This is a genomic window from Nocardia sp. NPDC004151, assembly GCF_042874235.1.
Classification (GTDB): Bacteria; Actinomycetota; Actinomycetes; order Mycobacteriales; family Mycobacteriaceae; genus Nocardia.
The window spans coordinates 340711-397322 of the sequence record NZ_JBIAMR010000004.1 but is presented as its reverse complement, the minus strand read 5'-3'; the positions used below and the strand labels follow the sequence as shown (position 1 = coordinate 397322).

The window sequence follows — 56612 nt, the reverse complement described above, 5'->3', positions numbered from 1 at the left end:
GATCGATCGAGGCGGCCAGCCGCAGCAGCGACGCCGGATCCGTGCCGGGGGCCGCGGCGACCTCCGTGACGACGGGCCGCCCGGCGGTGACGGTTCCGGTCTTGTCCATCACCAGAGTGGTTGCGCGGCCGAGGTTCTCCAACGCCCCACCGCCGCGGACGACGACGCCGACGCGGGAGGCGCGGGACAGGCCCGACACGATCGCGACCGGCGCGGCCAGCAACAACGGACAGGGCGTGGCGACCACCAGTACCGCCACCGCGCGGGTGGGCGAACCACTGAACCAGTAGGCCGCGGCGGCGACGGCCAGTGTGAGAGGGAGGAACCAGGCGGCGTAGCGGTCGGCCAGGCGGACGGTGGGCGCGGTGTCGGCTCCCGCCTCCCGGGCCAGTCGTACGATGCCGGCGTAGGTGCTGTCCTCAGCGGTCGCCGTGGCCCGCATCTCGAATACCGCACCGGCATTGAGCACGCCGCTGCGGACCGGTTCGCCGGCGGCCCGTTCGACCTGCAACGGTTCCCCCGTCAACGCCGATTCGTCCAGCACCGCAACCGAATCCAGGATCCGGCCGTCGGTCGGCACCACCTCTCCGGCGGCGATGACCAGGATGTCGCCCGCGGCGATCTCGTCGAGGTCGACGACCCGCACCACCGCTCCGCGTCGGCGCCGCGCCGATCGCGGGGCTCGTTCGAGCAGCGCTCGCAGATCCCGCGTCGCCCGGCGTTCGGCCGCCGCGTCGAGGGCGTGCCCGCCGCTGAGCATGACCGCGATCAACGCCCCGGCGAGATATTCGTGCACCAACAGGGTGCCGGCCAGCGACAGCACCGCGATGAGATCGACGCCCGCCCGCCCGCGCCGCAGTGCCGAGACCACCCACCACAGCGCGGGCACGATGGCGACCACCGTGCCTGCGGCCCAACACCATTCCGCGACCGTGATCGCGCCGGCCACCCGGGCGATCACACCGGCCAGCAGCGGCACGATGGTGCCGATCAGCAGCAACGCGCTCGCGACACCGGTGTACCGCTCCCACCGATGCCGGTCTCGTGATTCGGGCACCGGAATGCTCCCTTCCCGCCGGATCGTGTTCCTCTGCAGTGCACCGCACGAATGCGGCGCATCACAGAGCCACAGTCCCTCGGAAGAACTGCCTTTGGACCCGTCAGCCGGTGATCGATGGGGTCCGCGGCAGGTTCCTGGCTGCCTGCCTCGAAGCCGGTTCTGCCGAACGAGCTCGGCGCTCGGTGGGCGGCGCCAGGTGTCGGAAGGACGTCCGAGATGGGACCTTCGGCCCTGTGGGGCCGACGGGTATCGGTGATGACATTGAGCCAGGGGGAACGCATTGTGCCAGGGGACAGTGAGGAAGGGTCGTCAGTTCATGCGCGCGTACCAAGCTCTATCGGTCCGAATGCGCTTGCGGCCGGAGGCATCCGGCCCGCGGGCGTGCCGGGTGTCCGGAGCTTTCGCGTGAACGGGCAGGTCGAACGTTCGTTCGGACCCCGCGCCACCGTGGCCATGGGCCGAGACGAGGCGCTGCGGCTGCTGGCGAGTGTGTCGTTCGGGCGGGTGATCTTCACCCGGGACGCGCTGCCCGCCGTGCGGCCGGTGAACCACCTGGTCGACGACGGCGAGATCGTCATCGTGCGGACCCGGCTCACGTCGCGGCTCACCTCGACGGTGCGCGCGGACGAAAACGTCGTCGTGGCTTACGAAGCCGATGAGATCGATCCCGTCGAACAGCTGGGATGGTCGGTTGTGGTGACGGGTATCGCCCGACCGGTGACCGATCCCGAGCGCGTCGCCCGCTACGAGGCGATGCTGCAGCCGTGGGTGGACGGGGTGATGGATTCCCTCGTCGCCATCGAGCCGACCCTGGTGACCGGGGTGCGGCTCGTGGTGAAGAAGGCGGGATAGCCGCGTCGCCGACGGCTCAGGCATAGGGGTCGTCGATCTCCCAATCCGCGTCCTCATCGTCCTCCTGCTCGTCCTCGGTGTCCACGTCGCTCTCGGTGCCGGTGAAGCGCAACCGGGCAACGACTTTCGTTCGACCGTCGTGGTCGGAACGCGTGATCTCGACTTCGCCGCGCAGTTTGTCCGGGAGTATGAGGGTGCCGGTGGTACCCCCGCTGCCGTAGGTGATGGCGCCCCTGGCGTCGAGTTCGTCGGCGAGCTCCCGCAATTGGTCGGCGAGTTCGACGCGGTCGAGGGTGCGCTGCTCTTCGTAGATCTTGCGGTGTGTCATGCATGAAGCACACCGCACCCGGTCACGGGGCTCTAGGGGCCAAATGCCTGTACCGGTTGTGCGGAAGTCCCCGGTGCGGCGGGGGTTCCGAGGGCGAAACGCGCTGCGCGACGCCGCAATCGGTGATCGGTGCGGCGGTCGCGGGCGGCGGGCACGGGCGGGGGTGTCCGGAAGAACCACCGTTTCGCGGCCTCGGCCAGCGCGAGGTACACCACGATCATGGCGAGGAGTGCGGCGAAGAAGCCGGCGGGCAGTGGCGCGAAGCCGAGCGCTGACGCCAGCGGCGTCACGGGCAGCAGCGCGCCGATCGCGACCGAGGCCAGAGCCGCGGTCAGCAGGACGACGCTGGGATGACTGCGGAAGAACGGCGTCCTGCGGGTGCGGATCACGAACAGCACCAAGGTCTGGGTGGCCAGCGATTCGACGAACCACCCGGTGTGGAACAGGGTTTCGCCGGCGTGGAAGGCCCACAGCATGACGCCGAAGGTGGCGAAGTCGAAGATCGAGCTGATCGGACCGAACACCAGCATGAATCGCCGGATCAGCGCGATATCCCAGCGCGACGGGCGGGCCAGTTGCTCCTCGTCGACAGTGTCGGTGGGGATGGCGAGCTGCCCGGCGTCGTAGAGCAGATTGTTGAGCAGGATCTGCGATGGCAGCATCGGCAGGAAGGGCAGGAACGCCGACGCGCCCGCCGCGCTGAACATATTGCCGAAATTGCTGGACGTACCCATCAGGACGTACTTCATGGTGTTGGCGAAGACGCGGCGTCCCTGGGTGACACCGTCGGCCAGCACCTGCAGGTCCTTCTCCAGCAGCACCACATCGGCGGCGTCCTTGGCCACATCGGTGGCCGCGTCCACGGAGATTCCGACATCGGCGGCGTGCAGGGCGAGCGCGTCGTTGACGCCGTCGCCGAGGAAGGCGACATCGACGCCGAGCGAGCGTTGCGCGCGCACGATGCGCGCCTTCTGCTCGGGATCGATGCGCGCGAAAACGGTGGTGGTGTGCAGTCTCTCGGCGAGCTCGCGATCGGTGAGCCGGTCCACCTCGGCGCCTGAGAGGGTGCCGTTCACCGGCAGACCCAATCGTTCGCACACCTGCGCGGCCACGCCCGGATGATCGCCGGTGATCACCTTGACCGTGATGCCCAGCGTCGTCAGCCGGCTGATTGCCGCTGCCGCAGAGGATTTCGGCGGATCGAGGAAGATCAGGAATCCGGCCAGGCGGAGCCCGGTCTCCTCGGAGGCCGTCAACGATGTCATACCGGAGGCGGCACGGGTGGCCACGGCGACCACCCGGTGCCCGGCCGCGAATTCCGCGTCGAGGGCTCCGATCGCCGACTCGGGCACCTGCTCGCAGCGGGCGAGGACGGCCTCGGGCGCGCCCTTGGTGACGATGACGCGTCCGCCTCCGGGCGAATCGACGAGTACCGAGATCATGCGGCGCCGATGATCGAAAGGCAGTGTCGCCGCACGCGAATACTCCCGCACCGCGGCCCGGGGCGCGACCGGCGCCGCCCACAGTGCGGTGTCGAGCGCGTCGCCACCGACCAGAGCGCCATTCTCGATGGAGCCGTCGGCGCAGACCAGGCCCAGCGCGACGACGTCGGCGCTGGCCGCCCCGTCCACGGGGACGGCGCGCATGAACTCGATCCGGCCCTCGGTCAGCGTCCCGGTCTTGTCGGTGAACAGCACTTCGGTATCGCCCAGATCCTCGATGCAGACCAGCCTCTTCACCAGCACCTTGCGCTGGGCCAGCAGCCGCGACCCGGCCGCCAGGCCGGTGGAGACCACCGCGGGGAGTAGTTGGGGTGAGATCCCGACCGCGATCGCCAGCGAGAACATCAGCGCGTCCAGCAGCGGCCGGTGCAGGACCAGGTTCACCGCGAAGATGCCGATCGTCAGGACGGCGTCCACCCGGACCAGCAGCATCGAGAACCGGCGCAGTCCGATCTGGAACTCGGTCTCGGGCTCCCGGTGCGCCAAACCGGCCGCGATACGCCCGAATTCGGTGTCACCGCCGGTCGCGATCACCATGCCGCTGCCGGTGCCGGAGGCGACCACCGTGCCCATGAGCGCGCAGGACGCGAGTTCGGCGACCGGGCTGCCCGCGGGCACCACCTCCGGCGACTTGCGCACCGGTTCCGCCTCGCCGGTCAGCACCGATTCATCGCAGTGCAGCCCGGTCGACGACAGCAGCCGCAGATCCGCGGGTACCAGTTCCCCGGCCCGCAACTCGACGATATCGCCGGGCACCAGTTCCACCAGGTCGATCGATCGGGCGACGCCGTCGCGCACCACCACCACCCGATGCCGGATGCGGTCACGCAGCGAGTCGGCGGCCTGCTCGGCGCGAAACTCGTTGACGGTGCCCAGACCCACCGACATGGCCACGATCGCGCCGATGACCACCGCGTCGGTGCGCTCGCCCAGGAAGAACGCGACGGCGGCGGTCACGGCCAGCAGAAGCAGAAGTGGAGAACGCAATTGCCTGGCCACGACCGATGCGAGCCGTACCCGATGGGTCCGAAGGGAATTGGGACCGAAGACCTCTGCCCGGCGGGTGTGTTCGGCCTCGGTCAGACCGCCATCGCCGCTGTCGAGCGCGGCCATCACCTGATCGACCGGTCGCGCCGCGGCGATCGCGGCCGACAGGGCGTGAACCGGTTGGCGCGGGCCGGTATTCGCGACGGCCGGGCGCGTGCGCATCGACATGCCTTCGAGGGTTGCGCTGGAACGCCGGGCTCGGTAGAGGCCGCCCGCATGTGCCCCGGGGACCAAAGACCCTGTAGCCGAGGACTTGCCGCTGCTGCGGCGGCCGGGCTGTACCCCGCATCATTCGCAGGTCGATCCCCGAGGCGTTTCCTGGAGCGAGGCGCGGGCGACCCGCACGCCGGATAACGCTGTACGCCGGTCGATTAGAGCCTCCGCCGCGACGTGACACCTGCAAGTCACGGGAGGCGATCACTGGGCCGGCGATGCCGGAGACCCCCTTCAGGTCACCTTCGCCGCGGAATCGCTGCGGCCTCGGGGATCGGCTTTCGCGAGCGCGGCCACGCGCACCGGTCGCTGTGCGACGACGAACACCGCGCCCCGATCAGCGGGGCGCGGTGTTCGGTCGCGATCTCGATCTAGACCGGATGGGGGTGGTCGCCACGCAGCTTGGAAGCGTAAACGGCGGCCTGGGTGCGGCGTTCCATACCGAGCTTGGCGAGCAGCCGGGAAACGTAGTTCTTGACGGTCTTCTCGGCGAGGAACATGCGCTCGGCGATCTGACGATTGGTCAGGCCCTCACCGAGCAGGTCGAGGAGTTTGCGTTCCTGTTCGGTGAGCCCGGCGAGCGGGCCGTCGGTCTGCGTGCTGCGGCGCAGCCGGTCCATGAGAGCGGCGGCGGCGCGATTGTCCAGCAGCGAACGGCCGGCCCCGATCTCCTTGATGGCCTTGGCCAGTTCCATGCCCTTGATGTCCTTGACGACATAGCCGCTGGCTCCGGCCAGGATGGCGTCCATCATGGCCTGCTCGTCGGTGAACGAGGTGAGGATCAGGCAGCGCAACCCGTCCAGCCGGGAGAGCAGATCGCGGCACAGCTCGATGCCGTTGCCGTCGGGCAGCCGCACGTCGAGCACCGCGACATCGGGGTTGAGCGCGGGGATCCGGGCCAGGGCCTGGGCGGCGTCGGAGGCCTCGCCGACGACGGTGATGTCGGGGTCGCTCTCGAGCAAGTCGACTAGCCCGCGGCGAACGATCTCGTGGTCGTCCACGAGAAAAACGGTGGTCATGGCCGGTTCCCATCTTCTTGGGTGGTCAGGTCAACGATAGCTCGCGGGGCCCGCGGCCGGGAAACGCCGGAACTCATTCCGATACCGCGGTGGCGGGTGCGGTGAGAGTCAGGATCTGCGTGAGCGGCAGGCGCGGCGTGCGGGGCAGGCGCCGCTCGGAGACGGGCACGCTTCCGATCCGGACGAGGACCTGCGGCTGCTCGTCGCGGCCCGTGAGTGCCCGGATCATGGCACGGCTGCGCGGCAGTTCGGTGACGTGGGTCAGTGGGCAGGTGTGATAGCCGGCGACCGTGCACTCGAGCAGAAGCGTCGACAGCGCCTCGCCGCAGCGCAGGAATTCGATCGCGCTGTCGTCGCCGGAGAGGACCACGACGACCGATCGGTCCTCGTCCACCTCGGTGCGGCGCGATTCGCCCCCGACCGCGGGCAGGACACGACTCACCTCGACACGCTGACGCTCCTCGGTGGAGATCCGCGCTTCCGGAGGGATGCCCTCCGCAGCCAGTGAATGCCCTGTCCACCACTGCAATTCGGCCTGATAGCTGGAATCGTAGCGGCGCACCGCGGCGGTGAGCCGCGACGCGTGGGCCAGCTCGGAGCGGGCCTCGGACGGCAGCACGGTGATCACCGCGTCGCGCGGGTCGACGACCACCGGCAGCACCGGTTCGAACTCGCGCCAGTCCTTCGGCGCACCGAAAGGCAGCCGGTCGGTGTAGCGGACCTCGATGGCGGCCGCGCGATCCCGGTCGGCGTCGGTGACGATGCGCGCGGGCTCGAAAGTGACCGTCGCCAGGTGTTCGTGGCGGGTGGGATTCGGGAAGTAGGCGACCCGGGTCTGCCATCCGGCCGCGGCGAGCGCGGCCCGCAGGTGGCCCAGGGCCAGCCCGCAGCTGATCAGCAGCTGTCGGCCGGAGGCGTCGGTGGCGGGCAGCATGCGCTCGCGGACCGAGTACAGGTGCAGGGCGGCGCCGTCGAAGACCCAACGCCACGGCTGGCTGTTGTGCAGCGAGGGCGCTCGACCGGACAGCCGGACGGCCTGCTCGATCGTGTCACCGCTGGGTAGTGGGCTCATGGACTCACGCTAGGACGCGAGCGGTCCTTACCGCAGGGGCCATTGGTCCTCGGTGCGGTGCTACAGGACCCTTGGCGACACGCCGAGCGCGACGCACGCTGAAATGGTGGACGAGCACACACAGGCCACGCCGCTGATCGATGCGCGGCGTCACGATGCGGTGATCTTCGATATGGACGGCGTGGTGACCGACAGCGCTTCGGTCCACGCGGCGGCCTGGACGGAGATGTTCGACGAGTTCCTGACACACCGTGCCGTGGCGCCCGGCGAGGATCGATCACCGTTCACCGCCGACGACTATCTGCGGTGGGTCGACGGCGTCCCTCGATACCAGGGGGTCACCAATTTCCTTGCCGCGCGGGGTATCTCACTGCCCTATGGGGAACCAGGCGACGGTGAGGACGCGGAGACCGTCTGTGCGCTGGGCAATCGCAAGGACCGGCTGTTCCTGGAGCGCCTCACCCGCGCCGGGGTGCCCGCGTTCGCGAGTACGGTGGCGCTGGTACGCCGCTTGCAGACCGCGGGACTCGGCGTCGCGATCTTCTCCGCCAGCCGCAACTGCGCCGAGGTCCTGCGCGCGGCGGGCATCGGTGATCTGTTCGGCGTGCGCGTGGACGGGATCGACGCCGACGAGCTGGGATTGGCGGGCAAACCCGATCCCGCGATGCTGTTCGAGGCCGCGCGCCGGCTCGGGGCCGAACCGGCGCGGACCATTGTCGTGGAGGACGCGGAGGCCGGTGTGGCCGCCGGGCGCGCGGGTGGTTTCGGCCTGGTGATCGGCATCGATCGGGGCGGGCACGGGGACCGGCTGGCCGAACACGGCGCCGATGTCGTGGTCGCCGACCTCGGGCAGGTGGGGCTGCGCAACGGTTTCCGGCGGATGTCGGAGCTGCCCGAGGCCGCCGCGGCTCGCCTGGGCGACCTGCTCGATACCGAGAAGGCCTCGGTGCTGCTCGATTTCGACGGCACGCTCTCGGCCATCGTGCCGGATCCGGCCGCCGCGACACTGGTCGACGGCGCGGCCGCGGCCCTGGCGCGACTGGCGGCGCGGTGCCCGGTGGCCATCGTGAGCGGGCGGGAACTGGCGGATCTGCGCGATCGGGTGGGCGTGGACGGACTCTGGTACGCGGGGTGTCACGGATTCGAGCTGCTGGCCCCGGACGGAACGACCCATGTGCACGACGCGGCACCGGGCGCGGAGGCGGCGCTGGCCGCGGCGGCGACGGAGCTCGAGCGGGCGCTCGGCGACGTCCCCGGGATTCTGGTGGAGCACAAGCGGTTCGCGGTCGCCGTGCACTACCGGCGGGTGCCGCCGGAACGAGTGCCCGCGGTGACCGCCGCGGTCCATGCCCAAGCTCACGACCGGGGCCTGCGGGTGACGGGAGGGCGGAAGGTCGTGGAGCTGCGGCCGGATGTGGACTGGGACAAGGGAACCGCACTGCACTGGATCCTGGGCCATCTCACCACGTCCACCCTGCCGATCTACGTCGGCGACGATCTCACCGACGAGGACGCCTTCGACTCCATCGAGGCCGAGGGACTCTCGGTGGTGGTCCGCCATGACGAGAACGGCGACCGCCGGACCGCCGCCCGGTTCGCGCTGTCCGGCCCGGAGGGCGTGCGCGCGTTCCTCGACGACCTGGCGAGGCTGTTCGACGCCGAATCGACCGGGGCGGTGTCGGATTCGTGGGTGCTCGCCTTCGACGGCTACGACCCGGCGCACGAGCGGCTGCGGGAGGCGTTGTGCACGGTCGGCAACGGCTACCTCGCCACCCGCGGCGCGGCGCCCGACTGCACGGCGAGCGAGCACCACTATCCGGGGACGTATGTCGCGGGGACCTACAACCGGCTCTTCGACCAGGTGGCCGGGCGTACCGTCGACAACGAGAGCCTGGTGAACCTGCCGAACTGGCTGCCGGTGACCTTCCGCGTCGGCGACGGCGACTGGCTCGACATCGACACCGTCGAATTGCTGTCCTATCGGCAGGAATTCGATCTGCGCCGGGCCGTCCTGTCGCGGCGGTTCCGTTTCCGCGACGCCACCGGGCGAATCACGCGGGTCCGGCAGCGGCGCTTCGCGGCCATGCACGCCCCGCACCTGTGCGCGCTGGAGACCGAGGTGACCGCCGAGAACTGGTCGGGCACCGTGATCTTCCGCTCGACGGTGGACGGTGGCGTCCGCAACGAACTGGTGGCCCGATATCGCGACCTGTCGGGTAATCATCTCGCGCCGGCGTCAGCGCGTGAACTGTCGCCCGAATCGGTGCTGCTCGTCGTGCGCACCGGGCAGTCGGGAATTCCGGTGGCGACAGCCGCGCGCGGAACCCTGCACCGTGACGGGGTGAAACTGTGCCCCGCAACCGAACTCGTCGAGTCGGAGAACTCGATCGGACACGACCACGGCGTCGCGCTGGCCGAGGGGGACACCGTCGTACTGGAGAAGATCGCAGCCGTGGTCACCGGTCGCGACCACGCCGTCTCGGCTCCGGACGACGAGGCCGCGCGGTCGTTGCGCGCGGCCGGCGGCTTCGCGGATCTGCTCGAATCTCATACGGCCGCCTGGGAACACCTGTGGGATCGGCTGCGCATCGACCTCGACGGCGGTGACCGGGCGACCCGCGTGATCCGGCTCCACCTGCTGCATCTGGTGCAGACCCTGTCACCGCACACCGCCGATCTCGATGTCGGCGTCCCCGCGCGCGGCCTGCACGGCGAGGCGTACCGCGGGCACGTCTTCTGGGACGAGCTGTTCGTCCACCCGGTCCTGAACCCGCGCTTCCCGCGCCTGGCGCGCGGGCTGCTGCGCTACCGCTACCGGCGTCTGCCCGAGGCGCGCCGGGCCGCCGCCGCGGCCGGTCAGCGCGGAGCGATGTTCCCGTGGCAGTCGGGTTCCGACGGTCGCGAGGAGAGCCAGCTGCTGCATCTGAATCCGTTGTCGGGGCACTGGAATCCGGATCCGAGCCCGCGCGCCCATCACATCGGCAGTGCGATCGCCTACACCGTGTGGCAGTACTACCAGGCCACCGGCGACCTCGAATTCCTCACCGATTACGGGGCCGAACTGCTGGTCGAGATCGCCCGGTACTGGGCGAGCCTGGCCGACTACGATCCCCGCCACGATCGCTATCACCTGCGCGGCGTCATCGGGCCCGACGAATTCCATACCGGTTCGCCCACCGCGCCCGGGACCGGTGTCGACGACAACGCCTACACGAACGTGATGGCTGTCTGGACCCTGGTGCGCGCACAGGAGGCCCTGGACCGGCTGACGCCGCGGGCGCGCGCGGAACTGCTGGAGTCACTGCGCGTCTCGCCGCGCGAACTCGCCCGGTGGGAGCACGTGAGCCGCCGCATGTTCGTACCGTTCCACGACGGCGTCATCAGCCAGTTCGACGGCTACGAGTCGCTGGCCGAACTCGATTGGGACGGCTATCGGCAGCGCTACGGCGAGATCCAGCGACTGGATCGCATCCTCGAGGCCGAGGGCGACGACGTCAACCGGTACCGGGCCGCCAAACAGGCCGATGTGCTGATGCTGTTCTACCTGCTCTCGGCCGACGAGTTGCGAGACGTGCTCGAGCGACTCGGATACGAGCTGCCGGGAGAGATGATTCCGCGGACCATCGACTACTACCTGGCCCGGACCTCGCACGGCTCCACACTCAGCGCGCTGGTCCACGCCTGGGTGCTGGCCCGCGCGCACCGGGCGCAGGCGATGGAGTTCTTCGACCGGGTGCTCGACTCCGATGTCGCCGACATCCAGGGCGGCACCACGGAGGAGGGAATTCATCTGGGAGCCATGGCCGGAAGCATCGACCTGGTGCAGCGCTGCTTCACCGGGATGGAGATCCGATCCGATCGGCTGATCTTCAACCCCTGCTGGCCGTCGGAGCTGGGGGAGCTGCGCTATTCGATCATCTACCGGGGACATCGCCTGGCGATCCGGATCAGCGCTCACGCGCTGGAGGTCGCCGCGGATCCGGGAAGCGCCGATCCGGTGGAGGTCCACTGTGACGGCGTCACCGAGATGCTGGCGGCCGGGGCCACCGTGCGGGTACCGCTGGACGCACGGGATTTCGTGGCGGGCCGCGATCAGGAACGCAGCTGACCGGCACCCCAGCGGACCAGCCCGACCGCGACCGCCAGATATTCGGTGAACGCGAGGTAGACCAGCGCCGTGCCGTACATCCGCGCCCAGACGGACAGATCGTCGGTGGCCGCGGGGATCGCGACGACCATGACCGAACCGAGAACCAGCGCCGCTATCGCTACGGCATGCGGAGGTGCGGGAGAATCCATGATGATCAGCCTGGTGCCTGCGTGCGGCGGGCAGCAGGGCCGTTGTTCCCGACCCGGGAGTGACCAACGGCGGCCGAAGTCCCGAGGCGATGGTCGGGAGCGCCGCGCTGAGGCCTTTGGTCCCCGCTTCGAGGACGATCGCCCGCAGCAGCGGGAGCGGGGGCGTTCCTACCGTGAGAGGACCAGCCCGGTTCGGGCGCCGATGATTTCACCTCACCCGGAGGTCACGATGACAGAGCAGCAGTACGACGATCCGCATCGGCTGGCCTCCGCGCCCGTCGTGGTCGGCGTGGACGGCTCGGACGGTTCGGCGCGAGCGCTGCGGTGGGCGGTGCGGTACGCCGCGCAGCATCGGCGGCGGCTGCACATCGTGCACGGGCTGGACCTGGTCGGCGTGAGCCGCGGCGTCGGAACCTACGCGGTCGCCACGCTACCGCTGATCGACAGCGTCAAAGCGGCGGGCAAGGCGCTGGTGGCGCGCGCGGTGACCGCCGCGGGCGAGTACGACCCGGAGGTCCCGCTCACGGCGTCCATGTCCGGCGACACCGCCGCCCAATTGCTGATCGAGGACAGCGTGACCGCCTTCGCGGTGGTGATCGGCGCGTCCGGCACCGCCGGAACCCTCGCGCACCTGGGCTCGACCCTGTTGGCGGTCACCAGCCACGCGTCCGGCGCGGTCATCGTGGTGCGGCCGGACCCCGCCACCGGCGACGCGGTCCGGACCTCCGGACCCGTGGTGGTGGGTGTGGACGGCAGCCGGACCAGCGAGGCCGCCATCGCCGCGGCGTTCGCCGAGGCCGCCGAGCGGCGCACCGGCCTGGTCGCGATGCACGCCTGGAGCGATTGGGACACCGGGCAGTTCGCCGGCGAGGTGACCGCGATGACCGGGAATCTCGACGACGTCGAGGCGGCCGTGCTGGCCGAACGGCTGGCGGGCTGGCAGGAGAAGTACCCGGACGTCGAGGTGACCCGGGAGGTCTGCACCGCCGGGCCCGGGGCCCAGCTCACCGAGCTGTCGAAGACCGCGCAATTGGTCGTGGTCGGCAACCGCGGCCGCGGCGGATTCACGGGCCTGCTCCTCGGATCCACCGCCCATCACCTGGTCCAGCACGCGCACTGCCCGGTGATGGTGGTGCACGCCGATACCGAGGAGACGAAGCGATGACGAGAACCATGCCCGGATCCGAGACCAAAATCCGGGACGACCTGGTCGATCTGGACGCATGGTGGCGGGCGGCGAACTATCTGGCCGCCGGCCAGATCTACCTCATGGACAACCCGTTGTTGACCGAGAAGCTGCGGCCCGAACACATCAAGCCGCGGCTGATCGGGCACTGGGGCACCGTGCCCGGGGTGACACTCACGTACGCCCACCTCAATCGCGCCATCATGCGCACCGGGCAGGAGATGCTGTTCGTGCTCGGCCCCGGCCACGGCGCGGCGGCGCTCACCGCCGCGACCTGGCTCGAGGGCACCTACTCGCTGCGGCATCCGGAGGTGGGGCAGAACCTGGCCGGGATGCGGGAGTTGTTCCGGCAGTTCTCGTTCCCCGGCGGCGTGCCCAGTCACGCCTCGCCGCATCTGCCGGGCTCCATCCACGAGGGCGGTGAGCTGGGCTACTCGCTCGCGCACGCCACCGGTGCGGCCCTGGACAATCCGAATCTGGTGGTGGCCTGCATGATCGGCGACGGCGAGGCCGAGACCGCCGCGCTGGCCACCAGTTGGCACGGGTCGCTGTTCCTGGACCGCGTGTCCGACGGGACCGTGCTGCCGATCCTGCATCTCAACGGCTACAAGATCGCGAATCCGACACTGCTGGCCCGCATGTCGCGCGATGACCTCGACGCCATGCTCACCGCGCAGGGTTGGGAGCCCATGTACGTGGAGGGCTCCGATGTCGCCGAGGTGCACGAACGCTACGCGACCGTGCTCGACGAGGCGATGGAGCGCATCCGCGAGATCCGCGACGACGCCGAGCGCGGGCTGGGGCCGCGCGACCCGTGCCGTCCGATGATCGTGCTGGCGACCCCCAAGGGGTGGACCGGTCCGGCCATGGTCGACGGCGTCCGCGTGGAAGGCACCTTCCGGGCCCACCAGGTACCGCTGGCGGGCGTCCGGGAGAACCCGGAACACCTGGCGCAACTGGAGGACTGGCTGCGGTCCTACCGGCCCGAGGAGCTCTTCGACGCCGACGGCCGTCCGGTCGACCGGATCGCGGACCTGCACCCGCGGCAGCTGCGCATGAGCGCGAACCGCGCGGCGCACGGGCACGACAGCGTCGATCTGCGGCTTCCGTGCCCGACCGACTACCGGGTCGAATTCGCGACGCCCGGAACGGAATCGGCCGAGGCCACCCGTGTACTCGGCGGCTACCTGCGCGACGCCCTGGTCGAGAATCCCCGCAATCTGCTGTTCTTCTCCCCGGACGAGCACACCTCCAACCGGCTGGACGCGATCCTCGAGGTCACCGGCCGTCGCTGGCGCGAAAGGCGCATCGTGGGCGACGACCGGCTGTCTCCCGACGGCCGCGTCTTCGAGGTGCTCTCGGAGCATCTGTGCCAGGGCTGGCTCGAGGGTTACCTGCTCACCGGACGCCACGGCGTCTTCTCCACCTACGAGGCGTTCGCGCACGTCATCGACTCGATGGTGGTGCAGCACGCGAAATGGCTGCACATGGCGGCCGACTTCGCCTGGCGCGAGCCCATTCCCAGCCTCAACTACCTGATCACCTCGCATGTGTGGCGGCAGGATCACAACGGGGCCTCGCATCAGGACCCCGGCTTCATCGACCATGTGCTCAGCAAGCGGCCCGAGGTGAGCCGGGTGTATCTGCCGCCGGACGCCAACTGCCTGCTGCACGTCTTCGACCACTGCCTGCGGAGCCGGGGCCGGGTCAATGTCGTCGTCGCCGGCAAACAGCCCGCGCTGCAATACCTCGACGACGACGCGGCGCGCGTGCACTGCGAACGTGGACTCGGTGTCTGGCAGTGGGCGAGCACGGACGCCGATCGCCCCGCCGAGGTCGTGCTGGCCTGCGCGGGCGATGTCCCCACCCAGGAGACCCTCGCCGCGGCCGCGCTGCTGCGGAACATGGTGCCGGACTTGGCGGTTCGTGTGGTCAATGTGGTGGACCTGGCCCGGCTGTTCCCGCCGGACCGTCACCCGCACGGCATCGCCGACGAGGACTACCGCGCCGTCTTCACCGACGCCCCGGTGATCTTCGCCTTCCACGGCTATCCCTGGCTCGTCCACCGCATCGCCTACCGCCGGCCGGGCCACGACCGCATGCACGTCCACGGCTTCACCGACAACGGCACCACCACCACACCGTTCAGCATGTGCGCGATGAACGGCATCGACCGCTTCACCCTCGCCGCCGCCGCCCTCGCCGAGGTGCCGCGCCTCGCCGACCGGCTTTCGTCGCTGACCGAGCGGTTGACCACGCAGCGCGAAGCCGCCGACGCCTACGCCCGCCGCCACGGCATCGACCCGCCCGAGATCGCCGACTGGCGCTGGCCCGCCGCGGGCTGAGTCTCGCTCGCAGGCGGCTCCCAGCCTGCTCGCGGGGCGGTCCCAGCGTTCTCCCAGGGACGCCGGGAAGGCTGGTCCGCACTGCAGCCGAACCGAACGGAAGTCGCTGATGTCCACGATCAACGGGCTCCCGGCCCACATCCTGCTGGTCCACGCGATCGTGGTGCTGGCGCCGCTCACCGCGCTGCTTGCGATCTCCTCGGCGCTGTGGCCCGCCGCACGGCGGCGGCTGGTGTGGTTGACGGTCGCGCTCGCGACGGTGGTCGCCGTGCTGACCCCGATCACCACGGAGGCGGGCGAGTGGCTGGAGCGGCGGGTCGGGCGAAATCCCGACCTGCGCAACCACACTCATCTCGGCGACACGTTCGTCTACTTCGCCGTCGCCCTGTTGGCGGTCGCGATCCTGGTGGCTGTCGTCCACGTCCGGGAGACACGCGGCCGCGCGTTGTCACAGATGCTCGTCGGCGCGGTCGCCGTCCTCACGATCGCGGCGGGCGTGGCCGCGACGGTGCAGGTGTACCGGATCGGGGAATCGGGCGCTCGCGCCGGCTGGAGCGGAGTGTCGGCACAGCCGGTGCGCGCCGGGAAGTGACCCGGGAGGACCTTGGACCCTGTTCCGCGCCGCTCGCCGGATGATGGCATGGGCGTTGTCATTCGGCGGAATCGGCAAGGAGCGAGGGCATCTTCGATGAATACGACGCGAGTGGCGGCGGCGACGCCCGGGGTCGCGGTGGAGTCGCGTGGTCCGGTCACCGCTGCCGAGAGGAGCCGGGCCGACCGCGTGGTCCGGAAGGTGCTGCGTCGCCACCACCTCGAGTCGCCCGCGAGTGTCCGGCTCAGCAGGAACGGCAGTTTCGGGGCCACGACGGTGGCGCAAGTGAACGCGCGGTTCGCGGGCGCCCCGATTCGTGTCCAGGCCGACGGGCCGGGTGGTTTCGCGCTCACCTTCGCCGCCGAGCGCCTCGACCGCCAACTCGACCGGCTCACCGGGAAAGCCGAGCCGCGGTGGGCGCCCGATCCCGGCCGCGCGCCGCTGGCGGCGGTGAGCGACGCGCGTCCCATCGTGCGGCGCAAGCACTGCTGCCTCCAGGTCCTCGATCCGGTCGGCGCGGCCGCCGCCATGGATGCCATGGACTACGACGTCCTCCTGTTCACCGACGTCGAGACCGGCGAGGACGCGATCGTGTATTGGGCGGGGCCGCTGGGCATCCGGATGGCCCGGCAACATCGAATGTGTCCGCCGTCCGCTGCCACCTGGCGACCACTCACCATGAACACACGCCCGACAAGGGAATTCACCGAAGCCCAGGCGGCGGCCCGGCTGTGCGCCTACGGTCTGCCGTTCCTGTTCTTCACCGACCCGTCCGACCGCCGCGGCCGCCTCCTGTACCGCCGCTACGACGGTGATCTGGGACTCGTTGCGGGACCGGATGTCTCGAGAGGGTGATATCGATGACCACCGCCGGTGCCTTCCTCACCGCCGCCGATTTCCTATGGCTCGGCATGGTGCTGGCCATCTCGTTCATCGAGGCGCCGTTGAAGTTCCGCGCCCCGAACGTCACCCTGGCCATCGGGCTGGGCATCGGCCGCCTGGTCTTCCGCGCCCTCAACGGCGTCGAATCCCTTTTCGCCATTCTGATTCTCGCGGCGGTCTGGGCTGATCCGCCCGGATCCGCCACGACGGCCGCCGTGGCCGTGGCGATCGGCGCGCTGGCCATCCAACTGCTCGCCGTGCGTCCCCGGCTGACCCGGCGCAGCGATGCCGTGCTCGCCGGCGCGGAGGGGCCGCGGTCGCGCAGCCACTATGCCTACGTCTGCCTGGAAGTGGTGAAGGCGGCCGCCCTGCTCACCGCGGGGGTGCTGGTCCTGAACGGCGCGGTACCGTGAGCCGGGAACACTTTTCGATCGCCATCGCGGTCGCATTCCTGTCGACCACAGGGCTCCCGGCCGCACCGGCGAGCCACGATCGCGTCCGGCCGTCCCAGTGGCGGCGGTGACAGCGCGGCGCCGGTTCCGAACCCCACGCCGGGGTGACCGCGCGCGGTACCGTGCAGGGATGGGCGAGGCCGCGGCGCGGTGGCTGCCCGGAACACGACAGTTCCGGGGCTACCGGCGGGCCTGGCTGCGGTCGGACGCGCTGGCCGGAGTCACCGTGGCGGCCTATCTGATTCCTCAGGTCATGGCCTACGCGACCGTGGCGGGTCTGGCGCCGATCGTGGGCTTGTGGGCGACGCTCGGGCCGCTGGCGGTGTACGTCGTGCTGGGGACGTCCAAGCGGCTGTCGGTCGGGCCCGAGTCGACGACCGCGCTCATGACGGCGGTGGCGCTGGCGCCGCTGGCGGCGGGGGATCCGGGCCGGTACGCCGCGCTGGCGGCGATGCTGGCGCTGGTGGTCGGAGCCTGCTGTGTGGCCGGTGCGGTGGCCCGGCTCGGAGTGCTCGCCGATCTGCTGTCGAAACCGGTGCTGGTGGGGTATCTGGCCGGGACCGCGGGAATCATGATCGTGAGTCAGCTCGGGAGGCTCAGCCGGGTGAGCGTGGCGGGGGAGTCCATCGCGGATCAGTTGCGGTCCTTCGCGTCGAACATCGATGAATTGCATTGGCCGACAGTGCTTCTGTCCACCCTCACCCTGATGATGCTGCTGCTGTCGACGAAACACGCCGCGCGTGTTCCCGGCCCGCTGATCGCTGTCCTGGGAGCGACGGCGGTGGTGGCTGTCTTCTCCCTGCGGGAGCACGGAATTCGCGTCGTGGGCGCGATCCCGTCCGGGCTGCCGGTGCCGAGCGTGCCGCAGGTCGCGGCCGCCGATGTGGGCAAACTGCTGCTGCCCGCTGTCGGCATCGCCCTGGTCGGATTCTCCGACATGGTCCTGACCTCGCGGGCCTTCGCGGCACGGCACGGCGACACCGTGGACGCGAACCAGGAATTGCTCGCCATGGGCGCGACCAACCTGACCGCCGGTGTATCGCAAGGATTTCCGGTCAGTTGCAGCGGCAGCCGTACGACCATCGCCGATGCCGCCGGGGCGCGCACCCAGCTGTATGCGGTGGTCGCGCTGGCCACCGCGCTGGCCGTCGTGCTCTGGGGGCGGACGGTGTTGGCCGCGGTCCCGTCCGCGGCATTGGGCGCATTGGTCATCTACGCCGCGCTGCGGTTGATCGACCTGCCCGAGTTCGGCCGGTTGGCCCGGTTTCGGCGCAGTGAGCTGCTACTCGCGCTGAGCACGGCGGTCGCGGTGCTGGCCGCAGGAGTGCTGTACGGCATCCTGATCGCGGTCGGGCTGTCGATTCTGGACCTGCTGCGTCGGGTGGCCCGCGCGCACGACGCCATCCAGGGGTTCGTCCCCGGCCTGGCGGGCATGCACGATATCGACGACTATCCGGAGGCGAGGACCGTTCCCGGACTGGTGGTCTACCGCTACGACGCGCCCCTGTGCTTCGCCAACGCCGAGGACTTCCGCCGCCGTGCGCTGGCCGCCGTCGACAACGCGGTGAACCCGGTTCGCTGGTTCGTCCTCAATACCGAGGCCAATGTCGAGGTCGACCTGACAGCTCTCGATGCCGTCGAGCAGCTCAGGTCCGAATTGGATTCCCGGGGAATCGTTTTCGTGATGGCACGGGTCAAGAAGGATCTACGGGCGGCCCTCGACGCCGCTGGGCTGACCGACCGCATCGGCGCCGACCGATTATTCCCGACACTCCCGACTGCCCTGGCCGCCTACCGGCGCGAGACCGACGACCTCGGACCGGCGGATCGGTGACTTAAGGCCCGTCTCCGGTGGGCTCGGTCACGCGATGCTGGATGGACGGATCGGTTCTCCAGAAGTGAGGTGAAAGACCATGTCGCACCATTCCTCACTGGCGTGGCGGGTGTGGCGGCTGCGACCGTGGAACTCGAACCCGCTCATGCGGGCCTCGGACCGCTGGGAGGCGTTGGGCCGCCTGCTGGTCGTGGCCCTGTTCCTGCTGGCGATCCCGGTGGCGGCCGCCGTCGGGACCGCGACCTACAGCGGGTCCGCCGAGCGGATCAGCGCCGAGAACGCCGCGAAGACCGAGGTGCTCGCGACGGTGCTGACCGAGCCGAAGCAGACCGCGGCGGCGGCCGGGCCCGCGCTGGCGGCCCACTACGAGGCTCAGATCCAGTGGAAACACGACGGGAGCCTCGGGAAGGGAACCGTCGAGGTGCGTCGTGACACCAAGATCGGATCCACCGTGCAGACCTGGCTCGGGGCAGACGGCTTGCCCGGCGCCCCGCCCCGGCAACCCGGATCGGCGGTGCTCGACGGCATCGGCACCGGCGTCGCGTTGCTGATCGGCGTGGGCTTCGCGCTGCTGGCACTGCTCTGGTGCCTGACTCGGTTGCTGGAACGCCTGCACGGCATGCGGTGGGAGGCCGAGCTGCGCGGGCTCGACCGTCCCATCGGCAGGTAAGACCCCCGGATCCCTCGGAAGGACACCCGATCATGACCACTGATCTCGACGCCCCGGGCACGCGTATCGTCGCTGCCGTCGACGGGTCGGCCACCTCGTACCAGGCCGCCGTGTGGGCCGCGGTGGACGCCGGACTGCACGGCTGCGCGCTGCACATCGTCACCTCGATCTCGCTGCCCGTCGGCGAGGTCCCGGTCGACCTGCTCGGGCCCGACGATCGGGAGCGGCTGGCCAGGGACGGGCAGCGAATCGTGGACGAGGCGAGTCGTGTGGCGCGCGCCGGCGCGACGGGGGCGGCCGTCACGATCACGACCGAAGTGATCTGCGCACCCATCGTCGGACACCTCATCGAGCAGTCCCGGACCGCGCGGACGGTGGTCGTGGGCAGCCGCGGTCTCGGCGCGATCCGGGGTGGGCTGCTCGGCTCGGTGGCCGACGCGGTCGTTCGGCACGCGGAATGCCCGGTGGCGGTCATCCATGCGACCGCGGCGACCGATCCGCTCTCCGCCGAGAAGCCGGTGCTGGTCGGGGTCGACGGCACACCCCACAGCGTGCCCGCGCTGGAACTCGCCTTCGCCGAGGCCGCCGCGCGTAAGGTCGGGGTGACCGCGCTGCACGCCTGGACCGATATTCTCGGTTCGTACGTGCCGCTCATCGGCTGGGAGCCGCTGCGCGCGCGGGAGAACGAACTGCTGTCCGAGCGGCTCGCCGGATTCGGAGAACGCTATCCCGACGTGGCGGTTCGCCGCCTGATGGTGATGGAACGCCCGCACCAGGCACTGCTGCGGGAATCGGAGTACGCGCAATTGGTCGTGGTCGGCAGCCGCGGCCGGGGCGGATTCGAGGGCTTGCTACTCGGATCCACCAGTTCCACCGTGCTGCACAACGTCGAAACCCCGGCGATCGTTGTCCGCGCATAACGAAGATCAGGTGTCGGTCATGACCGAATTACAGCCGCTGGACGCGGGATTCATCGAACTCGAGGACGCGGACCGTCGCATCAGCCTCGGCATCGCGGCGGTGGCGATCCTGGCCGGGCAGCCACCGGCGCGAGCGGAATTCTCGGCCATGCTGGCCGAGCGCGTCGCGGCGAACCAGCGCCTGCGACAACGAATCCGGCGCGCGCCACTGGATCTGACCGCCCCGGTGTGGGAGGAGGACCCGAACTTCGATCTGGCCCACCATATTCGATGGGCCGCCCTGCCCGAACCCGCCGACGAGAAGACCCTGCGTGAGTTCGTGGCCGGCGAACTCGTCGAACGTTTGGACCGAGATCATCCGATGTGGGAATGTGTCGTCGTCGAGCGCTTGACGGATGCGCGCTGGGTGCTGATCGTGAAGGCGCACCACAGCCTCGTCGACGGCGTCTCCGGCGTGAGCCTGTTCGAAAGACTGTGTGATGCACAGGAATCCGATCCGCGGCTGCGTGAGGTACCGCCGGCGGACGCGACCGCTGGACCGGACTGGCTCGACCGCGTCGTCACCGGGTTGCGACTGCCGCTGGACGTGCCGCGCTACGCGGTCGGGATGATGCGCAGTCTGATCCCGGTGGTGGCCGCGTTCGTCTCGGTGCCCGAGGCATCCTCGCTCAATGGCCCGATCGGCCGCCAGCGGCGCTACACGATCGCCCGCGCCTCCCTGGCGGAGATCCGCGAGATCGGCCGCGGCCTGGACGCGACGGTCAACGATGTCGTGCTCGCCGCGGTGACCTCGGCCTATCGCGGCGTGCTGCTGGGCCGCGGGGAACAGCCCACGGGCAAGACGGTGCGCATCCTGGTGCCGGTGTCGATGCGGGCGGCCGACGCGAAATCCCTGCTGGACAACCGGGTTTCCGCGGTCCTGTCCCTGCTGCCGTTGCATCTGGACGACCCGGTGGAACGCCTGATCACCATTCATCAGCGCATGGCCCGGCACAAGTCCGGCGGCGCCGCGCAGGCGGAGAAGTCGCTGCTCGCCCTGGCCGGGCGGCTGCCGTTCGCGCCGGTCGCCTGGGGCATGCGGCTGTGGTCGCACCTGCCCCAGCGCGGGGTGACCGCGGTCGCGACGAACATCCCCGGCCCGCGCCGCACCCTGTCGATGCTGGGACGCGAAGTGCTGGAGCTGATTCCGGCCATCCCCATCGCCATGCGCCTGCGCACCGGCATCGCCATCCTCAGCTACGGCGACCAGCTGACCTTCGGCATCACCGGCGACTACGACTCGACCCCGGATCTGGACCGGATCGCCGACGGCATCCACACCGCGATCGCCGACCTGCTCGCCGCGGCGCGGGCCCGCCCGCAGGACCCGGCCGGATGAGCGGGCCGATGTCCGCGCGGACCGATGGGCGATCAGCGCCGAAAGGCCACGGAGCCAGGGACTTCGGCTTCTTCACCGGGTGCCCGTCATGGCGGACGATCAGATCCGACGGGCCGATCCGCCCGAACCCCGCAGCGAGGAATTCAGCCATGACAACCAAACTCCCCCGTACGCAGGAAGACTGGGCCCTGATCGCCTTCGTGACAGCCCTCGCGGTGGTGCTGGTCGGCGCGACGCTGCTCGCGATCCTCGCCACCTGACCCGATTCGCCGCCTGATCCAATCGTGTCGTACCCGGTCGGCGAGCCTATTCGGCGGTGATGACGACTTTGAGCGCACCGGTCTCGCCCGCGCGGGCGAAAGTGTCGTAGGCGGCGGCGAATTCGCTCATCGTGAAATGGTGGGTGATCATCGCGGCGGGGTCGAGGCGGCCGCCGGCGACGAGGTCGATCAGGCGCGGCGTGGAGTAGGTGTCGACCAGTCCGGTGGTGATCGTGAGGTCGCGAATCCAGATCCGCTCGAGATGCAGGGTCGCGGGGGCGCCGTGGACGCCGATATTGGCGACATGGCCACCGGGGCGGGCGAGTTCGACCGCGGTCTCGAAGGTTTCGGGGACGCCGACGGCTTCGATGGTGACATCCGCGCCGAGGCCGCTGGTGAGTTCGCCGATCACGGTGGCGGGATCATCGCGGCCGCTGTTGACGATGACGTCCGCGCCGAGTTTCGCGGCGGCGGCCAGTCGGCTGTCTGCCAGGTCGATCACGACGATATGGCGGGGGCTGTAGAGCTGTGCGGTGAGGATCGCGGCCAGGCCGATCGGGCCCGCGCCGATGATCGCGACGGTGTCGCCCGGTCGTCGGTGGGTTGTGCGATGGCGGGATCGGGTACGTCGTCCCAGGAATTCCGGCCGGGACCATGAAAAACTATCGCTCGCATGGGACGACCTCCTCCGGGTCAGTGCCGGTCGATGGTGAGGGTGTCGGCGAGCGGCCGGCGTGGCGTCGGCGGGTGCTCGGGTTCGTCGGCGGGGGCGGCGCCGATGCGCACGACCAGCTGCGGATGGCCGGGCCTGGGCAGGAATCCGGTGAGAATGTTTCGGCCCGTGGGCAATTCGGTGATGTGGGTGAGGGCGCAGGTGGCGAGACCGGCTACGGTGCATTCGAGCAGGATCGCCGAGAGCGCCTCGCCGGTGGCCAGCCATTCGGCGGCCGAATCGCCGGGTGTGCTGAGGACGACGAGCCGCGACCGGTCCTCGATATCGGGACGGCGCGCGGAGTGCGGCGCGGACGGGAACGCCCGTCCCACCCGGACCCGGGCGCGCTCGGAGTCGGAGATCAGCGCGTCGGTGGGGATTCCCTCGGGGAATCCGGAATGACCGGCCCACCAGCCGATTTCGGCCTGGTACATCTGATCGTGCCGGCGCAGCGCGGCCGCCTGCTCGGACACCGCCGACAGCCTCGGCCGCACGGAGTCGTCGAGGACTTCCAGGTCCACGTAATGCGGGGACACCAGCATGCGCAGCGTGCGTGCCACGTCATCCCAGTGCGCGGGCGGGTCCATCGGCAGGCGGTCGGTGCGGCGGTGGTCGATCGCGCCCGCCCGCGCCACCAGCCCGGCCGGGGGGCCGGGCCAGGGCCGGAAACTGATCTCGGCGAGACGGCCCGGATCGAGCGGATCCGGCATCCGAGTCGTGTCGGTGTGCCAGCCGTGCGCGCCGAACGCGGTGCGCACGTGGTGCAGCATCGCCCCGCAGCTGATCACCTGCTGACGACCCTGCGGGTCGGCGGTGACCAGCACCCGGTCGGGGTCGCTGTGCAGGTGCAGGCGCTCGCCGTCGAAGCGCCAATGCCAGGGCTGGGTGTTGTGCACCGAGGGCGCGCGCGACGCCAGGCGCATCGCGGACATCAGGGTGCGATGGTCGGGGACGAGCGGGGTGGCGTTCATGGTGGTCATCCTCCGAGTGTTCTCGTCGGCCACTGCGGAACATACGGGCTTTCCGCTCGCTGATCAGGGACGTTGGTCACCGGGGCGAGTGGCGCGCCGGTGCGTTCGGCGCGCGCCTTGATCCCGCGCAGCATCTTCGCCTCCATGACGAGGCTGCCGGGCTCCATGATCAGCATATAGAACACGCGTTGCGGCAGACCGGCGCCCGGGAGCGCGATGCGGTTGCGACTGATCAGCCGGGTGCCCTCGGTGGTCGGGTACAGCCCGAACGACCACACCCAGTGGTGGTCGGTCGAGGCGAGGACGAAGGCGCGCGGGCCGTCCAGCACGGCGACCCGCATGGCGGGACCGGACGTGCCCATCGGCAGCACGTCGTCGACCGCGAGCCGCTGGTATTGCGGCAGGATTTCGTCGGCGCTGTGCATGTTCAGGCCGAGCAGGTTCTCGATCCAGTCATAGGTGTACGCCCCGCCGCGGCCGGGACCCATCTGCACCAGCCAGGGCCAGATCTGTTCCGGCGCCGCCGCGATCGTGATCGCGCGGGTGGTGACGGTTCCGGCATCGGGTAGCAGTTCGTCACCGGGCATGACGCGACCGACCTCCTCGGCGGTCGAGCCCCAGGTCACGCACTTGTTCCGGGCGAAGAGGCGATAGCCGATCGCCAGTCCGGCCAGGGCCGAGGCCACGCCGATGCCGGTCGCGGTCGCTGTTCTCATGGGGTCGATTCCTCTCGATGGGCGTCGATATCGATCCTGGGCCGCCCGACGCGATTTCCGCAGGGACCGATGGCCCGGCAATCGCCCTCACAACCGGTGACTTTCGGCCGTCTCGGGCCGGTGGGTGCGCGCGGGATGCTGTGACCGAACAGCGGATTCGCACGGATCGGAGGACCAGCCATGACCGAGTTCGCGGACCGGAGCGCCATCGTCACGGGCGGGGCGCGGGGAATCGGCGCGGCGGTGGTCGCGGAACTGGTGAAGGCGGGCTTCGGTGTGGTCATCGCCGACCTGCTGACCGAGGACGGGCTCGAGCTCGCCGAAACCCTCGCGCCGCAGGCGCGGTTCCATCACCTCGACGTCACCGACGAGACCCGCTGGCAGCGGGTGATCGAGGAGACCGAACGCGAATTCGGCCCGCTGGCCGCCCTGGTGAACAACGCCGGAATCCTCGACTTCGGGACCGTGGAAACGGAATCGCCCGACCTGTTCCGCCACGTCCTGGACGTCAACGTCGTCGGGGCCTGGCTGGGCATGCGGCTCGCCGCGCCCCGCCTGCGCGCCGCGGGCGGCGGCGCCATCGTCAATGTGTCCTCGACCGCCGGGCTCATGGGCTACGCCGGGATCAGCGGATACGTCGCCAGCAAGTGGGCGCTGCGCGGGCTGACCAAAGCAGCTGCGCTGGAACTGGGTTCGTCCGGCATCCGGGTGTGCTCGGTGCACCCCGGCCCGATCCACACCGCGATGACCGCCGGGCTGGACGAGTCCATCGCCGCCACCCAGCCGCTGCCGCGGTTCGGCGAGCCGGAGGAGGTGGCCGCCATGGTGCGTTTCCTGGTCACCGAAGCGACCTTCTCGACCGGTTCGGAATTCGTGATCGACGGCGGCGCGACCACCGGCCAGGCCGGGGTCCTCGAGGCATCCGGTGCTGACCACCGGTGATGGCGGAACGACAGAAGGAGGCGTCGCCATGATGTATTGGAACGACCACGATCTGAGTGGCTGGGGTTATGCCGGGATGGGCGTCGGAATGCTGATCTTCTGGGCTCTCGTCATCGGCGGGATCGTCCTGGCGATCCGGTTCGCGGTCCCCGACCGGGGCGGCGCGCCGCGTTACGAATCCCCGTCGCCGCAAGAACTTCTGGCGCAGCGCTTCGCGCGCGGCGAGATCGACGAGGCCGAGTACACGTCGCGGCTCACCGCGCTCCGGGCGTCGGGCGCGCGGCAATGAGCGAGCGTTCCGATCCGGCGAGCGGCGCCGCCGATTCCCCCGGCGGACAACTGAATCCTCCGGTCGTCGTCGCGACCGACGGATCAGCGGTCTCCTACCTGGCAGTCGCGTGGGCGGCCGTCGACGCGGGCCTGCACGGCGCGCCGCTGGAGATCGTCACCTCGGTGGCGGTCTCCGGCGGGTGGGGCCGGGGCGCGGTGCTCACCGAGACCGACACCGAATGGCTGCGTCTCGACGGCCGGCGAGTACTGGACGAGGCGACTCGGGTGGCGCGCGCGGCCGCGGTCGGCGACGCGCTGACCATCAACTCCGACATCATCTTCGACACGGCGATACCGACCCTGATCGAACGGTCACGGCACGCGGGCCTGCTGGTGGTGGGCAGCCATGGTCGCGGTGCGATCCGGCGCGGTCTGCTCGGTTCGGTCGGTACCGCGGTGACCCGCCACGCGCAGTGCCCGGTCGCCGTCGTGCGCACGACCGCGGCCATCGACCCGGTCGCGGCCGAGAAGCCCGTCCTCGTGGGAATCGACGGCTCACCCCAGAGCATGCCTGCGCTGGAACTCGCCTTCGAGGAGGCGTCCCGCCGCAAGGTCGGCCTGGACGCGCTGCACGCCTGGAGCGACATCAACCGCGTGGGACTGCCGCTGCCGGACTGGGACGCCGTGCGCGAACGCGAGACCGAACTGCTCGCCGAGCGGCTCGCCGGCTTCGGCGAACGCTACCCGGATGTCCAGGTTCGTCGGATCCTGGTGCGGGACCGGCCGATCCAGTCCTTGCTGGACGCCTCGGAGGACGCGCAGCTGCTCGTGGTCGGCCGTGCGGGCCGCGGCGGCTTCACCGGCATGCTGCTCGGCTCGACCAGCGACGCGCTGCTGCACACCGTGGAGTGCCCGATCATCGTGGTGCCATCCGAATAGAGCACTTCCCCCACCCGACCGCGAGGAGTTGAGATCGATGGGCATGAACACCATGGATATGTCGTCGCCGCTGATGCAGATGTGCCACGCGGTCATGATGTGGCTGCACCAGCAGGGCATCCTGCCCCCGATGACGATGTGATTCCGGCTCTCCCCGGCCCGGCCGCGGCCTCACCCGAAGGTGAGGATGTCCGTGACCGGGCGACGGGGAGTGAGCGGGGGCGCGGCGGCCTCATCGGGTGGGGCGGAGCCGATTCGGATGACCGCTTGCGGAATGCCGGGACCACCGATCAAGCTCGCGAGAAGGTCTCGGCCGGGCGGCAATTCGGTGATGTTGGTCAGGGTGCAGGTGGCGAGGCCGGCGGCGGCGCACTCGAGCAGCACCGCGGAGAGGGCCTCGCCGATGCGCAGCCATTGCGGGACCGAGTCCGGCAGCGCGCTGAGGACCACGAGCCGGGCATGGTCGGTGCGGGGACCGCGGCGGGTGGAACGCGGACCCGCCGGGAAGACGCGGCCGACGCCGACCCGGGCGAACTCCGCGTCCGAGACCAGGGCCGCCGGCGGAACACCATCGCGAGTATCGGAATTCCCTGCCCACGTATGCAGTTCGAGGTCGTAGAACTGGTCGTGACCGCGCAGGGTCGCGTACTCGCGGGACAGGGCGGCGAGCCGTGGGCGAGCGGATTCGGCGAGCACGTCGAGCCGGACGTCCCGTGCCGCGGCCAGTTCGCGCAGCCGGGGAACGAGGTCCTCCCAGCCGCTGGGCTCCAGCAGCGGCAGCCGATCGGTACGGCGCCGGGTGATGGCGCGCACGTGCGCGCGGATCTCGGGCGGCGGATCCACCCACGGCCGGAATCCGATGGCCGCCAGGTGATCCGGGCGCTTCGCCTGCGGCACCCGGACGATGTCGGTGTGCCAGCCGCGGTCGGCGAAGGCCGCCTGGACATGATGCAGCATCGCTCCGCAGCTGATCACCAGCTGGCGTCCGAGCGGGTCCGCGGCCGAGAGCAGCCGCTCGGCGTCGGCGAACAGATTCAGGTGGACACCGTCGAACCGCCACCGCCAGGGCTGGGAGTTGTGCACCGACGGCGCCCGCGCCGCCAGCTCGATCACCGCGGAGACTGTACTTGGATCGGGCACCGGACGGCCGCGCACATCATCGTTGACGCTCATACCATCAGTGTCGGGGTGGTCCGAATCCGGCGGATACGGTCGTTCTTCCTGTGTGGCAGGGTATTTCGACACTCGGCGACCTGCGGCGGCTGACACCGGACCGGCGAAGGCGCCCGGCTGCTGCCGACTGTGCCGACACGGCCACCGGGCGTCTCCTCACGGGCGAGTACTCGCGGTGTGGCTCACTGCTGGTCGCTGTCGGGCTGGTTCGGCTTGTTCAGCGCCCCGCTCGCGTCGCGCACGACGCTGCGCAGGAACTCGTACTGCGCCGTGATGAGCTTGTCCGACAGTTCCAGCCCGGCGTCGACGAGGGTCGTGCGCAGCGCGTGCAGCGCCGAGTCCTCGCGAATCGCCTCCCGCCGCTCGCGGATCGCCTCGTCGACGGTGCTGATGAACGTGTGCACAGCGGCGCTGGCGGCGCGCTGTCCGGCCTTGGCCGATTCGAGAACCTCGTCGGACAGACGCTCGGTCTGCGAGGGCTGCGCGGACTGCTGCCGAGTGGATGTGGTCATGGTTTGCTCCTAGCGCGAGAACGGTGGGACGGCCGCCGACGACTTCGACGCCGTGTATCAGCATGGGCGCGTGGGCATCCCGCGCCGTAGGGCCGATGGTCCCCATACGACCGTCGCTGTGGCCCCTCCCCGGGCCGCGGCCGCAGTGCCCGAATGCTCGCCACCGGGGTGACCTTCGCCCCTGCCGATCACGGGTCGGGCCGGTCACAGTGGAGACAGTGAAATCGCCCGGCGAGTAATACAGGATTCGCGCATTCCGGGATGGTAGGGACAATGACCGCACACGACTCGCACATGACTCAGTCGGACCTGTTCACGTGGAGCATGGAGCAGGATCCGAATCTGCGTTCGACGATTGTGACGGTGCTGATGCTCGACGCCGAACCGGACTGGGATCGGTTGCTGCGTGTGCTCGATCGGGGGACGCGGGCGGTGCCGCGGATCCGGCATCGGTTGGTCGCGGCGCCGTGGGGGCTCACGCCGCCGCGGTGGACCCCCGATCCCGATTTCGACCTGCGCTGGCATGTCCGCCACCTCGCCCTTCCGGAGCCCGCGGACCTGGCGTCGGTGATCGAGTTCGCCCGCACCGAGGTCATGTCCGCGTTCGATCCGGCCCGGCCGTTGTGGCGGCTCACCGTGCTCGGCGGTCTGGACGGGGGGAGGAGCGCACTCGTGCTGAAGGTTCACCACAGCCTCACCGACGGTATCGGTGGCATCCAGATCGCCGGTGAGATTCTGGATTTCAGCCGTGCGGGCACCGTGCACGCATCGGTCCCCGCCCCCGCGCCATCGGAAGGCGGGGTGTTCGGCGACATCGTCGCGTGGAACTGGTCGGCGGGCGTGGACCTGGTGCGCGCGGGCGTGGCGGCGTTACCGCCGATCGCCCGGCGTGCCGTCACCAACCCTGTCGGTGCGGTCCGCGACGGTGTCGCGATGGCCGAATCGCTGCTCCGGCTCGCCCGGCCGATCACCAGAACGCTGTCACCCCAGATGACCGGGCGGAGTCTGGGGCGGCGGCTGGCGGTGCTGGAGGTGCCTTTGGAGCCGTTGCACGGCGCTGCGCGCCGGGCGGGCTGCACGGTCAACGACGCCTTTCTGGCTTCGGTTCTGATCGGCTTGCGCGTCTACCACAGCCGGCACGGGCATCAGGTCGAGCAGCTGCGGGTGGCCATGCCGATCAGCCTGCGGCACACCGGCGATCCGATCGGCGGCAACCGCATCACCATCGCCCGGTTCGCTGTCCCCGTCGCCGTCGACGGTGTGGTCGATCTCATGCGCGCCCTCGGCGACACGGTCGAGCGGTGGCGACGCGAACCTGCGATCCCGCTGTCGAACGCCGTCGCGGCCGCCTTCAACAGGGTGCCGGTCGGCCTGGTCACGAGCATGTTCAAACACGTCGATTTCGTCGCCTCCAACGTCCCGGGGTCCCCGGTCGCGCTCTACGTGGCCGGCGCGAAGGTCGAGCGCGTCTACGCCTTCGGGCCCACCACCGGCACCGCGTTCAACATCACTCTGATCTCGCACACCGGAACCTGCTGTATCGGAATCAATTCCGACACCGCCGCGGTGCCCGATCCGGCAGTGCTGGCCGAGTGTCTGGCCGACGGATTCCGTACGGTCGCCGCGCTCGACGCCGGTGAGCACGACAGCCCGGCACCGGTGGATCATCCTGGGCCGCCGGAAACGGCGCCGGGGGCCTAGACCGATCCGGATCATGCGAGCTCGGGATGGTGAAAGGGCCTGACGCCCGGCGATTTCGGGCTCAGAGTCCACTCGGGTAGGTCTCCGGGACCGTGCCCGCGGCGTCGGTGCTGTCCGGCACGAGCGGTTGGAGCGCGGTGGTCCGGTCGATGTGGATGACGGCGTCGAATCGATCAGCCATGCGGGTGTGGAAGTAGTGGCTCTGGCGTTCGGTGCCCGGCTGGTAGATGACGCCGATGGCGCGTTCCAAGCGGGGCGTGCGCAGAATGTCGGCGACGTTGTCGGGCCGGTCGGTGCGCAGATACAACGCGGGAATCCCGGTGTCGTGCAGGAGTTCCTCGATACTGCTGGGCAGCGGTGGACGCACGGTCTTGCGTTCGGCCGCGCCGTCCCAGCGGCTCGCCGCGGTGACGGTACCGGAGGCGGTGGTGAATCCGATGGTGCGGCACTGCCCGGGGTGGCGCTCACGCACCAGTTGTCCCAGCGAGAGCTGCCCGTCGGCGGCCATCTCGGTGGCGCGAGCATCGCCTACGTGAGAATTGTGCGCCCACACCACGATCCGTGCCGGTGTGTCCGGCCGGGACAGCTGGGCGGCCAGGGCGTCGAGGGTGTCGGCCATGTGCACGTCGCGCAGATTCCACGAACTCACCCGGGGGCCGAACATGGCCCGGTAGTAGGCCTCGGCGTCACGCACCGTCGAGGCATTCTGCAGCGCGTCGAAATGCGCGTCGCCATCGCCGGCCTCGACGAGATCCGCTGCGGCGCGCCGCAACTCGACCAGCTGCCGGACCACCTCGGACTGGCAGGATTCCCCGCCTCCGAACGCCGCGGCGAAACCGTAGGCCTGACCGTCCTCCTCGGAGACACGGTCGAAACAGGCGTAGCGGCGCGCGGCGCGGCGCGCGGCGGCCGGATCCACCTGTTCGAGGTAGTCGACGACCCGGCGCATCGAGCGGTGCATGGAGTACAGGTCCAGGCCGTAGAATCCGGCGCAGTCGCGCCCCTCGCGGCGGCGCTGGTCGTTGTGCAGCCGCAGCCATTCGACGAATTCGCGCACCACCGTATTGCGCCACATCCAGCCCGGGAACCGCTCGAATCCACTGAGCGCGTGCGTGGGTGAATCGTCAGCTCCCAGGCCGCGGACATAGCGGTCGATCCGGTAGGCGTCGGGCCAGTCGGCCTCACAGGCGACTCCGGCGAAACCGCGCTCACTGATCAGCCAGCCGGTGATGGCCGCCCGCGCGGCGTAGAACTCCTCGGTACCGTGCGAGCTCTCGCCGATGAGCACGAACCGTGCATCGCCGATGAGATCGTCCAGCGCGTGTTCGGGCGGGACGCCTGCGGGCGCCTCGAGCGCGGCGGCCCGCAGCACGACGACCGGATCGGCGACCGGGGCCGCCGCGCCGACTGTCGGCGTAGTGAGCAGGGTGCGCACTTCGGCATCGGTGACCTGGCTGAAATTCCAGAACGAGTCGCCGACCGCCCGGAACGGGGAGGGCATGGTGGCGCAGACCATTTCGTCCACGAGCGCGCCGAACTCGCGGCAACTGGACTCCGGCGCGGCGGGGACCGCGACCACGATGCGCTTGGGCTCCTCCACACGCAGCGCCTCGACCGCGGCCAGCATGCTCGCGCCGGTGGCCAAGCCGTCGTCGACCAGAATGACCGTCCGCCCGGCCACCTCGATCGGTGCGCGGCCATCGCGGTAGACGATCTGGCGGCGGGTCAGCTCGTGCGCCTCGGACCGTGCGATGGATCGCAGCTGCTCGGGGCTCACGCGCAGCGCGCGGACCATATCGTCGTTCACCACGACGCGTCCGTCCGAGGCCAGCGCCCCGAGCGCAAATTCGGGATTCCCGGGCGCGCCCAGCTTGCGCACGATGAACGTGTCCAGAGGTGCGTCCAGGGCCGCGGCTACCTCCCAGGCAACGGGCACGCCGCCGCGCGCCAGGCCGAGCACGAGCAGATCGGGCTCGCCGCGATAGTGCTCGAGCAGCCGGGCCAGCACGCGCCCGGCTTCACGGCGATCGCGGAAGATCTGCTGCGGTTCCCGCGGCGGGACGGGCGTCTCCGGTGCCATGACGACTCCTGATGAGAGATGAGCTCGATGGATTCAGCCTGCTCGGCACCGCGTGGCGTGCGACAGAGCATTGGGGCCCGGTGCGCGGGGGACCAACGTCCCAGTCGGCGCGGGACGCGCACCGGGCCCCTTGACGTCGAAATGCCACCGGGCGTGGGACTTCGGCCGCTGCCCAGAGCCATCGGTCGCAGCGCACGATCGAGAGCAGCCGGCCCCGATTCCGCCGGCGATCCCGCAAGGAGCCCGACATGACCCCCGAATACAACGCCGTCCGACTGCGCGGCGATCTGGACGAACCACTCTCACGCTGGCTGTGGCTGGTGAAATGGATCCTCGCGATACCCCACTACGTCGTGCTGTTCTTCCTGTGGATCGCCTTCTGGGTGGCCACGGTGGCGGCGTGGTTCGCCATCCTGTTCACCGAGCGCTACCCCCGCTCCCTGTTCGACTTCAGCGTGGGCGTGATGCGCTGGTCCTGGCGCGTGCAGTTCTACACCTACGCAGCGCTGGGCACCGACAAGTATCCGCCGTTCACGTTGCGCCGGACCGACTACCCGGCGGACCTGGAAATCGACTACCCGCAACGGCTTTCGCGCGGTCTCGTGCTCGTGAAGTGGTGGCTGCTGGCCATCCCGCACTACCTGATTCTGGCCGCGCTGCTCAGCGGGGGCGTGGCGCTCGGGGGCGGCGACGACGAGGGCGGCCGCACCACAATTCCGCTGATCGGCGTACTGGTCCTGATCGCCGCCGTGGCGCTGCTGTTCACCGGCCGCTACCCCCGCGGACTGTTCGGCTTCGTCATCGGCGTCAACCGATGGTTCTACCGAGTCCTGGCCTATTCCGCGTTAATGACCGACGCATACCCGCCCCTGCGGCTCGATCAGGGCCCTCGGGATCCCGGCGAGGCTTCCGCGGCGTGAGCCACGCGGCGACGATCCGAGTGCGGTGCGCTGCCGATCGCGACCACACAGCAGGACCGGGTCCGGGAAGACGAGGACCAAAGGCCCTCGAACGGGAGTCGTGAAGCTCTGGGAACTTCGTCCTACCCGGAGTGAAATCTGTTGTGTCAGAACACATCGACTTCCAGGAGGAGGATTGCGATGAGCCTGCTACACCGTCAGTCCGGAGCGATGCTGCCGGATCTCGCCGAACTGTGGAACGCCGTGGTATCGCCCACCGTGCCGATGTTCGGCACGCACCCGCTGCGCGTCGAGGACACCATGGACGACAAGCTCTACACCGTGCGCGCCGAGATCCCGGGCATCGATCCGGCCAAGGACGTGCAGGTCTCGGTGCACCAGGGCCGACTCACCATCAAGGCCGAGCGCACCGCGGAGCACGAGGACAAGGGTCGCTCGGAGTTCAGCTACGGCTCCTTCGTCCGCACGGTGGCTCTCCCCCCGGGCGCCCAGGAGGACGGCGTCCACGCCAGCTACGCGAAAGGCATTCTCACCGTGAGCGTTCCTCTCGGTGAGCCGGAGGAGCCGGTGCGCAATATCCAGGTCGAGTCGGCGGAATAGCGATTCATCCCCCGACCGTGGCGAGAGCGGACATCATGACGGAACGTATCGCCGCGCACGCGGTCCGAATCCACCCGTCATCGTCGCTGCCGCCGCGCATCGCGGGTTCCAGCCGCGACGGCAGCGTCGAAAGGCCGTCGCGGGTAGGGACTTTGGCTTCTGTCCTCACCGAGCGCCGGGCGCGACCATCGGGATAGCGCCTCGACCGGGGTACAGACGGAGGACACGGTGGCAACCAAATACGAAACACCCGGAATGGGAGCTGCGGCGGTGCTGATGGCGCTGCGGCTGCCCACCGCATTGCGGCACTCGGTGGGGGAATTGCGGTATCAGGCACGATCTTCCGGCCGGCACATCGCGCTGCCGGTGGGATACGTGCTCGATGGCGACAGCGCGGTGATCCGGGTCGGCCACGCGGGCGCCAAGAACTGGTGGCGAAACTTCCGGACACCGCGCGCGGCCTCGATCCGGATCGAGGGCCGATGGCGGCGCGGTGTCGCCGTGGTCGCGATGCCGGACACCGTCGCCCACGAGCGCCTCGACATGATCTATCGGCGCGCGCACCCGCGGACGACGACGGAGCCGGATCCCTATGTGGTGATCGATCTCTCGACGCCGAACGGGGACACGGTGGCGGAGCATGATCTGCGCCGGAGCTGGTTCACCAGGGTGACCGTGGGCGAGATGCTCGGGTTCCTCGCACCCGCGCTCGCCGGCGCCCTCACCGCGCACGCGAGTGCGGCGGTGCTGGTGATGTCCATGCTCGGCGCCGGAGCCGTCGAAGGCACGGTACTCGGGTATTTCCAAGCCGGGGTCCTGCGGACGCGGCTGTCCCGGTTGCGAAGCCGGGACTGGATGGTCGCCACGGCGGCGGCCGCGGTGGTGGCCTGGACCGTCGGAGTGCTACCCATGCTCTACGGCGAGCAATTCGGCGAGTGGCCCGTCTGGGCGCAGCTTCCGGCGGCCGTCGCGGGTTCGCTGATCATGGTGTTCTCCATCGGCATCGCGCAGTGGATGGTGTTGCGTCGCTTCACCGATCGGGCCGCCCTGTGGATCCTGTCGAACGCGGTGGGCTGGGTCGCCGGTCTGCTGGCCTTCCTCATGGTGACCTCGCCGCTGTGGCAGCCAGGACAGCCGCCGATCCTCGTCACGGTCATCGGCATACTGGGCGGCGCGGCCATGGCCGCGGTCATGGCGTGGGTGACCGGGGCCTTCCTGGCCCTCGTCCTGGCCGACGACCACCTGCTCCCGCCCCCGACACCGTGATCGACGAACGGCGCCGGAGCCGGACCTCGCCCGAACGGGCTGTCGACAAGGCAGCCAAGTCGGAACCGCGAACCTGACCGCCGAACTCGCCGAACTCGGCCGTCGGGGCCTGCCGATACTGATCGTCTGGAGCAACGAGGACAACGTGATCCCCGCAGCCGCGACCCAGACGCTGCGGGCCGCGCATGAGGAGATCCGGACGGTCACCGTCGAGGGCCGGCACTGCTGGCTGCTCGCCGACCCGACCCGCTTCGACGAAGTGATCGGTGACGCACTCACTTTCATGCCCGATACCGGTGCCGCCTGACCTGACCGCCGGGACCTCCGGCCCTTCCCCCGGATCGGAAGCCGGACGAGGATGACATCGAGTGCCGAGCGAGACAGGAAGGTTCGAATCATGTTTGCTACACAGGGTGACTGGCTGATCGCAGAGCATCGCACCACCGGTGGCACGCCTCGCCGCGGTCTCATCGAGGAAGTCCACGGCAAGGACGGGGAACCGCCATACCTGGTGCACTGGACCGACACCGGGCACCGAACGCTGATCTTTCCGGGACCCGACGCCTATGTGCTGAGCGCCGAGGACCTGCGAACCCGGGAAGATCTCGAGTCCGCGCGCCTGTCCTCGATGCAGCACCGCCCGAATCCGCACCTCCGCCCGGCGTGAGCTGACCGGCCCGGCATCGCGGAGTTCACCGACTCTCGAGCGTGGGGCGCCGGTCAGGAGGAGGTCTGCGTGGGGTGGGCGGGCAGACCGAGGGCCGAGCGGTCACAGGCGAGGGCGAGGTCGGTGGCGGTGACCACGCCCGCGAGCCGGCCGGAGGGGTCCACCACGGCGATGGCGTCCAGATCGGGACGCAGGACTATTCGGGCGATCACGTCCCCGAGGGGAGCGTCGCGCCCGGCGATCGCGGCGGGCTGAAGGGGGCGGGCCAGTTCGGACACGCGCAGGCCGGGGTGGACGGCGGCGCGGGGGCGCAGCAGATCGGCCCAGGCCAGGACGGCGCGGGGTCGGCCCTCGGCGTCGACGACGGGGAAGACGCGGTGATGGGTGTAGACGATGTCTGAGCCGAGGAGCTGTTCCACGGTGTGATCGGCGGGGATCGAGATCGGATGGGGTGTCATGATCTCGCCGATCGTGGTGTCGCCCAGTCGGTGTCGCAGACCCGCGAGCATCAGTTCGCTATTGGCGGCGGTGTAGAGGAACCAGCCCAGCAGCATCAGCCACAGGCCGCCGAAGTCGCCGACGGCGAAGATCTCGGCGACGCCGAGACCGGCCAGCGTCATACCGACGAATCGGCCGATGCGGGCGGCGGTGGTCTCAGCGCGCAGACGGTCACCGCTGCGGCGCCACAACAGCGCCCGCACCACCCGGCCGCCGTCGAGGGGCGCTCCGGGCAGCATATTGAACACGGCGAGAACGACATTGACCGTGGCCAGCCAGATCAGGGTGGCGGTCACCGGTCCGCCGGGGGAGAAGACGGCGGCCAACGCCGCCGCGCCGTAGGCCACGACGCCCAGCAGCAGGCTGGTGGCCGGCCCGGCCAGCGCGACCCGTAGATCGGTACGCGCGTCGCGGGGTTCGTCGGCGAGCTCGGACGCGCCGCCCAGCAGCCACAGCACGATGCGTTCGACCCGGACTCCGTGCCGTGTGGCCACGATCGAATGCGCCAGTTCGTGGGCGAGCAGGCACGCGATCAGCGTGAGCGCCCCGAGTAACGCCGCCACCCAGATGATTCCGGGGCTCGCGGTGCCCCGCAGGTAGGAGGCCAGTACCCAGGTGAACAGTCCCACCGTCACCCCGGCCGACCAATGCGCGCCGAGGCGGACGCCGGCGACGCGGCCGAGCGGGAGGGTGGATCGGATCGGCATGATGTTCCTCGTCCTCGTCCTCGTCCTCGTCAGTGGTCGGGGCCGGCGAGGCCCTCGGCGAGCAGGATCCGGTGGGCGCGCTGCGCCGCCGACAACCCCGCGCCGGTATCGAATTCGCCCTCGGTGGGGAACTCGAGTCCGTGCACCAGGGCCGTCACCGCCTCGGTCAGCGCGTGCACACGGCGTTCGAGCGCCTCGATCTGCGGCACGTCGGGTTCCGGGAATACCGCCGCACCCGCGTAGCTGGCCGACAGATCGGTCCCGAGCAGGATGAAGCGCAGCTTCACGGGCAGCTGCGCCAGCACGTGATCGAGCTGGCCGGGCGAGAACAGGTCGGCGAGGGTGTCGGTGACGATGCCCGCGAGCGGGACCGCTTCCTCGGTGCTGACACCCGCGCCACGGGCGAACTGGGTCAGGAAAGACGGCACGTCGTGCGGCACCGGGACCTGGCTGGGCATCCAGCCCTCGTAGAAGATCCCGCGCAGCAGTTCCGGCAGCTGGGCGCTGACGTGCGCGGCGGCATTGACGTTCAACCGGTCGCGCACGGTGTGCAGCCAGGCTCGCAGGGCGCGATGGGCGACGGATCGGTCCTCGGTGTCGATGCCGCGGGCCACTGCCGCCAGCCATTCGTGAGCGGTGTGCACGCTGGGCGCGAACGGATCGGTGTGATGGCTCATCGGATACGGCCTTTCGGACGGTGATCGCGCACTCGGGTATTGGCTCGAGCCTGCGCTCCGAGCGGACGTGCGGGGCAGAGGACTCGTGCCACAGCACCGGCGACGGAGGTCCTCGCGGCGATGGTCTTTACGCCCTGCCCTCTGCCGGGGTCGCGGTCGTTGACTGGATACGGGAGGTACCGATGAAGACCGCGAACCACCAGGGCACGCCGGTGCGAGAGACGATGCGCTGGGAACCGATCGACAAGACCGCGCGCGAGCGGGCCGAAGCCAATCTCACGGCGTACGAGATGGCGTGCCGGGAATTCACCTGGGAGTCCGCGCGCCGCTGTCTGGACGAGTTGCCCGGCGGGGGCGTGAACATCGCCCACGAGGCCGTCGACCGGCACCTGGGCACGCCGCTGGCCGACGCACCGGCGTTGCGCTGGCTGTCGGCTGCGGGCGATGCCACCACCCTCACCTACGCCGAACTCGCCGCTCTCAGTAACAGATTCGCGCACGTGCTGCATGACCTGGGCGTGCGCCGGGGCGACCGGGTATGCCTGCTGCTGGGCCGCACCCCGGAGCTGTACATCGCCTGCCTCGGGGCCTGGAAGGCCGGCTGCGTGGTGGTGCCGCTGTTCTCGGCCTTCGGACCCGAACCGGTACGGCAGCGGCTCGAGATCTCCGGTGCCACCACGCTGATCACCACCGCGGCCCAGTACCGCCGCAAGATCGCGCCGAACCGCCTGGCGGTGCCCGCGCTGCGGCACGTGCTGCTCACCGACGCCGGTGTCGACGACCCGCAGATCGACGACACCGTGGGTCTCGCCCTGGCGATGGCACTGGTTCCCGAGGAGTTCCCGATCGTGCGAACGGCCCCCGAGGATCCCGCCCTGCTGCACTTCACCAGCGGCACCACCGGAATGCCCAAGGGCGCGGTGCACGTGCACGGGGCCGTGCTCGCGCACCGGATCAGCGCACACTACGCCCTGGACCTGCGCCCCGGTGACATCTTCTGGTGCACAGCCGATCCCGGCTGGGTCACCGGCATGACCTACGGCGTCATCGCTCCACTCGCTCTGGGCGTCACGCTGATCAGCGACGAGGCCGAGTTCGATGCCAGGCGCTGGTACGACATCCTCACCACCGAACGGGTATCGGTCTGGTACACCGCCCCGACCGCGTTACGCATGCTCATGCGGCGCGGCGACGAGCTGCCGGCGGGCACCGACCTGTCGAGCCTGCGGTTCGTCGCGAGCGTGGGCGAACCGCTCAACCCCGAGGCCGTCGTCTGGGGCAAGCGGGTGCTCGGCCATGCGGTGCACGACAACTGGTGGCAGACCGAGACGGGCGCGATCATGATCGCCAACTTGGCCGCCGAGCAGATCCGGCCCGGTTCGATGGGCCGCCCGCTGCCGGGGATCGAGGCCACGGTCCTGCGCCGCGGCCCCGACGGCCGCGCCGCGATCACCGACGGCGCGGTCGAGTACGCGGCCGACGACGAGGTCGGCGAGCTCGCCCTGCGGGCCGGCTGGCCCTCGATGTTCCGCGGCTATCGCAACGAACCCGTCAAGTACGCACGGGCTTTCGCGGCCGGCTGGTATCTGAGCGGGGACCTGGCGCGGCGCGACGGCGACGGGTACTTCTGGTTCGTCGGCCGGGCCGACGACGTGATCAAATCCGCGGGGCACCTGATCGGACCGTTCGAGGTCGAGAGCGTGCTGATGGCGCATCCGGCCATCGCCGAAGCCGGGGTGATCGGCACCCCCGACCCGGTGGCGGGCGAGCTGGTCAAAGCCTTCGTGCAACTGCGGCCCGGCCACGAACCCTCGCCGGAGCTGCACGACGACATCATCGCCTTCGGCAGAAGACAATTGGGGGCGGTCGCGCCCAAGCAGATCGTGTTCACCGAGTCGCTGCCGCACACCCGCAGCGGAAAGGTGATGCGGCGCCTGTTGAAGGCCCGCGACCGCGGACTTCCCGAGGGCGACGTCTCGACGCTGGAGAGCGCCCGATGACCGCGGCGATCGACCAGGCCGCGATCGACGAGCGAATCGCGTTGCTGCGTCAGATGATCCGCATCCGCCGCTTCGAAGAACGCTGTGTCCAGCTCTACAGCACCGAGGCCATTCGCGGATTCCTGCACCTGTCGATCGGGGAGGAAGCGGTGGCCGCCGGACTGCTGACCGTCCTGGAGCCCGGTGACGCCGTCGTGTCGACCTACCGTGAGCACGGGCACGCGCTGGCCCGCGGCGTCCCGATGGACGCCGTCATGGCCGAGATGTACGGCCGGGCCACCGGATGCAGCCACGGGCGCGGCGGGTCCATGCACCTGTTCGACGGGCAGCGCCGCTTCTACGGCGGCAACGCCATCGTCGGCGGCGGGCTGCCGCTGGCGGTGGGGCTGGCGCTCGCGGACTCGTTGCGTGGTGAGAACACCGTGACCGTGTGCCTGTTCGGCGACGGCGCGGTCGCGGAGGGGGAATTCCATGAATGCCTGAACCTGGCCGCGCTGTGGCGGCTGCCGGTCCTGTTCGCCTGTGAGAACAACCAGTACGCGATGGGAACGGCATTGCGCCGCGAACACGCGGTCACCGATCTCTCGCTGCGAGCCGCCGGGTACGGGCTGGCGTCGTGGCCGGTCGACGGCATGGACGCGGTCGAGGTCGCGGCGGCGGCGCGCCGGGCCCTGGAGTCCATTCGCGGCGGGCGCGGCCCGTGCTTCCTGGAGTTGCGCACCTACCGCTTCCGCGCACATTCGATGTACGACGCCGACCGCTACCGTGACAAGGCCGAGATCGAGCGATGGAAAGCCCGCGACCCGATTCCACGGCTGTTCGCCGAGCTGTCCGCCGCCGGAGCCGTCGCATCGGATGCGCAGGTGAAGCTGGAGGCGGAGGTCGACGCGGAGATCGACGCCGCGGTCGCCGCGGCCGAGGCCGCGCCGCTGGAACCGATCACCGACCTGACCCGCCACGTGTACGCGGAGACGAGATGACCACCTATCGCGAAGCCGTCCGGGAAGCGTTGCGCGAAGCCCTGATCCGCGATGAGCGGGTGTTCCTGATGGGGGAGGACGTGGGCGCGTACGGTGGCTGCTTCGGCGTGAGCCGGGGACTGCTCGACGAGTTCGGCCCCGAGCGCGTCCGTGACACCCCATTGAGCGAGTCCGCCTTCGTCGGCGCGGGCATCGGTGCGGCGCTGGGCGGCCTGCGACCGATCGTGGAGATCATGACCGTCAACTTCAGCCTGCTGGCGCTGGACCAGATCCTCAACAACGCGGCCACCTTGCGGCACATGTCCGGCGGTCAGCTCGGGGTGCCGCTGGTGATCCGGATGGCCACCGGTGCGGGACGCCAACTGGGAGCCCAGCATTCGCACAGCCTCGAGGCGTTCTACGCGCACATCCCGGGGCTGCGCGTGTTGTCGCCGGCCACCGTCGCGGACGCGCGCGGCATGCTCTGGACCGCGCTGCAGGATCCGGATCCGGTGCTGATCTTCGAGCCGATCGCGCTCTACAACGGCGAAGGCGAGCTGCCCTCGGATGCCGGTGCGGTCGATATCGATGCGGCTGTCATCCGGCGCTCCGGAACCGACGCCACCCTGGTGTCCTACGGTGGCGCGTTGCGCGTGGCGGAGGCCGCGGCCGAACAGCTGGCCGGTGAGGGCATTTCCGCCGAGGTCATCGACCTGCGCACGCTGCGCCCCCTCGACGAGGCGACCGTCCTCGCGTCGATCGCCCGCACGCACCGCCTGATCGTCGTGGACGAAGGCTGGCGCAGCGTCGGCATCGCCGCCGAAATCGCCGCTCGCGCAGCGGAGAACGGCTACTACCTGCTCGACGCCCCGATCGCACGGGTGTGCACCGCCGAGGTGCCGATCCCCTATGCCCGTCAGCTCGAGGAGGCGGCGCTGCCGCGACCCGACATCGTCGCCGAGGCCGTCCGCAAGGCGGTGAACTGAGGTGGCCGAGTTCCGGATGCCGTCGCTCGGCGCGGACATGACCGAGGGCGTGCTGCTCGAATGGCGGGTGCGACCGGGCGACACCGTGCACAAGGGCGATGTGGTGGCCGAGGTCGACACCACCAAGGCGGCGATCGAGGTCGAATGCTTCGACGACGGCGTCATCGGCGAACTGCTCGTTCCCGAGGGAGCCACGGTGCCTGTCGGAACACCACTGGCGACCATCGAGACCTCCCCGTCCGCGGCCACCGCCGCGCCGGCGGTCACGACCGCACCGGTCGGCGCGAAAGCCGGTGGCGCGCAGCCCGAGACGGGGGCGCCGGAGCAACCCACTCGGCCGGTCGGCCCAGCCCCCGCACTGCCGCACGGTCACGACGGACACGAGTCCACGCTTCGAGCGACACCGCTCATCCGGCGCCTCGCCGCCGAAGCGGGGATCGATCTGGCGACCGTGCACGGCTCCGCGCCCGGCGGTCGCATCGTCCGGGCGGATATCGACCGCGCGGTGACCGAACGCCTTGGCGCGTTCGACACCTGGGTGCGCGCCACCGGCTACGCGCGGGCGCTGGCGAACGAAACCGGTGTGGATCTCACCGGACTGGCCGGCAGCGGACCCGATGGCGCGGTCCGGGCGGCCGACGTGCGGGCGGCAGCGTCCCCGCCCGCGGCCGAAACGACGTCCACCCCGAGCCGATCCGCCGTGCAATCGGAGCGGTCGAGAAGCGAGGGAGCGGCAACGGCCCGTCCCGAGCGGGGACACCCTGCGCCGCAACACGATCCGGCGGAGGTCCGCAAACTGATCGCGGCCGCGATGGCGAGATCCAAACGCACCGTCCCGCACTACTACCTGTCGAGCACCATCGATATGACCCGCGCGCGCGATTGGCTCGCCGAACACAACCGCCAGGTCCCCGTCGCGGACCGAATCCTGCCCGCCGCCCTGCTGTTGGCGGCCGTCGCCCGTGCGGCCACCGTGGTGCCGGAGCTCAACGGTCACTGGATCGACGACGAATTCCACGCCGCCGCGGCCGTTCACCTGGGTGTCGTGGTCTCCATGCGCGCGGGCGGCATCATCGTCCCCACCATCCCCGACGCCGACCGCCTCGCCCTGCCGGCCGTGATGGCCGCCCTGCGCGGCGTCGCCGAACGCGCCCGCGCCGTCCGCCTGCGCTCGACCGACGCGACCCCCGCCACTATCACCGTCACCAATCTCGGTGACCTGGGCGTGGATTCGGTCTTCGGCGTCATCGCCGCCCCCCAGGTCGCGATCGTCGGTTTCGGCGCGGTGACCGAGCGTCCCTGCGCGGTCGGCGGCCTGCTCGGCGTGCGCCCCCAGCTCACCGCGACCCTCTCCGCCGACCACCGCGCCTCCGACGGCGCGATCGGCGCCCGCTTCCTCCACACCGTCGACGCTCTGCTGCAAACCCCCGAGGAGCTCTGAAAGCCATGGCCACCACCCTGTCCGGCGAGGTCGCCGACGGTCTCGTCCGCGATGCTCTGCACGGCTTCGACACTCCCGACCGCCTGGCGTCGCTGCCCGGCGACGCTCCACTGCGTGCGACCCTGGCGCTCGATTCCCTGGATTTCCTCACTTTCGTCGAACGCCTCTCCGCCGCCGCGGATCGCCGCATCGAGGAATCGGACTATCCCCGTCTGGCCACCATCGCCGCCTGCGTCGAGTTTCTGACCGGGGGGTGAGCCGGGCCCGGTCCGCGCCGAGGAAGTCATCACACCGAGAGGCGGACCCGTTCGGCGCCCGCCTCCCGGGCGCCGGTGCGACGCCGGATCAGCCAGCGACGGAATTCGTCCGCGCCCCACACGATCAGGGGGAAGGGCGCGGTGAAGGCGAGCATGGCGGGGGTGAGGGCGGCGGTGCCCAGGAGAGCGTGCAAGGGCGGGAGGTAGATGATGGCGGCGGTGAAGGCGAGCTCGAAGGCTATGCCCCACAACAGCAGTGGATTGGAGAAGACGCCGATCGAGCGCAGGGAGGCGTGTTCGGTGCGGGCGGCGAACGCGGTGCCGATCTGGCCGGTGACCATGCCCAGCAGGGTCATGGTGGTGGCCTGCTGGTAGGCGTGGTGCAGGGGAGCGCCGGGGCCAGTGGGCGCGCCCGGATGCCAGCCTGCGCGCAACAGCACGAAGAAGAATCCCGCCATCGCCAACGCCGCGCACAACACGCCGAGGAACAGCCAGGCGCGCAACAGCATCCGGGCGCGGATCACCGGTTCGCCGCGCGGGCGGGGCGGCTGATGCATGAGGCCGGGCTCGGCGGGCTCGCGGCCCAGCGCCAGCGCCGGCAGGGTTTCGGTGCCGACGTCGAAGGACAGCAGTTGCAGGACGGTGAGCGGGAGCGGTACCGCCCCACCGGAGAGCGCGAACACCAGGAACGGCACGATTTCGGGGGTGGCGTGGGCGAAGATGTAGAAGATGAACTTGCGGATGTTGACGTAGACGCGGCGGCCCGCGCGGATGGCCGCGGTGATGGTGGCGAAGTTGTCGTCGGTCAGCACCATGATGGCCGCCTCGCGCGCCACGTCGGTTCCCGAGCGGCCCATGGCGATACCGATATCGGCGCGCCGCAGGGCGGGGGCGTCGTTGACGCCGTCGCCGGTCATGGCCACCACATGGCCCGCGGCCCGCAGTGCGTCGGCGATGCGGAGCTTCGCCTCGGGGGAGGAACGGGCGAAGATCAGGTCGGCGCCGCCCGCGAGCAGCCGGTCGAGGTCGTCCTCGCTCATGCGGTCGAGTTCTTCACCGGTCACGATGACCGGTTCGGCGCGGGTGATGCCCACCTGGGCGGCCACGGCGGCGGCGGTGAGGCCGTGATCGCCGGTGATGACGATGACCCGGATACCGGCGGTGTGACAGGCGGCCACGGCGTCGGCGACCTCGGCGCGCGGCGGATCCTCCATCGCCACCACACCCAGCAGTGTCAGTCCCCGCTCGGCGTCGTCCGGGCGGGCGGGATCGGGCTCATCGTCGTCCAGGACGCGTTCGGCCACGGCCAGCACTCGAAGCCCCTGCCGGGCCAGCTTGTCGACCAGGTCGCGTAGTTGCCGTCGCCGCGCGGGGGTGAGGGGGACGGGCCGCCCCTGGCCGTCCAGTTCCATGACGCACAGAGGCAGTACCGCTTCGGGCGCTCCCTTGGCATGGATCACACGCGCGCCTGATGGTCCGGCATCGAGGGTGGACATCCGCTTGCGCGCCGAATCGAAGTGGAACTGGCGGATCCGCCGCTGTCGGCGCAGGTCTTCGTCCACCGGAAAGCCGAGTGCCACAGCGGTTTCGAGTAATGCGACCTCGGTCGGATCGCCGGAGGGAAGGTGATCACCGGAGCCGGTGACCCGCGCGTTGTTGCAGGCGGTCATGGCCGCGGCCATCCGGTCCAGGGTGACGTGGCGGGCAGGCACGCGATCCGGCGCGAAGTCGAACCGCCCGCCCGCGGTGTGCGCCACCACGACGCGCATCCGGTTCTCGGTGAGCGTGCCGGTCTTGTCGGTACAGATGACATCGGTGGATCCGAGGGTCTCGACCGCGCTGAGCCGCTTCATCACCGCCCCGCGCCGGGCGAGCTCGCGCACGCCGATTCCCAGCGCCAGGGTGATCACCGGAAGCAGACCCTCGGGAACATTGCCGACCAGCAGCCCGACCGCGAACACCACCGCGTTCACGAACGAGAGTCCGGCTCCGAGGGTGGCCAGCGGAATGAACGCCGCCCCGAGCGCCACCGACACCAGAGCGATCAGCCAGGCGACCCGGCGCACCTGGTGTTCGAGTGGACTCTCGTCGCGGCGCACCCGTTCCGAGAGCGCGGCGATGCGGCCCAGTTCCGAGCGCATGCCGGTCGCGTACACCACCGCCCGGGCCTCGCCCTCGGTGCACGTCGTACCGCTGAACACGAGATCGCGGGCGTGCAGCAGCGGCACTCCGGCGTCGGCGAGATCAGCGGATCGGTAGACCGGCATGGACTCACCCGTCAACGCCGACATGTCGACTTCGATGCCGCCGTCGAGGACGCGGGCGTCCGCGGAGATCCGTTCGCCCTCGGAGATGATCAGCACATCGCCCGGAACCAGGTCGGTGGCCTCGATGTCGGCGACCGACCGGTCCCGCAGGACCCGTGCGCGCCGTGGCAGGTACGCGGCCAGCGCCTCCACCGCCCGCTCGGCATGACGTTCCTGAGCGAACGCGAATCCGGCGTTGATGAGAATGACGATGAGGATGGCGATGGCGACCGGCGCGATACCCACTGCCCACGCCAATCCCGCCGCGGCCCAGAGCAACAGCGCGAGCGGATGCGTGAACTGCCGGGCCAGCTCGCGCGGCCAGGTCCGCCCGCCGCGGCGTTCGAGCTGATTCGGCCCGACCTGGACCAGCCGTCGGCGGGCCTCGCGATCGGTCAGTCCCGTCCGGCTGCTGCGCAGGTCGCGCAGCAGGGCGTCGATGCGTTCGGTGGGAACGGGCCCGGTCGAGACGAGGGCCACCGTCGTCGGCGCGGCATCGGATCGGGTCATGGGCGTTCGCCGCCGGACGCACACGGGGATTCATCGGTGACGTTCCACGCGCGCAACGCCCGTGCGACGGTGGCGTCGATCGGTGCGGTGGTGTCCAGCGGTGTGGCCGTCGGCCAGGGCGCGGCGACGGCGGCCATGGCCTCGGCGATGTGCGGGGTGGCGTCCGAGTCGCCGCGGGGGCGGCTCCCGATGCGGGCGGCGGCGATCGGCGGCGGGCATTCGCAGCGCAGTTCGATCGCATCGGCCCGCGTTCGGGTGGCGAGGGACAGGGCATGGGCGCGTTCCTTCGCATCGATCCACGCGGCATCGAGAATGACCGAGACACCGTGGGAGAGTCGCTGGTGTGCGAGTTCGAGCATGTGTGAGTAGACGAGCGCCTTCGCCTCGGGAACGTATGCCCCCTCATCGAGGATGCCGCTGGTTCCGGTGATCGCTCCGTGGGCGCGAAGCTCGGCGCGCACTGTATCGCTGGAGATGAGCTCCGCGCCGGTCTCGTGCGCCAGAGCCGCTGCGACGGTGGACTTTCCGGTTCCCGGCAGTCCGCCGATGAGCGCCAGTCGCACCGCCCCCGCTTCCAGATGCCGCAGCGCCAGATCCACGTGGCGGCGGGCGTGGGCTGCGTATTCCGGTTCGCCCTGTGCGGACCGGATGCGATCGGTCTTCGCGCGCACGGTGGCCCGGTAGGCGAGGTAGTGGTGCCGCAGCGAAGCGGGCGGGGCATCGCCCGTGGCACGCAGATACTCGTCGAGGAAGGCCTCCGACAGCTCTGCTCGTCCTCGGAATTCGAGATCCATGGCCAGGAACGCGGCGTCGTCGAGACCGTCGACGTAGCGCAGGGAGTCGTCGAAGTCGAGACAGTCCAGGATCCGGAATCCGTCGCGCAGCGCGAAGATGTCCTCGGTCAGCAGATCGCCGTGACCGTCGAGGATCCGGCCCGCGGCCATGCGCTCGGTCAGCAGCGGCGCGCGGCCGTCGATGAACCGCAGCGCCAGCCGCTCGATCCGGGCCACGACTGCGGGCTCGAGCTCATCAGGCGGCCGGGATCGCAAGCCGTTCAGCAGGATTTCCCATCGCCGGCGCAGCGCGTCGGGCGTTCCGGCGCGATCGATCGCGGGGCCGCGGGCGGCGTTGCGGTGGAATTGGGCCAGCATCACGGCCAGTTCGGCGAGGTGATCGCGTTCGATCGCCCCGGTGGCCACCAGCGTGCTCAGGCGGCGTGATTCGGGCATGCGCCGCATGATCAGTACCGGTTCGGCCGGGCCGCCCAGCGGATCGGTGAGATGGGCCAGTCCCAGATAGACGTCCGCGGCCCAGCGCCGGTTCAGTTCGAGTTCCCGCCGCAGCGCGCGGTCCCGGGCCGCGGCGGTGGAGAAGTCCAGGAAATCGGTGGATACCGGCTTCTTCACCTTGTACGCGCGGTCGCCGAACAGCACCACGAGCCCGGTGTGGGTTTCTCGCATCTCCGGCGAAAGTCGGGTCTGTGCGGCCTTGTCGAGTGGCGGCTCGGTCGTGGTGGTCATCGGTTGACCGCCTCGGAGTTCACGTCCGGGGCGGGCCCGTCGGGGAGCACCAGCACCGGGCAGGACGCATGGCAGACCAGATCCTGGGTCGTCCGACCGAGCCGAGTGGGCGCGACGGACTCGCCATCGCGGGTGACCACGACGAGCTGGGCGGTGGAGCTGAACCGTTCGACCGCGCTCAGCACATCGCCGACCACGGTCACCGGCCGGAATCCGACGTCGGGAAAGTCGCGCTGGCAGTGCCTGATCTGCGCATCGGTGACGAGTGCGGGGGCGCGCCCCCATTCCTCGATGCCCGTCCACGGCCGCCCCGGCCAGATCCGCGCCACGACCAGATCGGCGCCGCGTTCGTGTGCCGCCTGGAAGGCCGCCGACAGAGCGGGTTTCGCGGAGTGCCGGTCGGTGACGACCACCAGCACGTCTCCGCGTGCGGCGGCGGCCGGGCGCACCAAGGCGACCGGGCACCGCGCGTCGCGGGTGACCGACAATGCGGTCGAGCCCAGCACCAGGTGCGCGAAGAACCCGATATCGGTGGCGCCGAGCGCGATCAGCGCCGCCGAGTGAGACAGATCGACCAGGATCCGCTCGGGCCGGCCACGGCGGACCTCCACCGCGATCTCGACGGGATTGTCGTCGGGGTATCGGGCCAGCACCGCCCGCCGCGCGGTATCGAGTGCTTCCTGGGCGTATCGGTAGCGATTGCCGCCGGGCCGGAACGCGGGCTTGTCGATGGCGGGCACGGTCGCGATCAGCCGGAGCGGCGTCTGCCGGGACATCGCCTCCGTGGCGGCCCACTCGGCGGCGCGGATCGCCGCGCGGGATCCGTCGATTCCGGCGATGACCGGCCGTCGCCGCGTGTCCTCTGCCGGACGAACCGCAGCCCGCGAGATGGAGACATCGGTATCCATATCTCCAGCGTCACGCTCGTGTCCTCGTGGAAACAGAGGACTTCGGTCCCTGCCGAGACGACGACGGTCCCTGCCCCGGACTACCCCGTGCCCTACCGTCTCGCAACGATCGAGCGTGAAATCAGCTGCGTCAGAACATTTCCCGCCGGTACCCGAGAAGGTGGCCAATGTCGATCGTGACGTTGACGATGAACCCGGCGATCGATATCGCCACCACCGCCGGGCACGTCGCGCCCACCGACAAGACCCGCTGCACCACACCGAGATTCGATCCCGGCGGAGGTGGAATCAATGTCGCCCGCACGATCGCCGCGCTGGAGGAGCCGGTGACCGCGATATTCCCGGCGGGCGGGCCTCCGGGCAGACTCCTCGAACAGCTGGTGCGCGACGCCGCGATCCCGATGCGGCCGATACCGGTCTCCGGTCACACCCGGGAGAGCTTCGCGGTGACCGCGGCGGACACCGGCGCGCAATACCGCTTCGTGCTGCCGGGCCCCCGGCTGACGGCGCCGGAGGTGCACCGCTGCCTGGCCGAAGTCGAGCGTGCCGCACAGGAGTGCCGGTACGTCGTCGCCAGCGGCAGTCTGCCGCCCGGAGTTCCGGTGACCTTCTATCAGAGCCTGGCCGACCTGTTGAAAGACCTCGGCGTTCCCCTGGTGCTCGACACGTCGGGGGCCGCGTTGCGCGCGGTCCGCCGCGGAGTGCACCTGATCAAGCCCAGTGTGCGCGAACTGGCCGACTACGCCGGGCGTCCGCTGCCGGACGACGAGTCCAGGATCGCCGCCGCGCGCGAACTCGTGGAACAGGGGGTCAGCGAGATCGTCGTGGTGTCCATGGGACCCGATGGCACCCTCGCGGTGACTCGCGACGACGCGCACTGGATCGCCTCGATCGAGGTCCCGGTGCGCAGTGGAATCGGCGCCGGTGACGCCCAGGTGAGCGGCATCGTGGTGGGCCTCGCGCGTGGCTACCCGCTCGATGCCGCCGTGCGCCTGGGAATCGCGGCCGCGACCGCCGCGCTCGTGACCCCGGGGACAGGGCCGGGTCGCCCGGACCGGATCGCCGAACTGTTCCACCAGCTGACCGCCCGGCCGGACGGTGGTCGAGGGCAGCTGGCAGTCCCGCTCTGAAGCACCATCTCGTACCGGAACAGGGGAATACACCATGAATGCCCGGATTTTGGTCGCGTACGCGACCCGCTACGGCGCGACCGAGGAGATCGCCGAATTCGTCGCGGTCAGACTGCGCGAATCGGGATTCGATGTCGATTGCCGCGCCATGCGCGAGGTGTCCTCGATCGACGACTACCGCGCCGTCATCGTGGGCGCGCCCTTCTACTACGGCCGCTGGCCGCGCCCGGCCCGCCGCTTCCTGAGCCGATTCGGCCCGGTGCTGGCGCATCGCGACGTCGCGGTCTTCGCGACCGGCCGGATCGAGCCGACCCGCCCAGAATCCGACGTCCGTCCCCAGTTGGACGCACTGCTGGACCGCTACACCTGGCTCACGCCCTTTTCCGCGGCGCTGTTCGGCGGCCGGTGGGATCCCGCGGCGCTGCGCGGACTCGACCGCTGGATGCGGAAACTACCCGGCTCTCCATTGCACGTGCTACCGGCCACCGATCTGCGGGACTGGGAGGCGATCGGCGCCTGGGCCACCCATGTGGCCGCCGCATTGCATGCCGGTGCGGCGCAGCCGAATCCGCCAGTCGCCGCGCCGCCGCGTACCTCTCGCGCCGGAGCGACGCTGGCCACCATCCGCAACTACCTCGCCGAGCAGCAGCTGCCACGGCGCCCCTGAGCGGCCGGGCTGCCCCGGAATCAGAGCCCGAGGGCCCGGACAGGCCGTGACCTTGGTCTCTGGGACCCGATCCGTGGCGGCGAGATGCTCGATACATCCATCGTGACCAGGAGGAATCATGCCGGACACCGCGACCCGCCGATCGGATTCGGACCCGTGGCCCATCGTGGTCGGGGTCGATGGCTCCCAAACCTCCTACCAGGCGGTCGCCTGGGCCGCCGTCGAGGCCGAATCGCGTGGATGGCCACTGCATATCGTCGTCGCGTACGGCGTCCAGTCGAGTCGTGAGCCCTGGACCGCCCACGGGATGGTCGAGCACGCGGCGGTGCGGGACGAGGCGCGGCGCGTGCTGGCCGAGGCCGTCCGGACCGCTCATCACGCCGCGCCGGAGGACACCATCGCCCTCACCACCGAAACCGTCGAAGAGCCGGCATTGGCGACGCTGATCGAACGATCCGAGCGGGCCCGAATGATCGTGGTGGGCAATCGCGGGCGCGGTGCGATCCGGCGGGCCGTACTCGGCTCGGTGAGCACCGGGCTGGCGCGCCGAGCGCACTGCCCGGTGGCCATCGTGCACGGAGAACCGGATTTCGGCCGCAGCACCCTGGACCGGTCGGTCGTCGTCGGCGTGGACGGCAGCGAGAACAGCCTGCCCGCCGTGCGGATGGCGTTCGAGGAGGCGTCGCTGCGCAAAGCCCCGCTGATCGCGGTGCATGCGTGGAGCGAAGTCAGCGGCTTCGATCTGGAAGTGGCCGGGTGGAACGCGATCCGGCAGCACGAGGACGTGCTACTGGCCGAGGCCCTCGCGGGATTCGCCGAGGAATTCCCGGACGTGCGGGTCGAACGGCACATCCGCTGCGACACCCCGGTCCGCACCCTGCTCGACTTCGCTGACGGCGCACAGCTTCTCGTGGTCGGCTCGCACGGCCGTGGCGGCTTCGATGCGATGGTGCTCGGTTCGGTGAGCACCGCCGTGCTGTACGCGGCCACCTGCCCGGTGCTCGTGGTCCGGTCCCAGTCGGCGACCCGATGACCAGCACAGACGCCTCGAGGTTCACCCGGCGCGAATTCCCGGAGGACCATCCCCACGGTTCGGCGCCGAGCGGCGTGCCGGTTCCGGCCCCCGTGGGGTGGCCCGGGCGGACCCGGCGATGATCGTGATGCGGGACCTGACCAAGTCCTACGGCCGCTCGCCTGCGCTGGCGGAGGTGAGCCTCGAGGTACCCGCCGGTGTGATTTTCGGCTACCTGGGACCCAACGGCGCGGGCAAGACGACGACCATTCGCATGCTGGTCGGACTGATGCGCCCCACCGGTGGCTCGATCACCGTGGCCGGAGCCGACGTCGTGCGCGAGCGGTCGAGGGCGCAGCGCCACATCGGTTATCTCCCAGGACAGTTCGTCGCCTACCCGGACCTGACCGCCCAGCAGTACCTGAACTACCTCGCCCGGTTGCGCGGCGGCGTCGAAGCCGCGGTGCTCGAGCGCCTCGTCGAGCGCATGGACCTCGACACCTCGGTGCGGATCGGCGCCATGTCGCACGGCAACCGGCAGAAGGTCGGCATCGTGCAGGCCTTCATGACCGAGCCGGACCTGCTGGTGCTCGACGAGCCGACGCAGGGCCTGGATCCGCTCATCCAGCGGGAGTTCCTGACGATGCTGCGTGAGGTCCGGGATTCCGGGCGCACGGTGTTCTTGTCCTCGCACGTGCTCTCGGAGGTGCAGGCGGTCGCGGACACGGTCGCGATCCTGCGTCACGGCCGGCTGGTGGAGGTGCGGTCGGTCGCCGAGCTGACCGCGCAGTCGCTGCGCCGGATCGATCTCACCTTCGCTGCGGCGCCACCGGATCCGGAGCCACTGCGGGCGGTGGACGGCGTCCGATCGGTCGAGCGCGGCGCCGGCCACGTGCTGCACATCGAGGTCGACGGGTCCACGGCGGAGCTGCTGAAGGTCGTCGCCCCGTACGGCGTGTCCGACATCGTCAGCCACGAACCCGACCTCGAGGACGTCTTCCTCACCTACTACGGACAGGATCGCTGATGTTCGCCACGGTGTATCAGAAGTGCCTGCGCGATCAACGTCGCGGGCTGATCGGCTGGAGTATCGGCATCGTGGCGCTGGTGCTGCTGGAATCGGCGCTGTGGCCGTCGATCTCACGCATCTCGGGCCTGAAGGAGATGCTGGACAGCTATCCGGAATCCCTGCGCAAGCTGTTCGCGATCGACGAATTCACCAGCGGCACCGGATTTCTCAATACCGAGCTGTACAGCATGATGCTGCCCATCCTGTTCCTGGTGTTCGCGATCTCGCGCGGCGCTCGCGCCATCGCGGGCGAGGAGGAATCCGGCACGCTGGAGGTGCTGCTGATCACCCGCGTGACGCCGATGCGCCTGCTGCTGGAGCAGAGCGCGGTGCTGCTGACCGGGCTCACCCTGCTCGGGACCGTCCTGTTCGCCGCCGTGATGGGCTGTTCCGCGGTATTCGGGATGCAGGTCGGCATCGGCGCGGCCGCGGCCGGCTCGGTCGCGATGATCGCGTTGGCCGCGCCGTTCGGAGGACTGGCCCTGGCGATCGGGGCGGCCACCGGGCGGCGGCGGCTGGCCCTCACGGGCGCGGGTGTCGCCGCCGTCGGCGCCTACGTACTGTTCGCGGCCTCGAGGATCGTGGAGGCGGTGCGGCCGTGGGGACCGTGGTCGCCGTTTCACCAGGCGCTCGCCGACGGCCCGATGGGCGGTGGGGTGCGCCTGGGTCATCTCTCCCTGATCGCGTCCGTGGTCGTGTTCCTGGCGGCGGCTGTGCCGGTGTTCACCCGCCGGGACATCTCGGCGGTGTGAGTGAGCCTGGACGGCCGGTTCGGTCGGGAGGTCACCTCGCCCCGTCTATGGCCCGGGTGCTGGTGCGGATCGAGTCGAGTTGCGGCTGGGTACCGAGCGCGATGAGAACGGTTCCGAGTCGAAGCCGGGTGTCGCCGTCGGGGTTCGCGACGAATCGGCCGTCGTCGGCTCGGAGGGCGAGGACGAGCGCGCCGCCACCGTGCCGGGGCACGGCGTCGGCGACAGTGCGGTCCAGCAGCGGCGAGTCGGGGCCGATCTCGATCTCCTCGATACGGAATTCGAGATTCTCGTCGTGCATGACCACGTCGAGGAATTCGGCGACATTGGGTTGCAGGGCGAAGGCGGCCATGCGGCGGCCGCCGATGAGCTGCGGGTTGACCGCGCGGTTGGCGCCCGCGCGCAGCAGCTTGGATTTGGAGCTCTCGGTGCGGGCGCGGGCGATGATGATGAGATCGGCGCGCAGGGCCCGGCTCGACAGGGTGACGTAGACATTGTCGGCGTCGCTGTCCAGGGCCGCGATGAGGGCCTGAGCGTGGCGGATGCCCGCGGCCTCGAGGACGGCGTCGTCGGTGACATCGCCCAGGATGTAGGGGAATTCGAGGTTCTCCAGGCGTTGCGGGTCGCGATCCACCACCACGATCTCCTTGCCGAGACCGCTGAGGTATTGCGCTGTCGAATGCCCGACACGGCCCCAGCCGCACACGATGACGTGTCCGCGCAGTCGTTCGATCCGGTTGTTCATGCGCCGCCGTTCCAGATGTTGGTGTACATGGCCTTCGATGAGTGCCTCGAGCAGGACACCGAACATATAGAACACGGTGCCCGCGCCGAACAGGATGAGCGCCATGGTGAATACCTGGCCGACGGGACCAAGCGGATGGACTTCGCGGAAGCCGACCGTCGTGATCGTGGTGACGGTTTGGTACAGCGCGTCGAGGTATCCGAAACCCAGTAAGCGGTAGCCGACCGTACCGACGGCTGTCACCAGCAGGAAGGCCGACAGAACGCGAATGACGCGGCGTAACAGGGTCACCCGTGCAGTGTGGCAGCACACGCGCCGGTTCAGGGAACCAGGACGGCCGCGCCCGCGAATCGCCCGTGCGCCAGATCCCGCAGTGCGCGATCGGCTTCCGCGAGCGGGTACGGGTGCGCGGTGACCTCCAGGCGATGCGCGCCCGCGAAGGCGAGGAACTCGCGCGAATCAGCGCGGGTGTTCGCGGTCACCGAGCGGATCTCGCGTTCCTGGAACAGATGTCGCTGATAGTTCAGCGACGGGATGTCGGAGAGGTGGATACCCGCGATGGAGAGGACGCCGCCACGATCGAGGGCCTCGAGCGCGGGCAACACCAGCTCGCCGACCGGCGCGAACAGTATCGCCGAATCCAGTTGTTCCGGAGGCGGTTCCACCGCTCCCTGCGCGGAGGTCGCTCCGAGCTCCAGCGCGAGCCGCTGCGCGGCGAAGTCACGGGTCATGACGTGCACCTGCGCGCCTTGGGCGAGGGCCACCTGCACCGCGAGGTGTGCGCTGCCGCCGAACCCGTAGATCCCCAGCCGCCCGCCCGGCGGGAGCGCGGCGCGCCGCAGCGCCCGGTAGCCGATGATCCCGGCGCACAGCAGGGGAGCGAGCTCGATATCGGCGTAGCCCGTCGGCAATGGCAGCGCGAAGTCGGCGGGAACCACCGCGTACTCGGCGTAGCCGCCGTCGGCATCCCAGCCGGTGTATCGCGAACGCGGGCACAGGTTCTCGTCGCCGCGGCGGCAGAACCGGCACCGCCCGCAGGTGTGCCGCAACCAGGCGATCCCCACCCGGTCACCGACGTGGAACTCGGTCCCGGCGTCGGGCCCGAGCGCGGTCACCACACCGACCACCTCGTGGCCCGGCACCACATCGGGTCGGTGCACGGCCAGGTCGCCCTCGGTCACGTGCAGATCGGTCCGGCACACCCCGCACGCGAGCACCCGCGCCTGCAATTCGCCCGGACCGGGCTCCGGCACAGGGATGCGCTCCGCCTTCAACGGCTCGCCGTCGATCCGGCCCGGTTTCCGCACCCGCCACGCTCGCATCGAGTTCATCGGATACCCCCTTCGGCGTCGACGGAGTCCCTTCATTGTGAACGTCGAAACCCGTTTGAAAAAGTTCGGTTCTTTTGAATCTTCAATCATGTCGAGGTCGCAGCCTCGAGCCTTGGATTTCGAAATGGATCCGAAATGCGCATGACCCCGCAAACTATTCCTTCGCGACGACTCGCTTTCGTGCGGGCAATGGGGCCCGTATGGCCACGGCAACGCTCGAGCCACGGAGGCGATAGAGGAGCGACGCCGCCCACCCGGACCGACCGTGCGCCGGGTGTTGCGGATCCCTCCATCGGGGGAGGCCGAATTCCTTCTCGCGGCCGAGGTGGGCGGGGGCGAATCTCCGTAGCGTCGAATATCTCCGGTGCCGGTCGATCATGCTGTCCCGCACCCCTATTCGTCAGGAGTGTGCGTGCTTTCCGCCTTCGTACCGGCTGTGCGGACCCCGGAATTGCGGCGGAAGATCGGGTTCACGCTGGGTCTGCTCGCGCTGTATCGCCTCGGTGCGGCGCTGCCGTCACCGGGTGTCGACTACGCGTCGGTCCGCAGCTGTATCGGACTCGTCTCCGGGGGTGAATCGGCCGGTATCTACCAGCTGATCGACCTGTTCTCCGGCGGCGCGATGCTGCAACTGTCGGTGTTCGCGATCGGCATCATGCCGTTCATCACCGCCGGCATCATCACCCAGCTGCTGACCGTCGTGATCCCGCGATTCGAGGATCTGCGCAAGGAGGGCCAATCCGGCCAAGCCAGGATCACGCAGTACACCCGGTATCTCGCGATGGCCCTGGCCGTCCTGCAGGCGACCACCTTGGTGGCACTGGCCGCCCGAGGGCAGCTGCTGCGCGGCTGCCCGCACGACATCCTGGCCGACACCTCCCTGTTCGGCATGATCATCATCGTGCTCGTGATGACCGCGGGCGCGGCTCTGGTCATGTGGTTCGGCGAACTGATTACCGAGCGCGGCATCGGGAACGGCATGTCGCTGTTGATCTTCACCGGTATCGCCGCCCGAATCCCGAGCCAGGGCACGTCGATTCTGCACAGCAAGGGTGCTCTGGTTCTCACTCTCGTCGGCGCCGCGATCCTGCTGCTGATCGTCGCCGTCATCTTCGTCGAGCAGGGCCAGCGCCGGATTCCGGTGCAGTACGCCAAGCGCGTGGTCGGCCGGAAGATGTACGGCGGTTCCTCGACCTATCTGCCGCTGAAGGTCAATCAGGCGGGTGTCATCCCGGTGATCTTCGCGTCCTCGCTGCTGTACCTGCCGAATCTGCTGGCGCAGCTGACCCAGAAGAGCACGGGCAATCCGGCCAAGTGGCAGGAGCTGATCCAGAAGTATCTGGTCAACCCGAGCAACCCGGTCTATGTGGCGATCTACTTCGCCCTGATCGTGTTCTTCACCTACTTCTACGTCGCGATCACCTTCGACCCGGAGGAGCGCGCGGACGAGATGAAGAAGTTCGGCGGCTTCATCCCGGGCTACCGGCCGGGCAAGCCGACCGCCGATTATCTGAACTATGTCCTGAGCCGGATCACCCTCCCCGGCTCCCTCTACATCGGCGCCGTCGCGGTCCTGCCGAACGTGTTGCTGCGCTTCGGCTCCGGCAGCCCGGCCCAGAGCCTCGCGTTCGGCGGCACGTCGGTGCTGATCGTGGTGAGTGTCGCCCTCGATACGGTCAAGCAGCTCGAGAGCCAGCTGATGAACAGGAACTATGCGGGATTCCTCCGCTGAAGCAGACTGTGCAGATGCCCACGACAAC

The 56612-nt window shown here is 69.9% G+C and carries 49 protein-coding genes and 2 pseudogenes (2 of these 51 only partly in view); 32 read left to right on the top strand and 19 right to left on the bottom strand.

The window, feature by feature from the left end; translation table 11 throughout:
• Positions 1-1000 carry the beginning of a heavy metal translocating P-type ATPase gene (locus ACFYTS_RS12635; RefSeq protein WP_387303823.1) on the bottom strand. 1271 nt of this gene lie to the left of the window's left edge, so 1000 of the gene's 2271 nt are visible here — the first part of the coding sequence; its start codon is at positions 998-1000; its stop codon lies beyond the left edge, outside the window.
• 513 nt (positions 1001-1513) lie between these two features.
• On the opposite strand from ACFYTS_RS12635, the gene ACFYTS_RS12630 reads away from it, so the two are divergent.
• Positions 1514-1912, top strand: a complete 399-nt coding sequence (locus ACFYTS_RS12630) for a pyridoxamine 5'-phosphate oxidase family protein (protein WP_387303820.1) — start codon at positions 1514-1516, stop codon at positions 1910-1912.
• 16 nt (positions 1913-1928) lie between these two features.
• On the opposite strand, the gene ACFYTS_RS12625 is transcribed toward ACFYTS_RS12630, so the two are convergent.
• From ACFYTS_RS12625 to ACFYTS_RS12610, 4 genes are all read right to left on the bottom strand, one after another.
• Positions 1929-2240, bottom strand: coding sequence for an amphi-Trp domain-containing protein (locus ACFYTS_RS12625; protein WP_357283851.1), 312 nt, complete (start codon positions 2238-2240; stop codon positions 1929-1931).
• Positions 2241-2272: 32 nt separating this feature from the next.
• Positions 2273-4957 (bottom strand): magnesium-translocating P-type ATPase, encoded by a 2685-nt coding sequence (mgtA, locus tag ACFYTS_RS12620; protein ID WP_387303552.1) that lies wholly within the window; start codon positions 4955-4957, stop codon positions 2273-2275.
• Positions 4958-5373: 416 nt separating this feature from the next.
• Entirely contained in the window at positions 5374-6021 is a 648-nt protein-coding gene (locus ACFYTS_RS12615) for a response regulator transcription factor (RefSeq protein WP_357283847.1), read from the bottom strand.
• 73 nt (positions 6022-6094) lie between these two features.
• Entirely contained in the window at positions 6095-7093 is a 999-nt protein-coding gene (locus ACFYTS_RS12610) for an Acg family FMN-binding oxidoreductase (protein WP_387303549.1), read from the bottom strand.
• A 103-nt stretch (positions 7094-7196) separates the two neighbouring features.
• Between ACFYTS_RS12610 and otsB the strand changes: the two genes are divergently transcribed.
• Positions 7197-11201 carry a trehalose-phosphatase gene (gene otsB, locus ACFYTS_RS12605; RefSeq protein WP_387303547.1) on the top strand — a complete coding sequence of 1335 codons (4005 nt, stop codon included), beginning with the start codon at positions 7197-7199 and terminating at the stop codon, positions 11199-11201.
• On the opposite strand, the gene ACFYTS_RS12600 is transcribed toward otsB, so the two are convergent.
• A complete protein-coding gene (locus tag ACFYTS_RS12600; protein WP_357283839.1) occupies positions 11186-11392 on the bottom strand; it encodes a hypothetical protein in 207 nt (68 codons plus the stop codon). The genes otsB and ACFYTS_RS12600 overlap by 16 nt on opposite strands.
• 229 nt (positions 11393-11621) lie before the next feature.
• On the opposite strand from ACFYTS_RS12600, the gene ACFYTS_RS12595 reads away from it, so the two are divergent.
• The 9 genes from ACFYTS_RS12595 to ACFYTS_RS12555 all read left to right on the top strand — a co-directional run bounded on the left by ACFYTS_RS12595 (position 11622) and on the right by ACFYTS_RS12555 (position 21651).
• Positions 11622-12557 carry a universal stress protein gene (locus ACFYTS_RS12595; protein WP_387303545.1) on the top strand — a complete coding sequence of 312 codons (936 nt, stop codon included), beginning with the start codon at positions 11622-11624 and terminating at the stop codon, positions 12555-12557.
• A complete protein-coding gene (locus tag ACFYTS_RS12590; RefSeq protein ID WP_387303543.1) occupies positions 12554-14923 on the top strand; it encodes a phosphoketolase in 2370 nt (789 codons plus the stop codon). The genes ACFYTS_RS12595 and ACFYTS_RS12590 overlap by 4 nt, the downstream gene beginning before the upstream one ends.
• 109 nt (positions 14924-15032) lie before the next feature.
• Positions 15033-15515 carry a DUF2231 domain-containing protein gene (locus tag ACFYTS_RS12585; RefSeq protein WP_387303540.1) on the top strand — a complete coding sequence of 161 codons (483 nt, stop codon included), beginning with the start codon at positions 15033-15035 and terminating at the stop codon, positions 15513-15515.
• 96 nt (positions 15516-15611) lie between these two features.
• On the top strand, positions 15612-16370 hold the full coding sequence (locus ACFYTS_RS12580; protein ID WP_357283828.1) for a sigma 54 modulation/S30EA ribosomal C-terminal domain-containing protein: 759 nt from the start codon (positions 15612-15614) through the stop codon (positions 16368-16370).
• A 5-nt stretch (positions 16371-16375) separates the two neighbouring features.
• A complete protein-coding gene (locus ACFYTS_RS12575; protein WP_387303538.1) occupies positions 16376-16810 on the top strand; it encodes a hypothetical protein in 435 nt (144 codons plus the stop codon).
• A gap of 169 nt (positions 16811-16979) precedes the next feature.
• Positions 16980-18683 (top strand): sulfate permease, encoded by a 1704-nt coding sequence (locus tag ACFYTS_RS12570; RefSeq protein WP_357283821.1) that lies wholly within the window; start codon positions 16980-16982, stop codon positions 18681-18683.
• 79 nt (positions 18684-18762) lie between these two features.
• Positions 18763-19353, top strand: coding sequence for a hypothetical protein (locus ACFYTS_RS12565; protein WP_357283817.1), 591 nt, complete (start codon positions 18763-18765; stop codon positions 19351-19353).
• Positions 19354-19385: 32 nt separating this feature from the next.
• The gene (locus ACFYTS_RS12560; protein WP_357283815.1) at positions 19386-20273 is read left to right on the top strand and encodes a universal stress protein; all 888 of its coding nucleotides are present in this window, start codon (positions 19386-19388) and stop codon (positions 20271-20273) included.
• Between the two features lie 19 nt (positions 20274-20292).
• A complete protein-coding gene (locus ACFYTS_RS12555) occupies positions 20293-21651 on the top strand; it encodes a wax ester/triacylglycerol synthase family O-acyltransferase (RefSeq protein WP_357283812.1) in 1359 nt (452 codons plus the stop codon).
• A 306-nt stretch (positions 21652-21957) separates the two neighbouring features.
• Here the strand turns inward: ACFYTS_RS12555 and ACFYTS_RS12550 are convergent.
• From ACFYTS_RS12550 to ACFYTS_RS12540, 3 genes and pseudogenes are all read right to left on the bottom strand, one after another.
• Positions 21958-22506: pseudogene (locus tag ACFYTS_RS12550) on the bottom strand (zinc-binding dehydrogenase); the annotation flags it as partial.
• A gap of 98 nt (positions 22507-22604) precedes the next feature.
• Positions 22605-23603 (bottom strand): Acg family FMN-binding oxidoreductase, encoded by a 999-nt coding sequence (locus ACFYTS_RS12545; RefSeq protein WP_357283810.1) that lies wholly within the window; start codon positions 23601-23603, stop codon positions 22605-22607.
• Positions 23600-24310 carry an SRPBCC family protein gene (locus tag ACFYTS_RS12540; protein ID WP_387303534.1) on the bottom strand — a complete coding sequence of 237 codons (711 nt, stop codon included), beginning with the start codon at positions 24308-24310 and terminating at the stop codon, positions 23600-23602. The genes ACFYTS_RS12545 and ACFYTS_RS12540 overlap by 4 nt, the downstream gene beginning before the upstream one ends.
• Before the next feature lie 180 nt (positions 24311-24490).
• Here ACFYTS_RS12540 and ACFYTS_RS12535 point away from each other — a divergent pair, with 180 nt between their 5' ends.
• From ACFYTS_RS12535 to ACFYTS_RS12525, 3 genes are read left to right on the top strand one after another with little or no spacing between them, the layout of a single operon-like run.
• On the top strand, positions 24491-25252 hold the full coding sequence (locus tag ACFYTS_RS12535; RefSeq protein ID WP_387303531.1) for an SDR family oxidoreductase: 762 nt from the start codon (positions 24491-24493) through the stop codon (positions 25250-25252).
• Positions 25236-25541 carry an SHOCT domain-containing protein gene (locus tag ACFYTS_RS12530; protein WP_387303529.1) on the top strand — a complete coding sequence of 102 codons (306 nt, stop codon included), beginning with the start codon at positions 25236-25238 and terminating at the stop codon, positions 25539-25541. The genes ACFYTS_RS12535 and ACFYTS_RS12530 overlap by 17 nt, the downstream gene beginning before the upstream one ends.
• Positions 25538-26461 (top strand): universal stress protein, encoded by a 924-nt coding sequence (locus ACFYTS_RS12525; protein ID WP_387303526.1) that lies wholly within the window; start codon positions 25538-25540, stop codon positions 26459-26461. The genes ACFYTS_RS12530 and ACFYTS_RS12525 overlap by 4 nt, the downstream gene beginning before the upstream one ends.
• 171 nt (positions 26462-26632) lie before the next feature.
• Here the strand turns inward: ACFYTS_RS12525 and ACFYTS_RS12520 are convergent, their stop codons facing one another.
• Entirely contained in the window at positions 26633-27634 is a 1002-nt protein-coding gene (locus ACFYTS_RS12520) for an Acg family FMN-binding oxidoreductase (protein WP_387303523.1), read from the bottom strand.
• Between the two features lie 182 nt (positions 27635-27816).
• Complete coding sequence (locus ACFYTS_RS12515; protein WP_357283802.1) at positions 27817-28146, bottom strand: hypothetical protein; 330 nt, start codon at positions 28144-28146, stop codon at positions 27817-27819.
• Between the two features lie 273 nt (positions 28147-28419).
• On the opposite strand from ACFYTS_RS12515, the gene ACFYTS_RS12510 reads away from it, so the two are divergent.
• Positions 28420-29847, top strand: a complete 1428-nt coding sequence (locus ACFYTS_RS12510) for a wax ester/triacylglycerol synthase domain-containing protein (protein ID WP_387303520.1) — start codon at positions 28420-28422, stop codon at positions 29845-29847.
• A gap of 61 nt (positions 29848-29908) precedes the next feature.
• Here ACFYTS_RS12510 and ACFYTS_RS12505 read toward each other — a convergent pair whose 3' ends face one another.
• Positions 29909-31927 (bottom strand): erythromycin esterase family protein, encoded by a 2019-nt coding sequence (locus ACFYTS_RS12505; RefSeq protein WP_387303517.1) that lies wholly within the window; start codon positions 31925-31927, stop codon positions 29909-29911.
• Between the two features lie 272 nt (positions 31928-32199).
• On the opposite strand from ACFYTS_RS12505, the pseudogene ACFYTS_RS12500 reads away from it, so the two are divergent.
• From ACFYTS_RS12500 to ACFYTS_RS12480, 5 genes and pseudogenes are all read left to right on the top strand, one after another.
• Positions 32200-32847, top strand: a pseudogene (locus ACFYTS_RS12500) (DUF4389 domain-containing protein); the annotation flags it as partial.
• Between the two features lie 180 nt (positions 32848-33027).
• Entirely contained in the window at positions 33028-33447 is a 420-nt protein-coding gene (locus ACFYTS_RS12495; protein WP_357283794.1) for an Hsp20/alpha crystallin family protein, read from the top strand.
• Positions 33448-33675: 228 nt separating this feature from the next.
• Positions 33676-34713, top strand: a complete 1038-nt coding sequence (locus ACFYTS_RS12490) for a hypothetical protein (protein ID WP_387303514.1) — start codon at positions 33676-33678, stop codon at positions 34711-34713.
• Positions 34714-34858: 145 nt separating this feature from the next.
• Complete coding sequence (locus ACFYTS_RS12485; protein WP_387303512.1) at positions 34859-35020, top strand: hypothetical protein; 162 nt, start codon at positions 34859-34861, stop codon at positions 35018-35020.
• A 90-nt stretch (positions 35021-35110) separates the two neighbouring features.
• Positions 35111-35380, top strand: coding sequence for a DUF1918 domain-containing protein (locus ACFYTS_RS12480; protein ID WP_387303509.1), 270 nt, complete (start codon positions 35111-35113; stop codon positions 35378-35380).
• A gap of 53 nt (positions 35381-35433) precedes the next feature.
• Here ACFYTS_RS12480 and ACFYTS_RS12475 read toward each other — a convergent pair whose 3' ends face one another.
• Positions 35434-36585: a site-2 protease family protein gene (locus tag ACFYTS_RS12475; RefSeq protein ID WP_387303506.1), complete on the bottom strand. Its 1152-nt coding sequence runs from the start codon at positions 36583-36585 to the stop codon at positions 35434-35436.
• A gap of 29 nt (positions 36586-36614) precedes the next feature.
• Positions 36615-37262 carry a DUF2267 domain-containing protein gene (locus ACFYTS_RS12470; protein ID WP_357283780.1) on the bottom strand — a complete coding sequence of 216 codons (648 nt, stop codon included), beginning with the start codon at positions 37260-37262 and terminating at the stop codon, positions 36615-36617.
• Between the two features lie 182 nt (positions 37263-37444).
• Here ACFYTS_RS12470 and acsA point away from each other — a divergent pair, with 182 nt between their 5' ends.
• From acsA to ACFYTS_RS12445, 5 genes are read left to right on the top strand one after another with little or no spacing between them, the layout of a single operon-like run.
• On the top strand, positions 37445-39262 hold the full coding sequence (acsA, locus tag ACFYTS_RS12465; RefSeq protein WP_387303503.1) for an acetate--CoA ligase: 1818 nt from the start codon (positions 37445-37447) through the stop codon (positions 39260-39262).
• Complete coding sequence (gene pdhA, locus ACFYTS_RS12460; protein WP_387303500.1) at positions 39259-40242, top strand: pyruvate dehydrogenase (acetyl-transferring) E1 component subunit alpha; 984 nt, start codon at positions 39259-39261, stop codon at positions 40240-40242. Before acsA ends, pdhA begins: the two co-directional genes overlap by 4 nt.
• Entirely contained in the window at positions 40239-41207 is a 969-nt protein-coding gene (locus ACFYTS_RS12455) for an alpha-ketoacid dehydrogenase subunit beta (protein WP_387303497.1), read from the top strand. The genes pdhA and ACFYTS_RS12455 overlap by 4 nt, the downstream gene beginning before the upstream one ends.
• Position 41208: 1 nt before the next feature.
• Positions 41209-42648, top strand: a complete 1440-nt coding sequence (locus ACFYTS_RS12450) for a 2-oxo acid dehydrogenase subunit E2 (protein WP_387303494.1) — start codon at positions 41209-41211, stop codon at positions 42646-42648.
• A gap of 5 nt (positions 42649-42653) precedes the next feature.
• Positions 42654-42905 carry a hypothetical protein gene (locus ACFYTS_RS12445; protein ID WP_357283770.1) on the top strand — a complete coding sequence of 84 codons (252 nt, stop codon included), beginning with the start codon at positions 42654-42656 and terminating at the stop codon, positions 42903-42905.
• Between the two features lie 29 nt (positions 42906-42934).
• On the opposite strand, the gene ACFYTS_RS12440 is transcribed toward ACFYTS_RS12445, so the two are convergent.
• From ACFYTS_RS12440 to ACFYTS_RS12430, 3 genes are read right to left on the bottom strand one after another with little or no spacing between them, the layout of a single operon-like run.
• On the bottom strand, positions 42935-45721 hold the full coding sequence (locus ACFYTS_RS12440) for a cation-translocating P-type ATPase (protein ID WP_387303491.1): 2787 nt from the start codon (positions 45719-45721) through the stop codon (positions 42935-42937).
• A complete protein-coding gene (locus ACFYTS_RS12435) occupies positions 45718-47241 on the bottom strand; it encodes an AAA family ATPase (protein ID WP_387303489.1) in 1524 nt (507 codons plus the stop codon). The genes ACFYTS_RS12440 and ACFYTS_RS12435 overlap by 4 nt, the downstream gene beginning before the upstream one ends.
• On the bottom strand, positions 47238-48149 hold the full coding sequence (locus ACFYTS_RS12430; protein WP_387303486.1) for a universal stress protein: 912 nt from the start codon (positions 48147-48149) through the stop codon (positions 47238-47240). Before ACFYTS_RS12430 ends, ACFYTS_RS12435 begins: the two co-directional genes overlap by 4 nt.
• Positions 48150-48316: 167 nt before the next feature.
• On the opposite strand from ACFYTS_RS12430, the gene ACFYTS_RS12425 reads away from it, so the two are divergent.
• The 5 genes from ACFYTS_RS12425 (at position 48317) to ACFYTS_RS12405 (ending at position 52779) form a co-directional block, all read left to right on the top strand.
• The gene (locus ACFYTS_RS12425; protein ID WP_387303485.1) at positions 48317-49279 is read left to right on the top strand and encodes a 1-phosphofructokinase family hexose kinase; all 963 of its coding nucleotides are present in this window, start codon (positions 48317-48319) and stop codon (positions 49277-49279) included.
• A gap of 34 nt (positions 49280-49313) precedes the next feature.
• Positions 49314-49946: a flavodoxin domain-containing protein gene (locus tag ACFYTS_RS12420; RefSeq protein WP_387303483.1), complete on the top strand. Its 633-nt coding sequence runs from the start codon at positions 49314-49316 to the stop codon at positions 49944-49946.
• A gap of 118 nt (positions 49947-50064) precedes the next feature.
• Positions 50065-50979: a universal stress protein gene (locus ACFYTS_RS12415; protein WP_387303481.1), complete on the top strand. Its 915-nt coding sequence runs from the start codon at positions 50065-50067 to the stop codon at positions 50977-50979.
• A gap of 118 nt (positions 50980-51097) precedes the next feature.
• Positions 51098-51985, top strand: a complete 888-nt coding sequence (locus tag ACFYTS_RS12410; protein ID WP_387303478.1) for an ABC transporter ATP-binding protein — start codon at positions 51098-51100, stop codon at positions 51983-51985.
• Positions 51985-52779, top strand: coding sequence for an ABC transporter permease subunit (locus ACFYTS_RS12405; RefSeq protein WP_387303476.1), 795 nt, complete (start codon positions 51985-51987; stop codon positions 52777-52779). Before ACFYTS_RS12410 ends, ACFYTS_RS12405 begins: the two co-directional genes overlap by 1 nt.
• Before the next feature lie 31 nt (positions 52780-52810).
• Here ACFYTS_RS12405 and ACFYTS_RS12400 read toward each other — a convergent pair whose 3' ends face one another.
• Both ACFYTS_RS12400 and ACFYTS_RS12395 read right to left on the bottom strand, forming a co-directional pair.
• The gene (locus tag ACFYTS_RS12400) at positions 52811-53812 is read right to left on the bottom strand and encodes a potassium channel protein (RefSeq protein ID WP_357283751.1); all 1002 of its coding nucleotides are present in this window, start codon (positions 53810-53812) and stop codon (positions 52811-52813) included.
• Between the two features lie 29 nt (positions 53813-53841).
• On the bottom strand, positions 53842-54843 hold the full coding sequence (locus tag ACFYTS_RS12395; protein ID WP_357284188.1) for a zinc-binding alcohol dehydrogenase family protein: 1002 nt from the start codon (positions 54841-54843) through the stop codon (positions 53842-53844).
• A 421-nt stretch (positions 54844-55264) separates the two neighbouring features.
• On the opposite strand from ACFYTS_RS12395, the gene secY reads away from it, so the two are divergent.
• Positions 55265-56584 carry a preprotein translocase subunit SecY gene (gene secY, locus ACFYTS_RS12390; RefSeq protein ID WP_387303473.1) on the top strand — a complete coding sequence of 440 codons (1320 nt, stop codon included), beginning with the start codon at positions 55265-55267 and terminating at the stop codon, positions 56582-56584.
• 14 nt (positions 56585-56598) lie between these two features.
• Positions 56599-56612, top strand: the 5' portion of a protein-coding gene (locus ACFYTS_RS12385; RefSeq protein WP_387303470.1) for a LuxR C-terminal-related transcriptional regulator. The gene runs 898 nt beyond the window's last position; only the first 14 of its 912 coding nucleotides appear in the window; its start codon is at positions 56599-56601; the stop codon falls past the right edge of the window.

What these genes read in the sequence shown, in the direction of transcription:
- ACFYTS_RS12535 (WP_387303531.1), top strand. Translation starts at nt 24,491, where the DNA reads ATGACCGAGTTCGCGGACCGGAGCGCCATCGTCACGGGCGGGGCGCGG.
- ACFYTS_RS12480 (WP_387303509.1), top strand. Translation starts at nt 35,111, where the DNA reads ATGTTTGCTACACAGGGTGACTGGCTGATCGCAGAGCATCGCACCACC.
- ACFYTS_RS12445 (WP_357283770.1), top strand. Translation starts at nt 42,654, where the DNA reads ATGGCCACCACCCTGTCCGGCGAGGTCGCCGACGGTCTCGTCCGCGAT.
- ACFYTS_RS12515 (WP_357283802.1), bottom strand. Translation starts at nt 28,146, where the DNA reads ATGACCACATCCACTCGGCAGCAGTCCGCGCAGCCCTCGCAGACCGAG.
- ACFYTS_RS12585 (WP_387303540.1), top strand. Translation starts at nt 15,033, where the DNA reads ATGTCCACGATCAACGGGCTCCCGGCCCACATCCTGCTGGTCCACGCG.
- ACFYTS_RS12520 (WP_387303523.1), bottom strand. Translation starts at nt 27,634, where the DNA reads ATGAGCGTCAACGATGATGTGCGCGGCCGTCCGGTGCCCGATCCAAGT.
- ACFYTS_RS12615 (WP_357283847.1), bottom strand. Translation starts at nt 6,021, where the DNA reads ATGACCACCGTTTTTCTCGTGGACGACCACGAGATCGTTCGCCGCGGG.
- ACFYTS_RS12540 (WP_387303534.1), bottom strand. Translation starts at nt 24,310, where the DNA reads ATGAGAACAGCGACCGCGACCGGCATCGGCGTGGCCTCGGCCCTGGCC.
- ACFYTS_RS12600 (WP_357283839.1), bottom strand. Translation starts at nt 11,392, where the DNA reads ATGGATTCTCCCGCACCTCCGCATGCCGTAGCGATAGCGGCGCTGGTT.
- ACFYTS_RS12525 (WP_387303526.1), top strand. Translation starts at nt 25,538, where the DNA reads ATGAGCGAGCGTTCCGATCCGGCGAGCGGCGCCGCCGATTCCCCCGGC.
- ACFYTS_RS12590 (WP_387303543.1), top strand. Translation starts at nt 12,554, where the DNA reads ATGACGAGAACCATGCCCGGATCCGAGACCAAAATCCGGGACGACCTG.
- otsB (WP_387303547.1), top strand. Translation starts at nt 7,197, where the DNA reads ATGGTGGACGAGCACACACAGGCCACGCCGCTGATCGATGCGCGGCGT.
- ACFYTS_RS12495 (WP_357283794.1), top strand. Translation starts at nt 33,028, where the DNA reads ATGAGCCTGCTACACCGTCAGTCCGGAGCGATGCTGCCGGATCTCGCC.
- mgtA (WP_387303552.1), bottom strand. Translation starts at nt 4,957, where the DNA reads ATGTCGATGCGCACGCGCCCGGCCGTCGCGAATACCGGCCCGCGCCAA.
- ACFYTS_RS12505 (WP_387303517.1), bottom strand. Translation starts at nt 31,927, where the DNA reads ATGGCACCGGAGACGCCCGTCCCGCCGCGGGAACCGCAGCAGATCTTC.
- ACFYTS_RS12545 (WP_357283810.1), bottom strand. Translation starts at nt 23,603, where the DNA reads ATGACCACCATGAACGCCACCCCGCTCGTCCCCGACCATCGCACCCTG.
- acsA (WP_387303503.1), top strand. Translation starts at nt 37,445, where the DNA reads ATGAAGACCGCGAACCACCAGGGCACGCCGGTGCGAGAGACGATGCGC.
- ACFYTS_RS12610 (WP_387303549.1), bottom strand. Translation starts at nt 7,093, where the DNA reads ATGAGCCCACTACCCAGCGGTGACACGATCGAGCAGGCCGTCCGGCTG.
- ACFYTS_RS12395 (WP_357284188.1), bottom strand. Translation starts at nt 54,843, where the DNA reads ATGCGAGCGTGGCGGGTGCGGAAACCGGGCCGGATCGACGGCGAGCCG.
- ACFYTS_RS12565 (WP_357283817.1), top strand. Translation starts at nt 18,763, where the DNA reads ATGTCGCACCATTCCTCACTGGCGTGGCGGGTGTGGCGGCTGCGACCG.
- ACFYTS_RS12510 (WP_387303520.1), top strand. Translation starts at nt 28,420, where the DNA reads ATGACCGCACACGACTCGCACATGACTCAGTCGGACCTGTTCACGTGG.
- ACFYTS_RS12430 (WP_387303486.1), bottom strand. Translation starts at nt 48,149, where the DNA reads ATGGATACCGATGTCTCCATCTCGCGGGCTGCGGTTCGTCCGGCAGAG.
- ACFYTS_RS12570 (WP_357283821.1), top strand. Translation starts at nt 16,980, where the DNA reads ATGGGCGAGGCCGCGGCGCGGTGGCTGCCCGGAACACGACAGTTCCGG.
- pdhA (WP_387303500.1), top strand. Translation starts at nt 39,259, where the DNA reads ATGACCGCGGCGATCGACCAGGCCGCGATCGACGAGCGAATCGCGTTG.
- ACFYTS_RS12420 (WP_387303483.1), top strand. Translation starts at nt 49,314, where the DNA reads ATGAATGCCCGGATTTTGGTCGCGTACGCGACCCGCTACGGCGCGACC.
- ACFYTS_RS12580 (WP_357283828.1), top strand. Translation starts at nt 15,612, where the DNA reads ATGAATACGACGCGAGTGGCGGCGGCGACGCCCGGGGTCGCGGTGGAG.
- ACFYTS_RS12435 (WP_387303489.1), bottom strand. Translation starts at nt 47,241, where the DNA reads ATGACCACCACGACCGAGCCGCCACTCGACAAGGCCGCACAGACCCGA.
- ACFYTS_RS12415 (WP_387303481.1), top strand. Translation starts at nt 50,065, where the DNA reads ATGCCGGACACCGCGACCCGCCGATCGGATTCGGACCCGTGGCCCATC.
- ACFYTS_RS12405 (WP_387303476.1), top strand. Translation starts at nt 51,985, where the DNA reads ATGTTCGCCACGGTGTATCAGAAGTGCCTGCGCGATCAACGTCGCGGG.
- ACFYTS_RS12440 (WP_387303491.1), bottom strand. Translation starts at nt 45,721, where the DNA reads ATGACCCGATCCGATGCCGCGCCGACGACGGTGGCCCTCGTCTCGACC.
- ACFYTS_RS12455 (WP_387303497.1), top strand. Translation starts at nt 40,239, where the DNA reads ATGACCACCTATCGCGAAGCCGTCCGGGAAGCGTTGCGCGAAGCCCTG.
- ACFYTS_RS12595 (WP_387303545.1), top strand. Translation starts at nt 11,622, where the DNA reads ATGACAGAGCAGCAGTACGACGATCCGCATCGGCTGGCCTCCGCGCCC.
- ACFYTS_RS12470 (WP_357283780.1), bottom strand. Translation starts at nt 37,262, where the DNA reads ATGAGCCATCACACCGATCCGTTCGCGCCCAGCGTGCACACCGCTCAC.
- ACFYTS_RS12425 (WP_387303485.1), top strand. Translation starts at nt 48,317, where the DNA reads ATGTCGATCGTGACGTTGACGATGAACCCGGCGATCGATATCGCCACC.
- ACFYTS_RS12560 (WP_357283815.1), top strand. Translation starts at nt 19,386, where the DNA reads ATGACCACTGATCTCGACGCCCCGGGCACGCGTATCGTCGCTGCCGTC.
- ACFYTS_RS12410 (WP_387303478.1), top strand. Translation starts at nt 51,098, where the DNA reads ATGATCGTGATGCGGGACCTGACCAAGTCCTACGGCCGCTCGCCTGCG.
- ACFYTS_RS12555 (WP_357283812.1), top strand. Translation starts at nt 20,293, where the DNA reads ATGACCGAATTACAGCCGCTGGACGCGGGATTCATCGAACTCGAGGAC.
- ACFYTS_RS12475 (WP_387303506.1), bottom strand. Translation starts at nt 36,585, where the DNA reads ATGCCGATCCGATCCACCCTCCCGCTCGGCCGCGTCGCCGGCGTCCGC.
- ACFYTS_RS12625 (WP_357283851.1), bottom strand. Translation starts at nt 2,240, where the DNA reads ATGACACACCGCAAGATCTACGAAGAGCAGCGCACCCTCGACCGCGTC.
- ACFYTS_RS12575 (WP_387303538.1), top strand. Translation starts at nt 16,376, where the DNA reads ATGACCACCGCCGGTGCCTTCCTCACCGCCGCCGATTTCCTATGGCTC.
- ACFYTS_RS12630 (WP_387303820.1), top strand. Translation starts at nt 1,514, where the DNA reads ATGGGCCGAGACGAGGCGCTGCGGCTGCTGGCGAGTGTGTCGTTCGGG.